This window comes from Streptomyces sp. NPDC050504 (genome assembly GCF_044458065.1).
Taxonomy (GTDB): domain Bacteria; phylum Actinomycetota; class Actinomycetes; order Streptomycetales; family Streptomycetaceae; genus Streptomyces.
Genome location: NZ_JBITHO010000001.1, coordinates 463542 through 520590, shown reverse-complemented (window position 1 = coordinate 520590; position 57049 = coordinate 463542). Strand labels below are relative to the sequence as shown.

General features: G+C 73.3%; 48 protein-coding genes and 1 pseudogene (1 of these 49 running past the window's edge). 14 read left to right on the top strand and 35 right to left on the bottom strand.

What is annotated here, in order from left to right; all coding sequences use genetic code 11:
- The 18 genes in view from ACIBNE_RS02250 to ACIBNE_RS02165 are tightly spaced (at most 59 nt apart) and all read right to left on the bottom strand, a layout consistent with a single transcriptional unit that may run on beyond the window.
- Positions 1–331, bottom strand: the 5' portion of a protein-coding gene (locus tag ACIBNE_RS02250; RefSeq protein WP_399268542.1) for a hypothetical protein. Its footprint begins 233 nt before the window's first position; the window shows 331 of its 564 coding nt (coding positions 1–331); its start codon is at positions 329–331; its stop codon lies beyond the left edge, outside the window.
- Between the two features lie 2 nt (positions 332–333).
- Positions 334–1473, bottom strand: a complete 1140-nt coding sequence (locus tag ACIBNE_RS02245) for a hypothetical protein (RefSeq protein WP_399268540.1) — start codon at positions 1471–1473, stop codon at positions 334–336.
- A complete protein-coding gene (locus tag ACIBNE_RS02240) occupies positions 1470–3539 on the bottom strand; it encodes a hypothetical protein (protein WP_399268538.1) in 2070 nt (689 codons plus the stop codon). Before ACIBNE_RS02240 ends, ACIBNE_RS02245 begins: the two co-directional genes overlap by 4 nt.
- Before the next feature lie 2 nt (positions 3540–3541).
- Positions 3542–4873, bottom strand: coding sequence for a hypothetical protein (locus tag ACIBNE_RS02235; protein ID WP_399268536.1), 1332 nt, complete (start codon positions 4871–4873; stop codon positions 3542–3544).
- An 11-nt stretch (positions 4874–4884) separates the two neighbouring features.
- Entirely contained in the window at positions 4885–6846 is a 1962-nt protein-coding gene (locus ACIBNE_RS02230; protein WP_399268534.1) for a phage tail protein, read from the bottom strand.
- The gene (locus ACIBNE_RS02225) at positions 6843–9017 is read right to left on the bottom strand and encodes a putative baseplate assembly protein (protein WP_399268532.1); all 2175 of its coding nucleotides are present in this window, start codon (positions 9015–9017) and stop codon (positions 6843–6845) included. The genes ACIBNE_RS02230 and ACIBNE_RS02225 overlap by 4 nt, the downstream gene beginning before the upstream one ends.
- Positions 9014–11032, bottom strand: a complete 2019-nt coding sequence (locus ACIBNE_RS02220) for a hypothetical protein (protein WP_399268530.1) — start codon at positions 11030–11032, stop codon at positions 9014–9016. Before ACIBNE_RS02220 ends, ACIBNE_RS02225 begins: the two co-directional genes overlap by 4 nt.
- A complete protein-coding gene (locus tag ACIBNE_RS02215; RefSeq protein ID WP_399268527.1) occupies positions 11029–11529 on the bottom strand; it encodes a GPW/gp25 family protein in 501 nt (166 codons plus the stop codon). The genes ACIBNE_RS02220 and ACIBNE_RS02215 overlap by 4 nt, the downstream gene beginning before the upstream one ends.
- The gene (locus ACIBNE_RS02210; protein WP_399268525.1) at positions 11526–12227 is read right to left on the bottom strand and encodes a phage baseplate assembly protein V; all 702 of its coding nucleotides are present in this window, start codon (positions 12225–12227) and stop codon (positions 11526–11528) included. The genes ACIBNE_RS02215 and ACIBNE_RS02210 overlap by 4 nt, the downstream gene beginning before the upstream one ends.
- Positions 12224–13405 carry a phage late control D family protein gene (locus ACIBNE_RS02205; RefSeq protein WP_399268523.1) on the bottom strand — a complete coding sequence of 394 codons (1182 nt, stop codon included), beginning with the start codon at positions 13403–13405 and terminating at the stop codon, positions 12224–12226. Before ACIBNE_RS02205 ends, ACIBNE_RS02210 begins: the two co-directional genes overlap by 4 nt.
- 10 nt (positions 13406–13415) lie before the next feature.
- Positions 13416–14087: a LysM peptidoglycan-binding domain-containing protein gene (locus ACIBNE_RS02200; RefSeq protein WP_399268521.1), complete on the bottom strand. Its 672-nt coding sequence runs from the start codon at positions 14085–14087 to the stop codon at positions 13416–13418.
- On the bottom strand, positions 14084–14278 hold the full coding sequence (locus tag ACIBNE_RS02195; RefSeq protein ID WP_399268519.1) for a putative phage tail protein: 195 nt from the start codon (positions 14276–14278) through the stop codon (positions 14084–14086). Before ACIBNE_RS02195 ends, ACIBNE_RS02200 begins: the two co-directional genes overlap by 4 nt.
- Positions 14275–14763 carry a phage tail protein gene (locus ACIBNE_RS02190; protein WP_399268517.1) on the bottom strand — a complete coding sequence of 163 codons (489 nt, stop codon included), beginning with the start codon at positions 14761–14763 and terminating at the stop codon, positions 14275–14277. The genes ACIBNE_RS02195 and ACIBNE_RS02190 overlap by 4 nt, the downstream gene beginning before the upstream one ends.
- The gene (locus ACIBNE_RS02185) at positions 14760–16262 is read right to left on the bottom strand and encodes a phage tail sheath subtilisin-like domain-containing protein (protein ID WP_399268515.1); all 1503 of its coding nucleotides are present in this window, start codon (positions 16260–16262) and stop codon (positions 14760–14762) included. The genes ACIBNE_RS02190 and ACIBNE_RS02185 overlap by 4 nt, the downstream gene beginning before the upstream one ends.
- 1 nt (position 16263) lies before the next feature.
- Positions 16264–16719: a phage tail protein gene (locus ACIBNE_RS02180; RefSeq protein ID WP_399268513.1), complete on the bottom strand. Its 456-nt coding sequence runs from the start codon at positions 16717–16719 to the stop codon at positions 16264–16266.
- A 59-nt stretch (positions 16720–16778) separates the two neighbouring features.
- Entirely contained in the window at positions 16779–19043 is a 2265-nt protein-coding gene (locus tag ACIBNE_RS02175; RefSeq protein WP_399268511.1) for a phage tail sheath family protein, read from the bottom strand.
- Positions 19044–19054: 11 nt separating this feature from the next.
- Positions 19055–19789: a carboxypeptidase regulatory-like domain-containing protein gene (locus ACIBNE_RS02170; RefSeq protein WP_399268509.1), complete on the bottom strand. Its 735-nt coding sequence runs from the start codon at positions 19787–19789 to the stop codon at positions 19055–19057.
- Positions 19786–20367 (bottom strand): DUF4255 domain-containing protein, encoded by a 582-nt coding sequence (locus ACIBNE_RS02165; RefSeq protein WP_399268507.1) that lies wholly within the window; start codon positions 20365–20367, stop codon positions 19786–19788. The genes ACIBNE_RS02170 and ACIBNE_RS02165 overlap by 4 nt, the downstream gene beginning before the upstream one ends.
- A gap of 536 nt (positions 20368–20903) precedes the next feature.
- Here ACIBNE_RS02165 and ACIBNE_RS02160 point away from each other — a divergent pair.
- Positions 20904–21728 carry a BTAD domain-containing putative transcriptional regulator gene (locus ACIBNE_RS02160; protein ID WP_399268505.1) on the top strand — a complete coding sequence of 275 codons (825 nt, stop codon included), beginning with the start codon at positions 20904–20906 and terminating at the stop codon, positions 21726–21728.
- Between the two features lie 181 nt (positions 21729–21909).
- On the opposite strand, the gene ACIBNE_RS02155 is transcribed toward ACIBNE_RS02160, so the two are convergent.
- From ACIBNE_RS02155 to ACIBNE_RS02135, 5 genes are all read right to left on the bottom strand, one after another.
- On the bottom strand, positions 21910–22260 hold the full coding sequence (locus ACIBNE_RS02155; RefSeq protein WP_399268503.1) for a PRC-barrel domain containing protein: 351 nt from the start codon (positions 22258–22260) through the stop codon (positions 21910–21912).
- 66 nt (positions 22261–22326) lie between these two features.
- Entirely contained in the window at positions 22327–22983 is a 657-nt protein-coding gene (locus ACIBNE_RS02150; RefSeq protein ID WP_399268501.1) for a hypothetical protein, read from the bottom strand.
- A complete protein-coding gene (locus tag ACIBNE_RS02145; protein WP_399270017.1) occupies positions 22980–23843 on the bottom strand; it encodes an ATP-binding cassette domain-containing protein in 864 nt (287 codons plus the stop codon). The genes ACIBNE_RS02150 and ACIBNE_RS02145 overlap by 4 nt, the downstream gene beginning before the upstream one ends.
- A 92-nt stretch (positions 23844–23935) precedes the next feature.
- Entirely contained in the window at positions 23936–24472 is a 537-nt protein-coding gene (locus ACIBNE_RS02140) for a DoxX family membrane protein (RefSeq protein ID WP_399268499.1), read from the bottom strand.
- Positions 24473–24581: 109 nt separating this feature from the next.
- Positions 24582–24725, bottom strand: coding sequence for a hypothetical protein (locus ACIBNE_RS02135; protein ID WP_399268497.1), 144 nt, complete (start codon positions 24723–24725; stop codon positions 24582–24584).
- 139 nt (positions 24726–24864) lie between these two features.
- Between ACIBNE_RS02135 and ACIBNE_RS02130 the strand changes: the two genes are divergently transcribed.
- Positions 24865–26253 carry a dipeptidase gene (locus ACIBNE_RS02130; protein ID WP_399268495.1) on the top strand — a complete coding sequence of 463 codons (1389 nt, stop codon included), beginning with the start codon at positions 24865–24867 and terminating at the stop codon, positions 26251–26253.
- A gap of 124 nt (positions 26254–26377) precedes the next feature.
- Here ACIBNE_RS02130 and ACIBNE_RS02125 read toward each other — a convergent pair whose 3' ends face one another.
- The gene (locus ACIBNE_RS02125) at positions 26378–27133 is read right to left on the bottom strand and encodes a glyoxalase superfamily protein (RefSeq protein WP_399268493.1); all 756 of its coding nucleotides are present in this window, start codon (positions 27131–27133) and stop codon (positions 26378–26380) included.
- A gap of 288 nt (positions 27134–27421) precedes the next feature.
- Between ACIBNE_RS02125 and ACIBNE_RS02120 the strand changes: the two genes are divergently transcribed.
- The 3 genes from ACIBNE_RS02120 (at position 27422) to ACIBNE_RS02110 (ending at position 31368) form a co-directional block, all read left to right on the top strand.
- Positions 27422–28639 carry an Ig-like domain-containing protein gene (locus tag ACIBNE_RS02120; RefSeq protein WP_399268490.1) on the top strand — a complete coding sequence of 406 codons (1218 nt, stop codon included), beginning with the start codon at positions 27422–27424 and terminating at the stop codon, positions 28637–28639.
- Positions 28640–28759: 120 nt separating this feature from the next.
- The gene (locus tag ACIBNE_RS02115; RefSeq protein ID WP_399268488.1) at positions 28760–30787 is read left to right on the top strand and encodes an FAD-dependent oxidoreductase; all 2028 of its coding nucleotides are present in this window, start codon (positions 28760–28762) and stop codon (positions 30785–30787) included.
- A 50-nt stretch (positions 30788–30837) separates the two neighbouring features.
- Complete coding sequence (locus ACIBNE_RS02110) at positions 30838–31368, top strand: PadR family transcriptional regulator (RefSeq protein ID WP_399268486.1); 531 nt, start codon at positions 30838–30840, stop codon at positions 31366–31368.
- A 19-nt stretch (positions 31369–31387) separates the two neighbouring features.
- On the opposite strand, the gene ACIBNE_RS02105 is transcribed toward ACIBNE_RS02110, so the two are convergent.
- From ACIBNE_RS02105 to gcvPA, 5 genes are all read right to left on the bottom strand, one after another.
- Positions 31388–32029, bottom strand: a complete 642-nt coding sequence (locus tag ACIBNE_RS02105) for a GntR family transcriptional regulator (RefSeq protein ID WP_399268484.1) — start codon at positions 32027–32029, stop codon at positions 31388–31390.
- Between the two features lie 77 nt (positions 32030–32106).
- Positions 32107–32853, bottom strand: a complete 747-nt coding sequence (locus tag ACIBNE_RS02100) for an SDR family NAD(P)-dependent oxidoreductase (RefSeq protein ID WP_399268482.1) — start codon at positions 32851–32853, stop codon at positions 32107–32109.
- A 46-nt stretch (positions 32854–32899) separates the two neighbouring features.
- Positions 32900–34075 (bottom strand): ATP-NAD kinase family protein, encoded by a 1176-nt coding sequence (locus tag ACIBNE_RS02095; RefSeq protein WP_399268480.1) that lies wholly within the window; start codon positions 34073–34075, stop codon positions 32900–32902.
- A complete protein-coding gene (gene gcvPB, locus ACIBNE_RS02090; protein WP_399268478.1) occupies positions 34072–35679 on the bottom strand; it encodes an aminomethyl-transferring glycine dehydrogenase subunit GcvPB in 1608 nt (535 codons plus the stop codon). The genes ACIBNE_RS02095 and gcvPB overlap by 4 nt, the downstream gene beginning before the upstream one ends.
- Positions 35676–37109, bottom strand: coding sequence for an aminomethyl-transferring glycine dehydrogenase subunit GcvPA (gcvPA, locus tag ACIBNE_RS02085; protein ID WP_399268476.1), 1434 nt, complete (start codon positions 37107–37109; stop codon positions 35676–35678). Before gcvPA ends, gcvPB begins: the two co-directional genes overlap by 4 nt.
- 119 nt (positions 37110–37228) lie before the next feature.
- Between gcvPA and ACIBNE_RS02080 the strand changes: the two genes are divergently transcribed.
- The 5 genes and pseudogenes from ACIBNE_RS02080 to ACIBNE_RS02060 form a co-directional block, all read left to right on the top strand.
- On the top strand, positions 37229–38575 hold the full coding sequence (locus ACIBNE_RS02080) for an ABC transporter substrate-binding protein (protein ID WP_399268474.1): 1347 nt from the start codon (positions 37229–37231) through the stop codon (positions 38573–38575).
- Between the two features lie 5 nt (positions 38576–38580).
- Entirely contained in the window at positions 38581–39516 is a 936-nt protein-coding gene (locus tag ACIBNE_RS02075) for a carbohydrate ABC transporter permease (RefSeq protein WP_399268472.1), read from the top strand.
- On the top strand, positions 39513–40331 hold the full coding sequence (locus ACIBNE_RS02070) for a carbohydrate ABC transporter permease (RefSeq protein WP_399268470.1): 819 nt from the start codon (positions 39513–39515) through the stop codon (positions 40329–40331). Before ACIBNE_RS02075 ends, ACIBNE_RS02070 begins: the two co-directional genes overlap by 4 nt.
- A complete protein-coding gene (locus ACIBNE_RS02065) occupies positions 40328–42352 on the top strand; it encodes a beta-galactosidase (RefSeq protein ID WP_399268468.1) in 2025 nt (674 codons plus the stop codon). Before ACIBNE_RS02070 ends, ACIBNE_RS02065 begins: the two co-directional genes overlap by 4 nt.
- Before the next feature lie 2 nt (positions 42353–42354).
- Positions 42355–44460 (top strand): annotated as a pseudogene (locus ACIBNE_RS02060) (MGH1-like glycoside hydrolase domain-containing protein); the annotation flags it as partial.
- Here the strand turns inward: ACIBNE_RS02060 and ACIBNE_RS02055 are convergent.
- The 3 genes from ACIBNE_RS02055 to ACIBNE_RS02045 form a co-directional block, all read right to left on the bottom strand.
- The gene (locus ACIBNE_RS02055; protein ID WP_399268466.1) at positions 44451–45389 is read right to left on the bottom strand and encodes an FAD-dependent oxidoreductase; all 939 of its coding nucleotides are present in this window, start codon (positions 45387–45389) and stop codon (positions 44451–44453) included. The pseudogene ACIBNE_RS02060 and the gene ACIBNE_RS02055 overlap by 10 nt on opposite strands.
- A gap of 22 nt (positions 45390–45411) precedes the next feature.
- Positions 45412–46791 carry an NAD(P)/FAD-dependent oxidoreductase gene (locus tag ACIBNE_RS02050; protein ID WP_399270015.1) on the bottom strand — a complete coding sequence of 460 codons (1380 nt, stop codon included), beginning with the start codon at positions 46789–46791 and terminating at the stop codon, positions 45412–45414.
- 119 nt (positions 46792–46910) lie between these two features.
- Entirely contained in the window at positions 46911–48398 is a 1488-nt protein-coding gene (locus ACIBNE_RS02045) for an FGGY family carbohydrate kinase (RefSeq protein WP_399268464.1), read from the bottom strand.
- 363 nt (positions 48399–48761) lie between these two features.
- Between ACIBNE_RS02045 and ACIBNE_RS02040 the strand changes: the two genes are divergently transcribed.
- From ACIBNE_RS02040 to ACIBNE_RS02030, 3 genes are all read left to right on the top strand, one after another.
- On the top strand, positions 48762–49748 hold the full coding sequence (locus ACIBNE_RS02040) for a hypothetical protein (protein ID WP_399268462.1): 987 nt from the start codon (positions 48762–48764) through the stop codon (positions 49746–49748).
- A 79-nt stretch (positions 49749–49827) separates the two neighbouring features.
- Positions 49828–51357, top strand: a complete 1530-nt coding sequence (locus ACIBNE_RS02035) for an amino acid permease (RefSeq protein ID WP_399268460.1) — start codon at positions 49828–49830, stop codon at positions 51355–51357.
- A 125-nt stretch (positions 51358–51482) separates the two neighbouring features.
- Positions 51483–51938: a tellurite resistance TerB family protein gene (locus ACIBNE_RS02030; RefSeq protein WP_399268458.1), complete on the top strand. Its 456-nt coding sequence runs from the start codon at positions 51483–51485 to the stop codon at positions 51936–51938.
- An 86-nt stretch (positions 51939–52024) separates the two neighbouring features.
- Here the strand turns inward: ACIBNE_RS02030 and ACIBNE_RS02025 are convergent, their stop codons facing one another.
- Both ACIBNE_RS02025 and ACIBNE_RS02020 read right to left on the bottom strand, forming a co-directional pair.
- On the bottom strand, positions 52025–53746 hold the full coding sequence (locus ACIBNE_RS02025) for an acyl-CoA dehydrogenase family protein (protein WP_399268456.1): 1722 nt from the start codon (positions 53744–53746) through the stop codon (positions 52025–52027).
- Between the two features lie 41 nt (positions 53747–53787).
- Complete coding sequence (locus tag ACIBNE_RS02020) at positions 53788–54363, bottom strand: PadR family transcriptional regulator (protein WP_399268454.1); 576 nt, start codon at positions 54361–54363, stop codon at positions 53788–53790.
- Positions 54364–54540: 177 nt separating this feature from the next.
- On the opposite strand from ACIBNE_RS02020, the gene ACIBNE_RS02015 reads away from it, so the two are divergent.
- Positions 54541–55455, top strand: a complete 915-nt coding sequence (locus ACIBNE_RS02015; protein WP_399268452.1) for a GDSL-type esterase/lipase family protein — start codon at positions 54541–54543, stop codon at positions 55453–55455.
- 34 nt (positions 55456–55489) lie between these two features.
- Here the strand turns inward: ACIBNE_RS02015 and ACIBNE_RS02010 are convergent, their stop codons facing one another.
- Positions 55490–56998 carry a DUF4246 domain-containing protein gene (locus ACIBNE_RS02010; protein ID WP_399268450.1) on the bottom strand — a complete coding sequence of 503 codons (1509 nt, stop codon included), beginning with the start codon at positions 56996–56998 and terminating at the stop codon, positions 55490–55492.
- Positions 56999–57049: the final 51 nt, after the last annotated feature.

Below are 57049 nucleotides of genomic sequence, written 5' to 3'. Positions count from 1 at the left end.
GGGAGATCCCGCCGGTCCAGGACGCGAGCCTGACCAGGGCCGGTTTGGGCCTGCCGTCGGGCGACAGCTCGACGCCGAACGCCAACGGCTCGGCGAGGGCGGCCGGTTCGTCGTCGACCGCGGCGGCCGCCAGTTCCCTGACGCCGAGCGGCAGGGCCGCCACCTCGCCGTTGTCGAGCGAGACGCGCAGCGGCAGCGCCCGGCCGACGAAGGCGGCCGGGTCGGGCGGCGCGGCGGCGGGCCCCGCGACCGCGGGGCCGAGCGCGCCGGTCAGGGCGAGGGCGCCCACGACGTGGCCGGTGTCGGCCGCGTACACCACGGAGAGTCCCACCGTCAGCCACCGCCGTTCGTTGCCGCGACCGTCGCGAGGACGAGGAAGTCGACCGCGCCCGGCTGCTCGACCACCACTTCCGGGGCCTTCAACGGGTCGTACAGCCGCACGCGGCAGCGCACCCTGCGCTCGGCGTCCACGGCGGCCTCGACGACGCTGTGCAGCATCGAGTCCGTCGCGGTCGCCGGGGCGCGCGGGGTCAGCTGTGCGTGCAGGACGACGCGGCCGTCGGCCACCTGCTCGGGCGTGACGCCCTTCGGCAGCGGGAGCAGCATGCCGTCGGTCGCGGTGCCGGACGCGACGAGCGTGCTGCCCTGTGCCATCAGGCCGCTGAAGCTGCCCTCGATGCTGAGGTTGCCGTTGGCGGCGAGCGTCATCAGCGGCGCGACCGTGCCGCTGCCCCGGTAGAGGCCGAAGACCAGGCCCGGGGTGTCGCCGCCGGAGAGCACGAGCGCCGGCTGGCCCTCGTCGGCCGCCGACCCGGTGCGCAGGGTCAGCGTGCCCGACCTGGCCGACACGGTGTCCGCGCGGACGCCCGCGAAGCGCACCGCGACTCCGCGCGCCCCGGTCGCGACGCCGCTGAAGTGCCCGTCGGTCCAGCGGACGTAGCCGATGAGGACCGGCCAGTCGGCGGGCGGGTCGGTCAGGGGGGTGCCGATCGCGGGCGGGCGCTGTTCGGCGACGAGCCGTTCGTCGCCGAGGCGCCCGTAGCGGATCCGGTACGCCTCCTCCACCCGGGTCTTCGCGGTGCCCGCGCCGCACGAGTCGGCCCGCGGGGTGCGGGCGGGCTCGCGGTCGGCGGCCAGCAGGAAGACCGGGTAGGGCTCGTCGGTGGGCTGGTCGGCGCCGTTGACCTCCTCGAAGTCGCTCTCGCGCAGCACGACGGGCTCGGCGAGGACGATCTCGCGCCCCGTACCGTCGACGGCGATCCCGGGCGCGGCGCTGACCTCGACGTAGCGGGCGCCCGTCAGCGGGTCGGTGCGGGGCTCGGCGAGCAGGCCGAGGCCTTCGGCGACGCCCCAGTCGTGCAGGTGCCTGGTGTGCCGGGCGTGCGCGCCGCGCGCGTGCTCGACGACGGCCGTGAGGTCCCCGGCCGCCAGCACCTGACCCTCGTGGAACACGGGACGCAGTGGACCGGTCATGTCGACTCACCGGGCTTCTGGGGCCGGGGGCGGGCGGAACGGGCGCGTTTGGCCGGGGGTTTGGCGGATTCGGCTCCGGCGCCCGCGCCTCGCTCCGCGGTGCCCTCCGAGCCCTCGGCGCCTTCGGCTTCCTCGGTGTCCGCCGCGCCCTCAGCGCCCTCTTCGAGCTCCGCGAGGCGCGGCCCGAGCCGTTCGGGCAGGTCGTCGCGGAGTCGGCCCACCTGCTCCTGGGCACTGCCCAGTTGGGACCGCAGGCCTTCCAGCGCCGCGTTCAGGTCGGCGACCTGGGTCCTGAGCCTGGCCAGCTCCTGGAGGCTGTCGGTGACTTCGCCGGGCGTCGTGTAGACCTGCTCGTGCAGGGCCTTGGGCGGGGTCTCGCCGGGGGCCGGGGTGAGCAGCAGCGAGAGCATCTGCTCCAGGTCCCCGGTGCGCGGCCAGTCGTCGAGCAGCCCCGTGACGTACGGGCGGGGCACCGGTCCCTGTGCGGGCGGTTCCGGTTTCCGCGGCCGGGGCGCGGACGCGCGGCAGAGCCGTTCGGCCAGCTCGCGCAGCCGGTAGAGCTTCGGCAGCCACTCGCCGTACGCCGAGCCGCCCGGCAGCACCTGTTCGCGGGTCGCCGAGCAGATCCGTACGACGTCGCAGCCCTCCAGCTCCACGTGCGCGAGCAGGACGTCGGTGTCGGTGCAGTCGGAGCACGGCGGGTTCAGCGTGGCGCACGCCGCGTCGGTGAGGAACCCGCGCAGCGCCGCGGTGAGCGCGGCGGACACCTCGGCGAGCTGCCGCACCTCGGAGACGGTCGCCCGCTCCGTGCTGTCCTGCGGCGGGGCCGGGAGCAGCGGCGGCACGTCGACGGCGGCGACCTTCGCGCGCAGGGTGCAGTCGGCCGTGCCGGGCGCCGTGTCGAGGCGGCACAGCAGCCACTCGCGGATCAGCACGAGGTCCGCGCGGAACTCCACGCGCAGCGCGTGGCTCAGCGGGGTGCCCTGGGCCAGCATGCGCACTTCGAGCTGCGCGTCGGGGTCGCCGCGCTCGGGAACGACCCGGGCGGCGGTCTCGGTGCGGACCGCGTGGGCGACGGTGCGGCGCAGCGGCTCGGGCCAGGCCGCCTCGGCGTCGGTGGCGGCGAGCCGGCCGCAGGCGGTGCCCAGCAGTCCCCTGGCGCTCGGGAGCGAGTCCAGGACGGGGTGGTCCCGCAGGAGCTGTCGCCGCCCTTCGGGGTCGTACGTGTCGTGCCGGGCCACGGCGCTCGCCAGCGCGCGCACGTGCTCGGTGGCCTCGCGGGCCGTCGGCGGGGGCAGCGGCCCCTCGCCGCCCGCGTTCTTGTTCAGCCATTCGAAGGAGGCGGCGTACCGCTGGGCGTCGGACGCGTCGAAGCGGAAGGGGCGGCCCGTGCCGAGGGCGGCGGCGAACAGCGCGTCGGTGTGGAAGCCGAGCCGCCGGTCGCGGCTGCGGGCCCGGTCGGCGCGCGGGAGGTCGCCGATGGCGGCGAGGAGCTGGGTGCCGGGGTTGTGCCGGTGGTCATCGGGGCCGTCCGGGTCCTCGCACTTCACGACGAACCCGTAGCCCTCCTGGATCCGCGAGGGCACGCAGCCGGGCGAGGGGCAGGGCTCCTCGGTGGCGTACGGGGCGACGGGGTCGACCGGATTCTCCCGGTGGCGCACGTACAGGCCGTAGCGCCGGGTGCCGCCCTCGCCGCCTTCGCCGTCCGCGCAGTCGTCGCCGCAGTCCACGCCGAGGCCGCTGACTCGCCGCTCCCGTACGAGGGCGCTCACGTCGACCCGTTCGGTGCAGGACACCACGATGTCGTTGCCCGCGCAGTCCAGCGCGTGCCCCGGGCGCACGGCGACGGTGCCGCCGCCGCAGGGGTCGCAGGAGACGCCGAGGCCGCAGACGACGCCGGGGCCGTACAGCGAGCGGTTGTGGAGTCTGCTCTTCGCCGTCGTGTACTCGACCAGCAGGCTCAGGTCGTCCTCGGTCAGCAGTTGCCCGGCGAAGAAGCGGGGGCGCACGAAGGCGGAGGTGCGGGTGGCGTCACCACCGCAGCCGCATCCGCAGTCTGTTCGCATGATCAGCGCTCCTTCACGAAGAACCAGCTCTCGAAGACGTCCCCGCCCGCACCGGTGCCGGACGTCCAGGGCCCGATGCCCGATGGCGGCAGGTCGCAGCCGCCGTGCGAGGCGGCCGGTGCCTGGGCGTCCGGCGCGTCCGTGCCCGCGGCGACGGGGGTGTGGCTGTCGTCGGTGGTGTGGTGGTGGATGGTCGGTACGCGTCCGCCGACGTGCGTGCCGTCGACCGGGCGGCAGCACCGGTCGAGGAGGAACGCCGCGCGGACCGTGATCAGCACCCGGTCGCCGTCCTGGAGCGTCTCGCGGGTGGTCTGGCGGTAGCGGAACTCCCGGGTGAACTCGTCGCAGTCCGGGCCCGGTTCGGCGAACTCGCCGCCCATGTACCAGGTCGAGGCGTTGCGGCCGCTGCCGCCCTCGATCACCTGGAGGTCCACCACTCCCGGCTGGAGCGAGTCGGTCCGCACCCCGTCCGAGAACCGCACGACGAGCCCGCCGTCCTCGTCCTGCGTCCCGAGCAGCGCCTTGGCCTCGTCGATGGTGTAGGTGTGGCCGTGGATCCAGCTGATGCCGGTGATCACGGTCGGTACGCGGCGGCCGAACGGGCGGCGCACGTCGAGGTGGATCCGCTCCTCGCGCACCGGCTCGTGGAAGTCCACGCAGTCGATCCTGGCCAGCCAGAGCGTCCGGTGCCCGCAGCGCTCGCAGCAGGTGTCGCAGCGGTCGTCGGTGGGCGGCTCGCAGCCGGTGACGTGGACCGTGTAGCACTCCTCCGTCCAGCCGAACTCGCAGTCGGAGGTGTCGGCGCAGGCGTCGTTGTAGACGGCGCGGGTCGGCTCCACGCGGCGTTCGGCGTAGCGGATGCCCACCCAGACCGTGTCGGTGTCGCGCTCGTCGTGCGGCAGCGCCTTCCACAGGTCGACGACGCAGCCGCCGTCCCTGACCACGACCTCGTTGCCGTCGCAGTCGACGGCGAGGCCGGGGGTGAGCACGACCTCGGCGCGGCGCCGCCCGTGCCCCTCGGCGTCCGCCTCCCCTCCGGCGCCGCTCCCGGCGGCCTCCGCGGTCGCGTCCGCCGGCGGTTGCTGGGGCCGTCCCCCGTCATGACAGCCGTCGTCGCGCGGTACGGGCTCCACGTGCAGCCCGCACACCACCCCGTACCCGAGCAGGCAGCGCATGCGCAGCTTCAACTTCTCCCGGTAGTACTCCTGTTCGCGCTGGAAGTCCCTGGCACCGAGCATCTGGCCGTGGAAGTACCGCAGCCTCCGCAGTGGTGGCGCGTCGAACTCCCCGTCCGACCGGTGCCCCGTCGCCGTCGTATCCGTCATCTCCGTCATCGGCCTTCCTCTCAAGACACTTGCGTATGCACACCGACGGCGGAGACGACTCCCACGCCCACCCCTCGGCGCAATCCTCCGGGCCCCGGCCTGAGCACTCCGTCGCGGCCCAGCCGCAGCGGGCGCGCGCCGCCCAGCACGGGCGGCGGCAGCGGGACGAACGCGGTGTCCACGCCGACCGTGGAGCGCGAGCCGACCACGAAGCCGGTGCCGCCGGTGCGCACCGACCCCACGGTGTGCGCGGGCGCCTGGCGCTCCACCAGCCGCCGCAGCGCGCTCTCGTCGGCCGTCCCCGCGGGCAGCGACACCCGGAACCGGTGCGCGTGCGCCGTCAGCGGGTCGCTGTCGGGCGATCCGAACGCGCGCAGCGGAGCCGCGCCCAGCGCCGAGCCGCCGACCCTGAACCGGCTCGCGGACCGGCCGAACAGCCGTACCGCGCCCAGCCCTCGGCGCTCCGTCGGCCCGCCGTCGCCGTCCGCCGCGCGCACCTGCGCCCAGCTCCGCTCCCCCGGCAGCTCGGCCACGACGGGCTCCGCGCCGAACACGATCCGCACGGCCTCCCGCAGCGCCCACGGAGTGCCCCTGCGCCGGTACAGCTCGGGCGCCGCCGCCAGCAGCGCGCGCCTGACCCCGGCGTCCCAGCCCGCCTCGTACGACAGGCCGAGCAGTCCGGCGAGCCACGGCAGCACCCGGTCGGGCACCCCCGCCGGGTCGAGGAGCGCCGGATAGCGCTCGACGATCCGGTCGACGTCGGCGAACGTGGCGTCGAACAGCGACAGGAACCGCTCGGTGAAGTCGTCGGCCGCCGGATCCTGCCGGAAGGCGGGTGGCAGCAGGTCCGCGCTGGTCACCCGGGGGAAGTCCAGCCGGATCCGGCGTACGACGGGGGTCGCGGCGCCGTCCCCGGTCAACCGCAGGTGCAGCCGCAGCAGGCGTCCCGGCGGCTGGTCGACGAGGAAGTCGACGACGCCGGGTGCGGAGGTCTGCCAGTCGCTCTCCTCGTAGTGGCCGTCCTCGGTCACCACGATCCGCAGCGCGACCGAGGTGCCCTCGGGCACGTCGGCCTCCACGCGCACGCGGTGCCAGCGGCAGCGCGAGATGCCGCTGTCGATCGGCTCCGAGACGTACGAGCCGCCGGTCACGTACACGTCGTCGGGCGGCGGCTGCGCCGCGCCCGGCAGGCCCTGCCAGGTGTAGCAGTGGTCGGTGGTGCCGTCCTGGTCCTTCTCGCGCAGGCAGAACCCGGCCTCGTCCGTCGAGACGAGCGAGGAGGGCTCCAGCGCCTCGGCCAGTTCGGCGAAGGTGGCGGCGGTGAACGGGCCCCGGTGGCCGCCCCGGTGGATCCGCAGCCGGTCGCCGTCGCTGGTGAGCAGCCAGACGCTCCGCCCCGGTCCGGTGCGCAGTGCGACGACCTCGCCCCGGACTCCGGTGCGCAGGACGCCGCGCGGCGCGCCCGCCGAGCCGTACCGGTGCAGGTCGGTGCTGCCCCCGCGGGCCACGAGGACCTCGTCGTCGGGGCCGAGCGCGGCCAGGCGCGGGCGCCGGACCGGGATCACCCCGGCCAGCTGCGCGCCCTCGTGGCGCCACACGAGCACCCGGTCGCGCTCCACGACGGCGATGCGGTGTCCCCGCGCGGCCACCGACAGCGGTGCGCGCAGTTCGCCGGGGTCGCAGCCCCGCGGCCATACGGAGGTGAAGGCGCCGGTGCACCCGTCGCGGCGCAGCAGCCGCCGCTCGCCGGGCACCAGCAGGTACCAGCCGCGGGGCCCGCACCCGGGCGCGAGCCTGGGGTCGGGGAACCAGGGCAGCAGTTCGCGCCTGGTGGGGCCTTCGGGCGCGGCGCCCCGGTGGGCGAGGCGGACTCCTCGGGGGTCGGTGAAGCCGACGAGTCCTTCGGTGGATCCGGGCGTCTCGTCCCAGCCGACGTGGGCGTCGAGGAGGCGGAAGGTCCCGGGACCCGGGGTGCACGTCATGGCCGGTCTCCTACCGGGATCAGCAGCGGGCGCTCGGGCCAGACGAGGGCGTGCGGGCCGATCGCGTGGTCGGTGCAGGGCGGGCGGCGGGTGCCGTCGACGGTGAGGGAGAGGCGGGACACGGCGAGCACCCCGTCGACCGCGAGGAGGCGGCGGACGAGCGCGGTGTGGCGCAGCGCGCCGCCGAACGGCCAGCCGGCGCCGTCGTCGCCGCCGACGAGCGGGTCGAGGTAGGTGCGCACCGCGTCGCCCGCCCTGGCCAGCACCGCGGCGCGGTCCTGGTCGGGGTCGAGGGCGACCCAGGATTCGACGGCGACCTTGTGGTAGGTCGCGGGGGCGGCGACGACGGTGACCCCGGCGGGGGCGGCCTCGCGGGTGAGGAAGTCGGCGACGGCGCGCAGCGTCGCGGCGGTGGGGACGGGGGGTTCGGTGGCGTCGGTGGCGCCGCCCGTGCCTGGGCCGGTGGCCGTGACGGGGCCGCTGCCCGCGGTGGCGGCGGCCGGGGGGACGACCAGGACGCCGACGACTCCGGGGATGGGCGTGCCCGCGAAGCCGGGGTGCAGTCCGGGCACTCCCCTGGCGCGGGCGACGGACGCGCCGGGCACCTTGGTGGCGAGCAGTCCGTAGTCGGCGGGGGCCACGGCCCTGCCGCGCGAGCGCAGTTCGCCGACCCCCCTGCGCATCGCGGCGGCGTCGGGCTCGGCGTCGGCCCCGCCGGACGCGGCGAAGGGGTTGGTGACCTTGGTGACGAACGGCAGGGCGGTCACCACGCCGTTGACGGCTCCGGCGCGCACGGCTCCCGCGCTGCCGCCGCCGACGCGGTAGCGGACGGCGCGGACGTTGCGGAAGCCGGGCGGGACGGCCGCGCCGTTGACGCCGTCGCCGAAGTCGACGATGCCGGTGTCGTGGTCGACGGTGAACACCCGGTCGTCGGCGCCGAACCCGGCCAGGCTCTCGACCTCGCGCCAGCGGGTCGCGGCGCGGCCCGCGGCACCCGTACGGCCACCCGTGTCCGTGCGGCCACCCGCGTCCGTACGGCCCGACGTCCCGCTCCCCGTACCGAACACGTCGCCGCCCGTGTCGTCGTCGACCTCCACGACGACGGAACCGGCCAGGATGGGCACCTGGCTGAGCTTCATCCGGCGCCTGGGGCCCGTGCCCGTCGCGTCCTGGACGGGTTGCAGCGGCTCGTCCCTGATGGTGCGGGCCGCCGTGGCGGCGACGGTGTTGAGGCGCAGGCCGGACAGGACGGGCGCGGGTCCCGTGAAGGAGCCGTGCGCGATCCGCAGCCGCAGCCAGCGCAGCGGCGGGCGGGGCCGGGAGCCCGGCGGGCTCCCGGGGGCCCAGGAGCGCGGCACGCGCAGTTCCACGGTGCCGCTGGCGCCGAACCCGGCCGTGGAGTCGCGCATCAGCTCGGCGGGCACCAGCCGGTTGCCGTCCAGGACGTCCCAGCGCAGCAGCGGCGCGGGCGGCAGCGGCAGGGGCAGCAGTCCGCCGGAGTCGGCGGGCGCCGGGGGCGTCGCGGCCACCACGAAGCCGAGCGCCAGGCGCGGGTAGGGGCCCGTCAGCCCCGCGAGCCCGATCCACAGGCTGTTGCCCTGCTCGGGGTCGCGGCCGAACGGCGGGAAGGGGCGGCCGGGTCCCGCGGGCCCCAGGGGCAGCGGCTCCAGCGTCCCGGCCTCCTGCACGGCGAGCGCGCCGAGGGTGGCCGGGGTGGCGTACAGGTCCTCGTCGGTCTCGTAGACGACCTGGCCCGCCGGGGTGGACGCGGCGCTCTGGAAGCCCGCGGGCACCAGCACCGAGGCGCCGTCCGGCGGGTTCACGGTGAACTCCAGGAGCGCGGACGCCACGGTCGCAGGCCGCCTGCGCACGCCGGCCGTCGCCAGGTGCTCGGCGAGGATCTTCTCGGGGAGCCGGTTGACCCGGGCCAGGACCGGCTCGGCCTGGGTGCCGAAGAGGCGCACCAGCGCGACGCCCGCGTCCTGCCGGTCGGGGTCGGTCCAGTCCGGGGTGTATCCGGCGATCCTGCCGCGTACGTCGGAGCGCACCGCCTCGCGGGTCGCGTCCGTCAGCTCCGGCTGGACGCCGGTGGGCCCGGGGCCGGGCACGACGCGGCCCTCGTCGGCCCCGTCGGGCCGCGCGCCGCGCTCCCACCACACCTCGCCGCTCATGCCAGCCCCTCTCCCTGTGCCACGGCGGGCACGATCCGGACGCGGACCGTGCGCAGCACGGGCAGTTCGGCGGGGCCGAGCGGCACCTCGTCGCACTCCTCGGCCGGGTCGGTCCCGTCGAGTCCGATGCCCACGCCCGCGACGTCCGCGAGGTCGCCGAGCGCCCGCTGGGCGGCGCGCACCAGCGCGGAGGGCCGCAGCGGTTCGCCGAACGGCCAGCCCGTGCCGTCGTCGCCGCCGACGAGCGGGTCCAGGAAGCGCCGCAGCGCGCCGGTGAGCACCGCGAGGACCCGGGCGCGGTCGGCCGGTTCGCCGGACAGGGCCACGCGCAGGGCCGCGTCGCGGTAGCGGGGCGCGCGGACGAAGACCTCCGAGGTGAGCAGCCTGGCCCGCTCCAGGCGGGCGGCGACGGCGCACAGCGTGCCGGGGTCGGGGCGCGGCGCGGCCACGAAGCCGTCGGCCGCCCCGCGCGCCGGGCCGCCCCGCGCGAGGTCCGCGCGGCCGAACCCCTCGCGGGGCACGTCGGGCACGACGTGGACGGTGACCGCTCCCGGGACCACGGCGCACGGGAAGCCGGGGTGCTCGCCGAGCGAGGCGTACGCGCGGGCGACGGCGACGCCCGGGGTGGTGCGGGCGAGGGTGACGTGGTCGTCGGCGGTGACCGCGCGGGTGACCTCGCCGAGCGCGGCGGCGGCGCGGCGGCGGGCGTCCGCGACGCTCTCGGGCTCCTCGCCGCCCTCGGCGCGCACGAGGTTGGCTGCGGTGACCGCGCCCTGGTCGGGCGGGGCGTCGGTGGGCTGTTGCCAGTTGTCGGTGACGCCGCCGTTGCCCGCGCGGCCGCCGCCGGTGGCGTAGGTGACGGCGACGTCGGGTTCGGGGGCGCGGTCGGGGTGCGGGATGCGTCCGGTGAGGCCGTCGCCGAAGACCAGGGCGCCCTCGGCGCGGTCGATCAGGAAGGTGCGGTCGGTGGGCGCGCCGAAGGTGAAGTCGGGTGCGGGGAGCCAGCGTTCGCCCGCCAGGGTGAGGGCGGCGTCCAGCAGGAGGTCGGCGGCGCCGGCGAGTTCGAGGTGCTGGCCGGGGAGCTTGAGCCAGGCGGCGGTCTGGTCCCGCAGGTCGGCGCCGCGCGCGGTGTGCTGTCTGCGGTGGCGCGCGGAGGCCGCGTTGACGGCGAGGGCGAGCAGGACGGGCGGGGCGGCGAAGGTGGCGGCCGGGGTGGTGAGGAGGAGGCCGGTGTGCCGGGTCGTCCAGTGGGCCGGCGGGTGGAGGCGGACGATGCCGGAGCGCCTGAGGCCCGCCGTGCCGTCCTCGACCTCGGTGAACGCGCCGCTCTCGCCTTCCTCCTCGGCGCCCGGCCTGAACCACGACCAGGTCAGCTCGGCGGGCGGCGGCACGTCGGGGACGGCGCCTGCCAGCCAGGAGGGCACGGCGGCCGCGGGGGCGGCCAGTTCCACGAGGAGGCTGATCGGCCCGGTGGCGGGCTCGTCCCCGGCGAGCGGCAGGGTGAACCGTACGGACGCGGGCTTCCCGTCGCTCCCCAGGAGGGCGACGCCCCGGCGGGCGCGCAGGTCGGCGGTGCGGTCGCGGTCGGTCCGCACGGTGACGTCGGCGGCGCCGTCGCCCTGGGCGAGCGGCAGGACGGCGAGGCCCTGGTCGAGGGTGAAGACGACGCGTTCGGCCGGGTCGCGGGTCAGGCCCGTGCCGGACGGCACGAGGGGGACGGCGGTGCCGGGCTGCCGGGCGGCGATCCGCAGCACGGTGGCGGCGGGCCGCGCGGGGCGCGGCGGTTCCAGGCCCAGGAGCCGCAGGACGGCGACGACCAGGGCGTCGGGCACCTGGTCGAGCCAGTAGAGGCGCTGTTCCAGGAGGTAGGCGAAGAGTTCGAGGAGCGTGACGCCGGGGTCGACGGGGGCGTGCAGGGTCCAGGTGCCGTCGGACTCGGCGGGGATGCGGCGGCGGACGGCCGCCGTCATCTCGGCCCAGGTGAGGTCGTCGAGGCGGGGCGGGGGAACGGTCACGACGTCCTCCCGGTGGTGCCGGACAGGCCGGTTGCGCCGAAGAGGCCGGTGGCTGCCGAGGGTCCCGTGCCGGCGGGCGTGTTCGCGGCGGAGGGGCCCGCCGGGTCGGTGAGTCCGGCGTAGAACGGGAACACGAGGTTGGCCTTGGTGTTGCTGCGCCGGACGCGATAGACGACCGAGACGGTGATGCGGGACTCGTCGGCCGGGTCGGCCTCGGCGCGCACCTCTTCGAGTTCGACCCTCGGTTCGTGGTCGCGGACGGCGGCGGCGACGGAGTTCTCCAGGTCGCGCAGGTTGGTGACGCTGCCGGGCGCGAACACCAACTCCTGTGCGCGGGTCCCGAATTCGGGGCGCATGACGCGTTCGCCCGTGCCGGTGAGGAGCAGGGCCCGCAGGCAGTGCTCGATGCTCTCCTCGCCGACGGCGTAGCCGAGCCGCCCGGACGCGTCGGGCAGGATCGGGAAGCGCCAGCCGGTGCCCAGGAAGTCCTCGCTCATGCGGTCCTCGCCTTCTTGGCCAGTACGGCGGGGGTGAGCGGCGGCGCAGGGGGCCCGGTGGGACCCGCGGCGGAGGGGTGGGTGTGCGTGTTGAACGCCTGGAGGAGCGCGTTGCCGAGCACGAGGGGTTCGGTGGCGCCGCCGCCGAGGTCGATGGAGGGCGAGTCGACCGTCACCTTGGGGGCCTTGAGGGTGATCTCGCCCTGGGCGGTGACGGTGACGCTGCCGCCCTCGGCGGCCGTGATGCGCAGCGCCTTGCCCTCGTCGTCCAGCTCGATCACGTGCCCGGCCGCCGACTTGACGCGCACGGCGGCCTTGGACGCCGTGTCGTCCAGCAGCACCTCGTGGCCGTGCTTCGTCCTGACGACCTTCTGGTCGCGCCCCTCGGTGCGGGCGGTGGGCGGCTTGTCCTCGCCGTTGTAGAGGCCGCCGATGACGATCGGGAACCGCATGTCGCCGTGGACGAAGGCGACCAGCACCTCGTCGCCCAGCTCGGGGACGAACACGGAGCCGTAGCCGCCGCCCGCGTACAGCTGGCTCACCCGGACCCAGTCGGTGACGGTGGTGTCGTCGAACCAGGGGTACTTGAGCTTGACCCGGCCCTCGTCGTCGCCCTCGTTCTCCACCACGAGCGCCGACACGACCCCGTAGTACCGCTGGTCGGTGGAGCGGGCGCGAGGCGCGGCCCTGCTGGTCACTGGTCCCCCTGGTGGATGCGCCTGCCGGTGAACTGGGTGAAGAAACCGCTGGTGTTGAGGGTGTGCTCGACGCGTTTGACGAAGTACGTGCCGGAGAAGCGGCGGCCGAGCCCGTAGATCTCCAGGTTGTCGCCGGGCCGCAGCTCGGGCAGGCCCGCGACCTTGCCGGTGGCGGTGATGAACTCGTACGCCCGCTCCCGCAGCAGGCTGATGGCCAGCTCGCGGGCCTCCTCGTCGCTGCTGACGGGTGCGTCGACCAGCACCTCCTGGCGGCCCTGGAGGGTGGACTCGGCGACCTCGGGGCCGCTCTGCCCGTCGGCGGTGTTCTGTCCCGCGGGCAGGTTCTCGGCGGTCGCGGTGAACGCGATGGACTGCTTCGTACGGGGGTCCCAGCCGCGCACGGTGACCTTGCTGACCTGCTGGGAGACCGTGAGGGTCGGGGTGAACTCCATCAGGTTGGGCACCAGGCCCGCGGGCTGGTTCGTGGGCCCGGTGGACAGGCCCGGGGCGTAGGCGAGGCGGTAGACGCGGATGGGGCGGCCGTCGCGGCCGTCGGTGGGTCTGATGAAGTACAGCGTGTCCTCGCCCGACTGCGGGTCGGGCAGGATGTAGCAGTCGAAGTCCAGCCGCTTGGCGCGCTCCAGCAGGAACGTCGCGTCGTCCTGGTTCTTCTGCACGACCAGGTCGTGGACGGGTCCCTCCCTGGTGACCTCGATGCGCAGGTGGTTGCGGCGGGCGATCTGCTCGGCGATCTCCCAGTCCCGTACGTTGCGGTAGGTCTTGGTCTCGTTCTCGGTGGGCTTGCGGTCCTTGAGCCGCAGCAGCCCGTCGACCCCGCTGACCTGGACGGTCGGGGACGCCGACTCGGTGAACCTGGGGCTGAGCGTGGAGATGGTGCCGGTGGCGACGGTGAGCAGCTTCTCGGCGTAGCCCATGCGGACGGAGACCCGGCCGCCGAGCTTGAGGTTGGGCGAGTCGCTGTGCTTGAACTTCAGTTCGGCGTCGTCCCAGTTGTTGAGGGTGAGGTCGAAGCCGGACATCTCGTCGATGTCGCGGCTCACCTTGATGTCGATGATGTCGTTCTTGGTCGCGGGGTCCATCTCCAGGCCCTCGATGCGCACGTCGAACTCGGGCGCGTAGCGGTCGGGCGGGGCGACCTGGGGCGCGGGGCTGCTCATCGCGCGCTCCTCACGGCAGCCTGGGCACGGTCAGCACCCGTCCGGGGCGCAGGTCGCGCGGATCGCTGATGCCGTTGGCGCGGGCCAGTTCCCGCCAGGCGTCGGGCCTGCGGTAGAGGGCGGCGGAGATGGAGCTGAGCGTGTCGCCGCGGCGCACGACGTAGCTCTTCTCGACGGTGGGCGAGGAGCGGGGCCGTTCGGCGACCTGGACGGCCGCCGGGCGGAACTCCTTGAGCGAGAGGTCGAGCACGGCGCGCAGCGGCACCCCGTCGGGCCTGAACAGCTGGTAGTTGACGTCGAGCTTCTCCACGACGCCGGTGAAGACCTCCTCGTCCCAGACGAACCTGACGACGGGCGGGGCGTGTTCGCGGCTGTCGGGGCGCAGCAGGTTGCGCACCGCGTTGACGTACGCCCTGCGGACGTTCTCCAGGGTGTCGGAGGTGTCCACGAGCGCCTGGACGGTGAGGGTCTCGGTGCCGCCGCGCACGTACTGGAGCGGCGGGGTCTCCAGGCCGGGGATGGTGATCTCGGCGAAGGTGTTGGACTTGCTCAGCTTGTAGTCGGTGGGGTTGAACCGCAGCGGGATGCGGCGCTGCCGTTCGTCGGCGATGACCGGGCGGACGATCTCCAGCCTGGCGCGGGCCGATCCCTGGCGGGCGAAGGACACGGGCGTCACGCTCACGACCGGCCCTCCCCGTCGCCGAAGCCGCGTTCGGCCCTGGTGTGCCGGGCGCGGGCGCACTCGTCCTCGTAGAGCTTCGCCCAGGCCTGGATGTGCTTGTTGAACAGGCGGGTGAACACGGCCCCGTCGTCGCCGTCCACCTGGAACTTCACTTCGAGGTGGTGGATGGTCACCTTCGGCACGTCGGTCACCTCCCTCGGTCCTGGAGGACCTTCGTCAGGCCCTCGTGGGCGATCTCCAGCGATTCGACGGCGATCGCGTTCTGTTCGGCGTGCAGGTCGGGTCCCGACCACTTGGCGGCGAGGCCGCCGTGGAACGCCCAGGCGGCGCCCGGCACCCCGTCGGGGCCGAGCACGATGACGGCGCCGTCGCGGCGGGCGCCGAGCGAATCGGCGAGCCCCGCCTGGTACCAGGCCCACAGACCGGGGTCGCGCAGGACGCCGCGCTTGAGCGTGATGCGGTTCCAGGAGTGGCGCAGCGGCAGTTGGTGCACGGAGTCGTTGCGGCCGCCCTCCGGGTAGCTCGTCACCTCCAGTTGCGCGCCGAGCCCGGCGACCTCCTGGAACGCGCCGGACGCCGCGAGCGGCAGCAACAGCGCCTGGGCGGGCGGCAGATAGGCGTCGCCCGGGTCGAGGGTGACGAGGAAGCGGTACTTCGGCAGCGGGTCCTGGGTCATGCCTCGATCACCTCCAGGCCGCGGTCCTGGCCGAGCACGAGCCGCAGGCGGATGAACTCCATGGGGACGGCGGGCGCGACGTCGATCTCGCACACCACCTGGCCCGGGTCCTGTTCGGGCGGGTTGTTGGTGTCGTCGCACACCACCTGGAACGCCTGGTCGGGCCTGGCCCCGGCGAGCGCTCCGGCGCGGAACGCCGACAGCAGGACGGAGGTGACGGCGCGGACCAGGGTCAGGCGCAGCTCGGGCGAGTTGACGTCGAAAACAAGAGGGGCCGCGACGCGCCGGACGGCGCGCACCAGCAGGTGGACGAGGCGGCGGTGGGCGATGTAGCGGGTGCGCGGGTCGGCGGACAGGGTGCGGCCGCCCCAGACGGTGAGGCCGCGGCCCCGGGTGCAGCGGATCAGGTTCAGGCCCGCGTCGAAGAGCCTGACCTGCTGCGGTTCGGGGTACGCGAAGGCGAGGTCGACGGCCTCCAGGACCACGGCGTTGGCCGGGGTGTGGTGGGCGCCGCGCTCGGCGTCGAGGCGGGCGATCACGCCGAGCACGTGGCCGGAGGCGGGGACGGTGCGCAGTGCGTGGCCCTCGGGGGTGCGCAGGGGCGGGTGGTGGACGGCGGCGCAGCCGAGGAGCGCGGTGTCGCCGGTCCCGGTGAGTGCGGCGGCCCAGTCGACGGCGTCGTCCGCGGACGTCAGGTCGGGCGGCACGTCGAGGACGGCGAGGCGGTCGTGGAGCGGGGCGATCGTGCGGAGCAGTTCGAGGACCAGGTCGGTGCGGGTTCCCCCGGTGAGGTCGGTGCCGAGGTCGGGGAGCGCGACGAGGGCGGGCTCGGGGAGTTCGGCCTGGTCGGCGACGGCGCGCGCGTAGGCGTCGCGGTCGGGCGGGGCGTCGGTGCCGCCGGTCAGGGTGAGGTCCCAGGAGGCGGAGATGGGGGCGGGGCCGCCCGGTTTCCCGGGGGCGGCGGGCGGTCCGACGGGGACGAGGCGGACGTACCGCGACGCGGTCAGGCGCCGGGCCAGGTCGGCGGGCGGCAGCCCGGGGAACGTCTCCGGTGCCTCGCCGGGCATCGTGACGCGCACGGAGACCGTGGGCGGCCCCGCCACCGTGCTGGCCCGGTAGCGGATCGCGACGCGCCCGCCGTTGGCCCACTCCCCCGGGCTGGTCGCCACCACGTCGTACCGCGGGTGGGAGAGGCCGCCGCCGCCGGCCGCCGTCCACCGGGTGCGGGCGGCGGTCGCGGGCCCCGAGACCCGCAGCACCCACGCGGTGCGGCCGCCGTTCTCGAAGAAGCCGCGCAGGGCGTACGGGGTGGCGAAGGCGCCCTCCGGGGGCCCGAAGGCGGCCAGGACGTCGTTCCAGCTCTCGACGCGCACCGGGGCCGCGACCGGGCCCCGGCGCAGCCGGCCGATGAACGCCGCCACGTCCGTGCGCAGCGGCTCGGTGTCCGAGCCGCGCGGCGCGAACGTCAGGGTTGCTCCGGGGAGCGCTTCGCCGGCCATGTCAGACGTCGATCTCCAGCTTCTCGACGGCGAGCACGAGGGTTTCCATGGCGATCTCGTTCTTGGTGGCGCTCAGCGTCGGGCCGGTGTACTTGGTGGGCCAGGCGCGGTCGAAGTTCCACCGCATGGCTTCCTGCCGGTTCTCGTCGAGCAGCACGATCGTCCCCGAGGTGCGCCGGACCTTGCCGTTGAGCGCTTCGACGACCCAGTTCCAGAAGCCGACGTGTCCGGTGATGCCGCGCTTGAAGGTGAGGTTGGTGTACTTCTTCAGGCCCGGGATCTTGCGGACGGTGATGTCCTCGCTGCCGGTGCGGTACTCGATGGGCGGGATCTCCAGCTCCAGGCCGCTGGCCTCGGTGAAGGACCCGCTCACCGCGACGCCGTCGTCGCTGACGTTGGTCACGATGATCTGGAAGTTGTATCCGGCGTAGGGATCTTCCCTGGTCACGGGTGGCATGGTGGCCTCTTCTCGGTTCCTCGGGCGTCGGTTCCCCGGACGGTCCCGCTGGCGGGTGGTCAGGCGAGCTGGGTCTCACGGGTCTTCTGCTGGATCCGGAAGATCACGAACTCGGCGGGGAAGACCGGCGCCACCCCGATGACGCAGACCAGGCGCCCGTTGGCGAGGTCGTCCTCGGTCATCGTGGTGCGGTCGCAGGCCACGAAGAACGCCTCGTCGGCGGTGGTGCCCGCGAGCGCGCCGCTGCGCCAGACCGTGGTGAGGAAGTTGGTGATCGTCTGGCGGACGAGGGCCCACAGCGCCTCGTCGTTGGGTTCGAAGACCACCCACTGGGTGCCCTCGTCGATGGACTCCTCCAGGAAGAGGAAGAGCCTGCGGACGTTGACGTACTTCCAGGAGCTGTCGGAGGACAGGGTGCGCGCGCCCCACACGCGGTGGCCGAGTCCGGGGAAGAACCGCAGGGCGTTGATGCCCTTGGGGTTCAGCAGGTCCTGGTGGCGCTTGGTGACGTCCTGGGCGAAGCCGTCGGTCTGCCTGATGCCGCGCACGACGACGTTGGCGGGGGCCTTGTGGACGCCGCGCTCCACGTCGACGCGGGCGTAGATGCCGGCCATGTGGCCCGAGGGCGGCACTTCGACGTCGCGGCCCGTCGAGGGGTCGCGGGTGACGAGCCAGGGGTAGTACAGGGCCGCGTACTTGGTGTCGAAGGACTCGCGGAACGCCTGGACGCCCTCGATGTCGAGGCCGTCCCGCGGGTCGAGGAGGGCGAACCGGTCCTTGAGCAGTTCGCAGTGGGTGACCAGGGCGGACTCGACGGTGCCCGACCACATGCCGGGGGCCGCGCAGACCGCGATCTCGTCGATGTCCTCCAGGGCGACGATGCCGGTGCGCCGGCCGCTGCCGCCGTCGGTGCCGACGAAGTCGCCGACGCTCAGGCCCTCGTACGCGTCGTCGCCGTTCTCCAGGGTGAGCCAGGAGCCGGTGGCGGGCACGGGGAACCGAGTGGGGTCGGTGGACAACCCGCCCAGCGGCAGGGCCCGTACGAGCTGGGAGCGGCTCTCCAGGGCGGTGGCGACGTTGGCCGGGCCTTCGCCGGCGAGCCGCAGGTTGGGGATCGTCTCGGTGACGGTCCCGCCGCCCGCCCCCGTGAAGCGGGTGCTGACCTGGGCCTCGATCAGGTGGATCCGGTCGGTCTCGAAGAACGTGCCGGGTACGTCGTCGGCGAAGGTCACCAGGTCGTCGGCGACGCCCGTCACACTGCCCGGGGTGAGGTTGGTGCCGTTGTCGAACTGGACGACCGCGCCCGCGTACAGCCTGCTCGCGCCGCCGATCCGCAGCTTCGCGCCCTGGGCGGTGTTGCCCCTGCGCACGCGCCGCACCAGCAGCCCGGTCTCCCAGGCGGGGTGCGCGGCGCCCGCGGCGAAGGTCAACATGACCTTGCCGTCGGCGGGTTGACCGACCGTGACCTTGAACCGGGCGGCGCCGATCTGCGCCCACACGTCGGCGGGCAGGTCGTCCGGGTCGAGTCCGGGCCGCGCCGCGACCTCGACGCTCTCGCTGTCCGCCTCGGCGTCCGCGACGAGTTGCGTAATGAACAGCGCGCCCTCCTGCGGCTCGGGCAGGACGGGCAGCGCGGCGCCGACCATCGGCTGGATCCGCACCTGCACGCCGTCGCCCCAGGAGCCGGGGCTCACCGCGGAGAACTTCAGCGTCTGCTCGGCGGAGCGGTCGCCGACCTGGACGTGGTCGCCGCGGGCCGTGCGAACCTCGGCGGAGAGCGGCGGGTCGAGGGTGACGCGGCGCGCAGTCGTGTCGTACGCGGTGACGGTCGCGGTGTGGATCGTCCGCTGGTCGTCGCCGCGCAGCACCTGGATCTGCTGGCCCACTCCCGAGAAGCCGATGAGATGGCCGAGCTGGAGGTTCTTGGCGCCGCGCGCCGCGTCGGCGGCGACCGGGCTGACCAGGCCGCGGCCCAGCGTGCCCGCGGCGGGCCGGGCGGTGGCGCTGGCGACGCGCTTGACGTACAGCCGCTGGCCTCCGTTGTCGAAGAAGCCCTTGACCGCCAGCGGGAACAGCCACCAGCGGCCGCCCTCGGCCGGGTCGCCCGCCCAGGTGTCCCTGAGGCCCGCGTCGGGCTCGGGCAGGAAGCCGCCGAAGGTGTTCTGGAACTCCAGGAAGTTCGTGACCAGTTTGGGCTTGCCGGTGTACGGGCCGCGCGCGGTGACCCCGACCATGCCCGCCGTGCTCGTGCTCACTCCCGCGATCGGCCGCGGCCCCGCGTCGATCTCCTCGATGTAGACGCCGGGGCTCAGATACTCGGCCATGGATGGGCTCCTCACTGCTCACGGATCTCGATGACGTGCTGAAGACCGGCGTCCTCGGGCAGCTTCACGACCAACGCCCCTGTCCGGCCCGGTCGTTCGGTGGCCATGAGCCGGAACGTCTCGTCGGCGGCGTCCTCCGTCGCCTTCTCGCCCTCCCAGCGCAGGGAGAGCCGGAAGGCGCCCCGCGCGTCGGTGAGGGTGCGCTCGTGCCAGTCGGCCAGGTCCCTGCTGGTGCTGCCCACGGCCTCCACGAGCGCGTTCGCGACGGGCGGCCGGCCCGGCCTCGTCGCGTCGACCACCTTGCCGACGACGGTGCGCGTGCCGGGCGCGTAGGGGAAGGCCGTGCTCGGCAGGAGCCTGACCAGCCGGGGTTCGACGGTCACGGTCGGCGGGTGGCCGTCGTCGTACGGGTGGACCAGGAACTCCACGCCGAGCAGGTCGGCGGCGTACGGCTCGCCGTCGGCCGGGTAGAGCGGCAGGAGGCCCCGCGCGGCGAACCTGGCGCGGTGCAGTTCGGGCCGTGCGTTCCAGGGCTCGGCGCGCCGGCCGAGTCCGGGGAAGGCGATGGCGCCGCTGGGGGTGCGCACCGCCCTGACGTCCTGCGGCAGCCAGCCCTCGCCCTCCTGGTGGCGGTCGAGGGCGACGTCCACGCCCGCGGAGCGCACGCGCCGCGCGTGGTCGTCGAAGGGCACCAGCCAGACGGGGCTGTAGAGGGTGGAGCGCGCGAGGGGCACGAAGGCGTTCACGGCGTCATCGTCCCCCCGTCGATGATCCGGCCGCGCACCGGGCGGACCGGAACGGCGAGCGCCGAGTCCAGGTCGACGACGCGCACCTCGTAGTTGAGGGAGAGCCGGTAGGGCTTCTGGATCGCGTACCAGACCCAGGACTTCTGGTCGAGGGTGAGCGGCGTCAGCGTCACGTGCAGCGAGTCGGCGCTGGCCGCGAGGCTGCCGGAGAGTTGGACGCCGTCGAGGATCGCGTCGTCGTAGAAGGTCTGCAGCGCGCGGCCGAGCATGCGGTGCTGGGTGAGCTGGTCGCCGCCCCAGGGGGTGATCAGGTACCGCAGCAGCAGCGCCATCGGCGGCTTGCTGGTGGTCGGCGGGTCGGGCGGCCGGGAGCGCACCGGGGGCCGGTTGCGCGAGGTCGGGTCCTCGGCTATCTCGTAGAGGAACACGGTGAGTTTGGGCGGCGGCGTCTGCACGGTCTCGGAGAGGTCGTTCAGTTCCGCGATCGGCGGGTCGTCCTGGCCCAGTTCGCGCAGGGCGCGGGTGAGGGAGTCCACGATGACCGTCGACACGTCGGCGATCACACCGAAGTCACCCATGCAGAGCCTCCCCTCGACCCGGCGCCCCGTTGACGACGTACTGCCGAGTACGTGGGAAGGATGCAGAACACCGTGTTTCCCGGCCGCGACTCTCCCGTCACACCAGCGTCACGTGCCCGTCCACGCCGTCGGCGGGCGCCTCACGGGGCACGGTTCGATAACGCCTGGGTGACGTCGGCCGGGAAAACGTTCATGCATCGATGCATTTCGCGGGGTGGACACCGTTATCAGACGGGGTGCGCGCGCCGCACGACACGCCGGACGGGCAAATGGCGTGACGCCCGGGAGACGTTTCGGTGATGCTTATCGGACGTCTTTCGAGCTAAGAGTCAACCGTGCGATCATGACATGCTCGTAACATGGCTTCGAGGATCTTGTGAACCGCACCTCGCACACGCAGAGACCATTCGAAGATCGCCGACCACTCGAAGATCGAAGAATTCGAAGATCAACGAAGCCGACATCGTCCGGGGGCGCCGATGAACGGACAATCACACTCCATTTCCCTGCGGCTACTCAAAGGTTTCACGCTCTCGGTGAATCGCGTACGCGTTCCCGTCTGCTCAAGCACCCAGCGGCTGCTGGCGTTCCTGGCCCTTCAGGACATGCCGCGGTCCCGCACCTACGTGGCAGGCGTCCTCTGGCCCGACGTCACGGCGGCACGCGCCCACGCGAACCTGCGCTCGTCGTTGTGGCGTGCGACGCAAACCGGCCACGGGGTGATCGTCGCATCCGCCCAGGAGCTCGCCATTTCCGAGCACATTTCGGTGGATCTGCACGAGGCGGTGGCGAACGCGCACCGACTGCTCGACAACGCCAGGCCGTGCGACGACATCCTCACCACCCGCACGCTCGCCAACCTGTCCGCCGACCTTCTGCCGGAATGGTCGGAGAACGATTGGATGCTGATAGAGCAGGAGCAATATCACCAACTCCGGCTCTACGCACTGGAAGCCATGACCGAACGCCTCTCGGCGGCCCGGCGGCACGGTGAGGCCGTCGCCGCCGGAATCGCCGTCGTACGCGCCGAGCCCTTGCGGGAAAGCGCCCATCGCGTACTGGTGAGAGCGCATTTGGCCGCCGGCAACAGAGCCGCCGCGCTGCGCCAGTACGAACAATGCCGACGTGTCCTGCGAGAGGAATTGGGCCTGGAACCCTCGCCCTCCCTGAAAGCCCTCCTGCCGCCCTACAACGACCACCACTCCCGAAGCGGCCACCACCACGAGCCCGCGGGCAGGCCGCGCCCGCAGCCCCAGCCGCGGTCCCAGGCGCAGCCGGGATCCCAGGCCCAGCCGGGGCCCCAGCCGCGGCCGCAGGTCCCGCCCCAGCCGCAGCCCCGCGTCTCCCCCGTCGAGGCCTGACCGGGGAACCGGAGAACCGGAACCGAGGCCCGGCCCCCGGGGCCCGTACCGCACCGGGACATGGCCGAATTCCGCGCCTGCCGCCGCACCGGCACCCGCGCGCTCACGCCTCGCGGCGCGCGGGTGCCCGGCCGTCCTCCGACGGCCGGGCACCTGCGCGCGTACGGCTCGGTCGGTCGGCTCAGCCGGTCGGCCGACCGTAGTAACCGCCCAGCCGCTCGTGGTAGGCCGGGTCCCCGATGTGCTTCTCCTTGTCGAACTCCGGGGCGTCCTTGACCCGCTGCTTCGTGCAGGAGACGTAGATGCGCCGCTCCACCGGGTCGATGCGCGTGACGAGCCCCGCGGGGAGCAGGACGTGCTTGCCGAAGATCCACACGCCGATGTCGACGACGAGGTACGACGCGCTCACAGCATCGGAGTACTTGTCGACCTTGCCGATGCTGCCGTCGGACGCCTCGACCTTGTATCCGGTCAGATCCGTGCCGGTCTGATAGGAAGCGGCCTCCGGATAGGCCCACATGTTCTCCATCATGGGATGAATCCCTTCGTCGGGACGGCCGGGTACCGCGCACCCCCGCCCCGAAACCGGAACCCGCCCTCAATCCCCGCGCACGGCGAGGAAGTGCGTCAGGGCCGCCGAGAACGCCAGCAGCAGCGCGGCGGATGCGAGCATCCCCGCGGCGGGTCCGACGAGCCGGGCGGGATCGTCCTGAGTGGCCATCAGCCGCAGCAGCCGGTTGACCGGCGGCAGGCCCTTGACGAACAGCCCCGCCATCACCAGCGCGAGCGCCGCCACCAGCGCGTACCCCTGCCGCCCGAACAGCAGCCGGGAGCAGGGCAGTCCGATCGCGATGCCGGTGAGGGCGGTGGTGAGCTGCGCCTCGACGCCCAGCAGCAGGGCGGCGCCGCCCACCTCGTACGTGCCCGTCCACAGCGGCAGGACCAGGCCGACGCACAGCAGGACGAGGCAGCAGAGCAGCGCGGTGAGGACGGTACCGGCCAGCACCTTGGCCCAACCGCCCGCGCTGACGCGGACGACGGCGCGCTGCGGTGCGTCGTCGGTGCCCGCGAGCACGACGGTAAGCCAGGTCGCCGCGGGGAAGAGGGCGCCCGCCGACGAGGCGTACGCGGGCGGGATCGGGCCGCTGCCGTTGACGGTCAGCACCGCGAGCAGCGCGGCGAAGAGCAGCAGCGGCGCGAGGTGGCGCTGGGTGTGCAGGACGGTCGCGAAGTAGTACCTGACGAGGGCGGTCACCCGCTGCTCCCGGGGCTGTTGGACCTACGCGTCACGTCCGCGACCGACCAGCCCGCGCGCACCGCGTCGAGCAGCAGTTCCTCGGTCCGCGCGCGTTCCACCGCCACCTCCACCACGGCGCCGCTCTCGCGGACCGTCACGCTCAGCGCTCCGGGGGCGGCGCCCCAGTCCACCGCGCGCGGGGCCGGTCCCGAGCGCGGGGCCTCCAGCGTCACGGCGGTGACGGCGGCGGCAACGGCCTTCGCCGTGACGGCCGTTGGCGTCACCCGGCCGTCCCGCACCGCGTAGGAGTGCGAGGCGCGGGCCTCACACGCCGCCTCCCCGTGGTCGGTGAACACCACGGCGCCGCCCGCCCGCGCCACTTCGGCCACGATCTCCGCGAGCACCCCGTGCGCCGACGCGTCGAGGCCCGACCACGGCTCGTCCAGCACCAGCAGCCCAGGCGCCACCAGCAGCGCCTGGGCCAGCGCCACCTTCTGGGCGTTCCCCTTGGAGAGCGTGCGCAGTTCGGCGTCCGCGCCGCCGACGAGCGCGAGCCGCTCCAGCAGCCCGCGCGCCCTGCCGGACGCCTCGCGCGTGCCGAGGCCCCTGATGCGGCCGAGGTGGGTGAGGTAGGCGCCCGCCGACATCCGCTCGGCGGGCGCGAAGCGGTCGGGGACGTACCCCACCACGTCGGGTCTGCCGGTGACCGTGCCGTGCGTGGGCCGGGACAGCCCGGCGATCATGCGCAGCAGCGTCGACTTGCCCGAGCCGTTGCCGCCCCTGAAGGCGACGACGGCGCCCTCGGGGACGTCGGCGGCGACGTCCCGCAGGACCCAACTGCCCCGTCCGTAACGCTTGGACACCCCTTGCAGCCGCAGCACGGTTCCCACCCACCCCTGAAGACACGGCAGTTCAGCGCCCTACGGTACGCCGCGCGCCCGCCGCCCCGGAGGTGCACCCGGCCGCCGCTTCACTGTGCCGCGTCGTCCGCCCCGGCCCGCCCCCTGTTCCGCCTGCCCACCACGGCCGATGCGGCCGCCGCGCTGCCGAGGAACGCCGCCGCGACCATCCAGGGGCGGTCGAGGCGGTGGCACGTGGCGTGGTCGAGCGAGTAGCGGCCCGCGCCCGCGAGGCCGATCGCGGCGGCCGTGAAGCCGAGGAACGCGGGGTACTCGTAGCCGCCGGACTGGGCGAAGAACCCGGCGGGCGCGTGCACCGCGACCGCCCCGGCCATCGCACCGGCCGCCGCCGCGCCCGCCGCGGGGGTGGCGAGGCCGAGGGCGAGCAGCGCGCCGCCGCCCGCCTCGCCGAGCCCCGCCGCGAGCGCGCTCTGCCGGCCAGGCGTGAAGCCCATGGCCTCCATCCCCCGCGCGGTCCCCTCGATGCCGCCTCCGCCGAACCAGCCGAAGAGCTTCTGCGTGCCGTGCGCGACGAGCACCGCGCCGGTGCCCGCGCGCAGGGCGAGCAGGCCGAGGTCACGGCGGGCGGAACGGGCGGTGGCGGCCATGGGGGCTCCCGGGGGTGCGGGCTGAGTACGGGCACCGCGAAGTGCGACGGAGTACGTACGGGGGTACTCCTCCACCATCGGGCGCCACCCGCTCCCGGGCGCCGCGCTGCTACGCCGTACGGGTGATCGCCCTCCCGCGCCTCGCGGCGCTGTCGTAGCCGGGCCAGCCGGGCCAACCTGGGTCGCCGTCACCGTCGCGGACCGGGCCGAGCACCGTGTCCTGGAGCGCCGCGTCCTGGAGCACCGCGCACACCGCCCGCCCCTCGTCGGCGCTCGTCGGCAGGGTCCCCGCGGCGGGGTCGCCGGGTCCCCCGGACGGCGTACGCGGCGGGGCGGGTGCCGGGGCCCGGTGTTTCGCTGGAGGCCCGCGCCGGGCGGGGCGAGGAGGGCTGATGACGATGGCGGCGAACGCAGGGCTGCCGGACACGGAGCTGCGGGACGCGGTCCACGGGCTGATGGGGCGGGCCAGGGACGACCTCGCCGAGCTGGTGGCGATGCGCTCGGTGGCCGACCCCCGCCAGTTCCCGCCCGAGGAGTGCGCCAGGGCCGCCGACTTCCTGGTCGGGGCGTTCACCGACGCGGGGCTGGGCGACGTGCGCCGGGTGACCACCCCGGACGGCACCGACGCGGTGGTCGGCCGCGCGGACGGGCCGCCGGGTGCGCCGACCGTGCTGCTCTACTGCCACTACGACGTGCAGCCGCCGCTGGACGACGCGGCGTGGCGCACGCCGCCGTTCGAGCTGACCGAGCGCGACGGGCGGTGGTACGGGCGGGGCGCGGCGGACTGCAAGGGCAACATCGTGATGCACCTGACCGCGCTGCGGGCGCTGCGGGCCACGGACGGCGGGTTCCCGGTGAACCTGAAGTTCGTCGCGGAGGGCTCGGAGGAGCAGGGCACGGGCGGCCTCGACCGACTCGTGCCGCTGCGGCCGGAGTTGTTCGCCGCCGATGCGCTGTTGATCTGCGACACCGGCAACTTCGCGCTCGGGCTGCCGACCGCGACGACCTCGCTGCGCGGGCTCGCGAACGTGGTCGTGACGGTGGAGACCCTGCGCGGCGAGGTGCATTCGGGGATGTTCGGCGGACCCGCCCCTGACGCGCTCGCGGCGCTCGTACGGATCCTGGACAGCCTGCGCGACGAGGCGGGCGACACGGCGGTCGCGGGCCTGACGGGCGACGCGACCTGGCCCGGGGTCGCCTACCCCGCCGAGCGGTTCAGGGCGGACGCGGGCGTGCTCGACGGAGTCGGGCTGATGGGCGACGCCTCCGTGGCGGACGCGCTGTGGGCGCGGCCCGCCGTGACGGTGCTGGGGATCGACGCGCCGCCCGTGGTGGGTTCGGCGGCGGCGATCCAGGCGAAGGTACGGGCGCGGATCAATCTGCGGGTACCGCCGGGAACGGACGCGGACGCGGCGCTGCGCGCCCTGACCGCTCACCTGGAGTCGGCGGCGCCGTGGGGCGCGCGGGTGACGGTGGAGCCGGAGGGAACGGGGCAGCCGTTCCGCGCGGAGACCGGCGGCCCCGCGTACCGGGCGCTGGGCGCGGCGATGCGCGAGGCGTACGGGGAGGAGATGGTCCAGTCGGGACAGGGCGGTTCGATCCCGCTGTGCAACGTACTGGCGAGGCAGTTCCCCGAGGCGGAGATCGCACTGATCGGGGTGGAGGAGCCCGGGTGCCTGATCCACGCACCGAACGAGAGCGTGGCCCCGGGCGAGATCGAACGCATGGCCCTCGCGGAGGCCCTGTTCCTCCGGGGGTACGGGGGTGGGGCGCCCCGTTAGGAAGGGGCGGGGTGTGGCCCGCCGCAGGCGAAAGGGGCCCGCCCCGGGAAGCGGCCCGCCCCGGGTACCGGGCCCCCGGGGGACGGGAACCCCCGGGTACCGGGCCCCCGGGGCGGGCCGCCCCTCAGGACGCCTTTTCCACCCGCCTCCGCTCCTCCTCCGTGAGCCGGGGCAGCAGCTCGCGCAACTCCTCCCGGAGCCCCGCGGCCCGCTCCTCCTCCCCCAGCACGGCCGCCAGGTCCGCCGACTCCGCGACCGCCAGCGCGCGGTCGACGAGGGGCGCGTCCCCCGCGTGCCTGCGCAGTGCGGAGGTCAGTACGCGCAGCGCCGCGCGGTCGTCGTCCTTGAACTCGCGGTAGATGCGGGCGCTGTCCAGCGCCCGTGCCAGCGGCGGCAGTTCCTTGGACCCGCCGTACTCCAGCTCCATCGGCTCGTCGCGCTCGACGAAGATGAGGCTGTTGCCCGACGGGTCGACCAGTGTGAAGCGGCTCGCGCCCGCGCGGTAGCGGGTGATCCTGGGCTGCCCCGAGGCCAGTACCTTTCCGTACGCACGGCGCATCGCGGCGACGAACGCGGCGTGGTACGGCGCGACGGCGTCCACCGCCACCAGACAGCAGCCGCCGCCCCCGGCGGCCGGGTCGACGCCGACCCCGCTGAAGTGCAGCGCGAAGCCGCTCCACTCCACCACGAGGTAGACGTACGGCTTGCGCATCTCGTAGGTGACCTCGAAGCCGAGCGCGCGGTAGAAGTCGAGCGTCTCTTCGGGCGAGACGCAGGGCAGGATCGGGACGGTGGTCTCGTTGCTCCTGACGGCACCGCCCACCCCGGTCGCCCCGGGTGCGGAGGGTGCGGAGGGTGCGGGTTCAGGTCGGTTCGGCACGTGCGTTGCCCCCATGTTCGCCATTGGTCGGACACCGGCCCCGGCAGGCTAGACCGCCCCGGAATTTCGCGCACATGAACGCATCCCGAGCGCACCCCGAGCACGTCCCGGGCGCACCCGGCCGCGCCTCCGGAAGCCGTGCGGAACGCCCCGTACACCCAGAGTGACGCGTATCACAGGAGCCTTCGGCAACTATCCCGGGCCGTACCCGCTCCCTATCAGCACTGAGCACAGCGCGCACACCTCTCGAACCCGCAGCCCGAGCCCGCACACCCATGGAGCCCCGCCGTGAAGTCGCCTGACATCGCACCCCGCCCCGCCCGCCGCGCCCGGCGGCACGGTCTCGCGGTCGTCGCCGCGCTCGTGGGCGGCGCGATGACGCTCACCGCCTGCGGCGGCGACGCCAAGGGCGAGGGGAAGGGCGACGACAAGCCCGCCAAGGCCTCCGCCCCCGACATCACCGTCTCGGTGAAGGACGGCGCGGTCAACGCCAGCATCAACGGCACCAGGGTGACCGTGGCGAACGGCACCCTCACGGACGTGACGCTCACCGCGGCGCAGGGCGGCAAGAAGGTCGAGGGCACGCTCTCCGCCGACAAGAAGAGCTGGACGCCGGGCGACCGGCTGGAGCGCGGGACGCAGTACCGGCTCGTGGCGAACGCCCAGGACGCGGAGGGCCACAAGGCGACCGAGAACGCCGCGTTCACCACGGTCACCACCGCCAACAGCTTCATCGGCACGTACACCCCGGACGACGGCAGCACCGTCGGCGTCGGCATGCCGGTCAGCTTCACCTTCGACAAGCCGATCACCGACCGCGCCAAGGTCAAGTCGCGCATCACGGTCAGCTCCAGCAGCGGCCAGCAGGTCGTCGGCCACTGGTTCGGCAACCAGCGCCTCGACTTCCGGCCCCAGGACTACTGGAAGGCCGGGTCCAAGGTCACGATGAAGATAGACCTGGACGGCGTGGAGGCCTCCAAGGGTGTCTACGGCGTCCAGAAGAAGAACGTGACCTTCACCATCGGGCGCTCCCAGGTCTCGACCGTGGACGTGACCACCCAGACGATGACGGTGGTGCGGGACGGCAGGACGATCAAGTCGCTGCCGGTCTCGACGGGCAGCGCGCAGCACCCGACGTACAACGGGCAGATGGTGATCTCGGAGAAGTTCGAGCAGACCCGGATGAACGGCTCGACCGTCGGCTTCGGCGGCGAGTACGACATCGCGGACGTGCCGCACGCCATGCGGCTCTCCACCTCCGGCACCTTCATCCACGGCAACTACTGGTACGGCGACCCGTCGATCTTCGGGCGGACCGGCACCAGCCACGGCTGCGTGGGCCTGCGGGACCAGCGCGGCGGCGGGGGCGACACCCCGGGCAAGTGGCTCTTCGAGAAGTCGATGATCGGCGACGTGGTGGTCGTGAAGGGCTCCCCGGACAAGACCATCGCGCCGGACAACGGGCTCAACGGCTGGAACATGTCCTGGAGCGAGTGGCAGAAGTAGCCGCGACCGGATCCGGTCCCCACGCCGCTCGGGCCGCTTATGCAACTTGTTGCATAAGCGGCCCGAGTGGTTTACAACTGGCGGGTAACCTCCTCCCGACCAGGCCCGTGGAGATCCCGCATGAGCGCCAGCCCCAGCCCGTACCCCCACCTGCTGAGCCCGCTGGACCTCGGGTTCACCACGCTGCCCAACCGCGTCCTGATGGGCTCCATGCACATCGGCCTGGAGGAGGCGGAGCGCGGTTTCGAGCGCATGGCCGCCTTCTACGCGGAGCGGGCGCGCGGCGGCGTCGGCCTCATGGTGACCGGCGGCATCGCGCCCAACGACGAGGGCCGCCCCTACCCCGGCGGCGCCAAGCTCACCACCGAGGCGGAGGCCGCGCAGCACCGGCAGGTCACCGAAACGGTGCACGCGGCGGGCGGGCGCATCGCGCTCCAGATCCTGCACTTCGGGCGGTACGCCTACCACCCCGAGCTGGTCGCGCCGAGCCCGCTCCAGGCCCCGATCAGCCCCTTCGTACCGAACGAGCTGACCGACGAGCAGGTCGAGAGGACCGTCGAGGACTTCGTGCGCACCGCCGAGCTGGCGAAGGCCGCCGGGTACGACGGCGTCGAGATCATGGGCTCCGAGGGCTATCTGATCAACGAGTTCATCGCGGCGCAGACCAACCGCCGCGAGGACCGCTGGGGCGGCTCGTACGAGAACCGGATGCGCTTCCCCGTGGAGATCGTGCGGCGCACGCGCGAGCGGGTCGGCGAGGACTTCATCCTGATCTACCGGCTCTCGATGCTGGACCTGGTGCCCGGCGGCTCCACCCTGGAGGAGGTCGTCACGCTCGCCAGGGCGGTCGAGGCGGCGGGCGCGACGCTCATCAACACCGGCATCGGCTGGCACGAGGCGCGCATCCCCACCATCGCGACCTCGGTGCCGCGCGGCGCCTTCGCCTGGGTCACCAAGCGGCTGATGGGCGCGGTCGGCGTGCCGCTGATCACCAGCAACCGCGTCAACACCCCCGACAAGGCCGAGGAGTTGCTGGCCGGCGGCCACGCGGACATGGTCTCCATGGCCCGGCCCTTCCTCGCCGACCCGGCCTTCGTCGCGAAGGCCCGCGAGGGCAGGCCCGAGGCGATCAACACCTGCATCGGCTGCAACCAGGCCTGCCTCGACCACACCTTCAGCGGCAGGATCACCTCGTGCCTGGTCAACCCGCGCGCCTGCCACGAGACCGAGCTGGTGCTCTCGCCGACCCGGCTGCGCAAGCGCGTCGCGGTGGTCGGCGCGGGACCCGCCGGGCTCGCCTGCGCGGTGACGGCGGCCGAGCGCGGCCACGCGGTGACGCTGTTCGACGCGGCGGCCGCGATCGGCGGCCAGCTGAACGTGGCGCGCAGGATCCCCGGCAAGGAGGAGTTCGACGAGACGGTCCGCTACTTCGGCGTGCGCCTCGCCGAAGAGGGCGTGGACGTGCGGCTCTCCACCCCGGTGAGCGCCGCCGCGCTCGCGGAGTACGACGAGGTGGTGCTCGCCACCGGAGTCACCCCGCGCACCCCGGACATCCCGGGCGTCGACCACCCGAGCGTGGTCGGCTACCTGGACGTGCTGCGCGACGGCGCCGAGGTCGGCGAACGCGTCGCGGTGATCGGCGCGGGCGGCATCGGCTTCGACGTGGCGGAGTTCCTCACCGACGAGGGCGAGCGGGCGAGCCGGGACCCCGAGGTGTACTTCCGCCAGTGGGGCGTCGACACCTCCTACGCGACGCGCGGCGGCCTCACGACGCCCCGCCGCTCCCCCGCGCCCCGCTCCGTGCACCTCCTCCAGCGCAAGACCACCAAGGTCGGCGCGGGGCTCGGCAAGACCACGGGATGGATCCACCGCACCGAGCTGAAGCACCGGGGCGTGACGATGGTCGCGGGCGTGACCTACGACCGGATCGACGACGCGGGGCTGCACATCACGGTCGACGGCGAGAGCCAGGTCCTCCCCGTCGACACGGTCGTCCTCTGCTCGGGCCAGGAACCGCGCCGCGACCTGTACGAGGAGCTGCGCGCCGAGGGCCGCGCCGCGCACGTGATCGGCGGCGCGGACGTCGCGGCCGAGCTGGACGCCAAGCGCGCGATCCTCCAGGGCACGGAGCTGGCCGCCAAACTGTGAGGCGCGCCCGGGGACACGGCGCGCCGCCGGGGCGTGCTTAGGATGCGGCCATGTCCCTCCCGTACGCCATCCTGACCGCCCTGCTGGAGAAGCCGTCGTCCGGCCTCGAACTGACCCGCCGCTTCGACAAGTCGATCGGGTACTTCTGGTCGGCGACGCACCAACAGATCTACCGCGAGCTGGGCAAGCTGGAGGAGGCGGGGCTGATCAGGGCGCTGGTCCCGGAGCAGCCCGTGCGCGGCCAGAAGAAGGAGTACGAGGTGCTGCCCGAGGGCCGCGCGGCACTGGCCGCGTGGGTGGCGCTCCCCGAGGACCCGCGGCCGCCGCGCGATCCGCTGCTGCTGCGGATGCGGGCGGCCGCCGTGGTCGGCACGGCGGGCCTGGCCGGGGAACTGCGCCGCCATCTGGCGCTGCACGAGGCGCAGTTGGCGCAGTACCTGGCGATCGAGGAGAAGGACTTCCCGCCGGACCGCGACGCGCCCGACGACCGGCTGCGCCACCTGGTGCTGCGCGGCGGGATCGACCTGGAGACGTTCCGGACGGGCTGGCTGCGCCGGGCCCTGGCGGAGCTGGAGGGCTGAGGCCGGGCCCGTCAGTCCTTCAGTCCTTCAGTCGCTCCAGGATCCGGTCCATCCCGCTGTTCCAGTTCTCCCGCAGCGCCCGCGCCGCGCCCTCGACGTCCCGGCGCAGCAGGCACTCCGCGATGCGCTCGTGCTCCTCGGCCGAGCGCTCCAGGACGTCCTGGTCGCCGAGCGCGAGCCGTTCGTAGCGGTGCATCGTCAGCTTGAGCGAGGCGAGCAGGTCGAGCAGCCGGTCGTTGGGGCAGCCCGAGAGCAGCAGGTCGTGCCAGGCGTCGTCGTAGCGCTCTATGACGTCGTGCGGGGCCTGCTCCACGGAGAAGGCGCGCGCCTCTTCGAGCAGGCGCGGCGCCATCTCCGCCAGATGGGCCGGGTCGCTGGTCTCCAGGGCCAGCGATTCGAGGGTGGCGACGATCGTGGTGAGGTCGCGGAACTCCCGGGCGCTCATCGGGGTGAACCGGAAGCCCTTGCCGCGCTCGCTGGTGATGATGCCCTCGCGTTCGAGGGAGATCAGCGCCTCGCGCAGCGGGGTGCGGCTCACGCCCAGCTCGGTCGCGAGCTTCCCCTCGTTGATCGCTTCACCGGTCGGAATCGTGCCGCGCCCGAGGCGCTTCAGCAGCTCCTCCTTGACCTGTTCGCGCAGCGGACGGTTCTCGATTGGCATGGATGGCAGCCCTTCCCCTCGGTCGGCCAATTATCGGGTACGGGCGCCATCGCCCGGACCACGCGGGGCGCGGCGCGTTACGCGGTCCCGGCCCCGTCGACGGGGATCACCGCGCCGCTGATGAACGCGGCGGCGTCCGACGCGAGGAACGCGACGGTCTGCGCGATGTCCCTGGGCTGCCCGATCCGGCCGAGCGGCCGGTCCGCGGCCTCCTCGTAGAAGGCCGCCGCGCTCTCGCCGAGCTGGCGGGCCTCATCGGCGAGCATGCCGGTCGCGGTGTCGCCGGGGCACACGCAGTTGACGCGGATGCCGTCGGGGCCGTGGTCGATGGCCATCGCGCGGGTCATGTTCACCACGGCGCCCTTGGAGGCGCAGTACGAGACGGCCCGGCCGCCGCCCTGAATGCCCCAGCCGGAGCCGGTGTTGATGATGGAGCCGCCGCCCGCGGCGACCATGCCGGGTATCACCAGCCGGGACATCAGCATCACGGACTTGATGTTGACGGCCATCACGAGGTCCCAGTCGTCCTCGGTGATCTCGCAGACGGTGGAGCGGCGGATGACGCCCGCGTTGTTGAAGAGGATGTCGACGCCGCCGAACTCCTCCTGGGCGGTGGCGACGGTGCGCTCGCAGTCCTCGCGGCGCGAGACGTCGCAGCGCACGAAGAGGGAGCCGGTGTCCTTGGCGGTCCGCTCGCCGCCCTCGGTGTCGATGTCGGCGACGACGACGCGGGCGCCCAGCTCGGCGAGGACGGTGGCGGTCGCCCGGCCGATGCCCGCTCCGCCGCCGGTGACGATCGCGCGCTTGCCTTCGAGGCTGATCATGCGTGGTGCTCCTTCTAGTTCTGTTTTCTTCTCTGGAACGTGCTCGTCAGTGTGCGACCCGGTAGACCGCGCTGCGCGAGCGGCCCGTGATCACGCGGGTGTGGCCGGCGAGTTCGGCGTCCAGCGCCTCGTCGCCCGTGTCCACCAGCAGGGGCCGGCCGCCGAGCGCGGCGAGCTTCGCCTCGGTGCTGAGGACGAGGAACCGCTCGCGGCCCGTGGCGCGCAGGACCCTGGGCGAGATCTGCTGGTTGCCCCGGCCCAGCAGGAACCCCTGGCCGCCGATGGGCGAGACGGCCAGCCACAGCGGCGCTCCCGGCTCCCCGGCCAGGCACGCGAGGTCCGACTCGGCGACGTCCGTGGCGTACGGCCGGGCCGAACCTCCGCGTACGTCGAGGACGTTGACGCCCGCGAGCGGGACGTCCGCGCCGAGGGCCGCCGCCACCGCGCGGGTCGTGGTGCCCGGCCCGACGACGAGCCGTCCCCGCTCCCCGATGCGCGCCGCGACCTCGGCCGCGATGCCGCCGACGGCCTCGGGGGCCTGCGCGGTAGAGCCGGTCTTGCGCTGCTGTACGCGGACGGGGACGTCCGGCACGGCGAGCCAGCCGTAGAGCCGCGAGCGCAGCCGGCCCGCCCGCAGCTCGGCCTCGTCGCGGTCCATCACCTCGGCCTCGCGCAGCCGGGCGCGCCGCCCGGCGCCCCCGAGCCACGCGGCGGCGACCTCGCCCGCGGCGCGGGGGTTCACGGCGAAGACCGCGGAGTGCATCTTGACGCCGGTGGGGACGCCGAGGACCGGGCACGGGGCGCCGTCCAGGCCCGCGAGCACGTCCCTGGCGGTGCCGTCGCCGCCCGCGAAGAGGAGCAGGTCCACGCCGCGGGCGGCCAGGGCGCGGACGGTGGCGACGGTGTCCTCGGGAGTGGTGTCCCCCTCGGCTCCGTACACCGACCGCGTGCCGAGTCCGGCCGCGAGCGCCGAGCGCTCCCCCATCGCGCCCGCCCCGGTCAGCACCTCGGGGCGCACCCCGCGCGCGGCCAGTTCGGCCAGCGCGGTCGTCGCCCGCTCCCCCGCCCTGGCGACGGCGCCCAGTGCGCGGGCGCGGCGCTGGCGCTCCGTACCGTCGCTGCCGCCGAGGCCGACCGGGCCGCCGAGTCCGGCGACCGGGTTGACCACGAGGCCGATCCGGGCGGGGCGGCCCGGGGCGTGCGCGCCGACGGGCCCTGTCACTCGCCGAGCACCTTGCGGCGGTAGGCGCGCCAGGTGACCGCCCACACCTCGGGGTCGTCCAGCGCCTCGGGGCGGATGCGGTGCACGGTGGAGCGGTGCGGCGCGGTGCGTACGGTCTCCGGGTCCTCGTACGCCTCGCGCGCGACCTCTTCGAGGATCGCGGCGTACTCGTCGAGGTCGGCGCGGGAGTAGGACTCGGTGGGCTCCAGGGTCATCGGCTCGGGGACCACGTAGGGGTGGTGGCTGGTCCAGTAGTGCGTGCCGAAGTCGGCGGCGCGGATGCCGATCTGCTCGCTGTGGATGCCGGTGTCGGCGTGCAGCTCCTCCCAGCTGTAGCGGACCTGCTCGACGCGCTGGCGGCCCTCGGCGTACGGCACGGAGACGCCCTTGATCTGCCGGACCTTGTGCAGCAGGTAGTTGTTGTTCAGGACGGCGGTCTCGGCGGTCTCGCGCAGGCCTTCGGCGCCCATGGACATGATCCACGCGTAGGCGCGGACGAGGTTCGGCACGACGCCGTAGAAGGGGCGCATCTTGCCGACCGAGCGGGGCCGGTCGTCGTCGATCCAGTAGCGGTCGTCCTCGGCGTCGTACTCGACGGTGGGACGGGGGAGGTAGGGTGCCAGCGCCTCGGTGACGCCGCAGGCTCCGGCGGCGGGTCCGCCGCAGGCGTGCGGGGTGGAGAACGTCTTGTGCAGGTTGAAGTGGCAGAGGTCGAAGCCCGCTTCGCGGGCGCGGGTGATGCCGAGGATGCCGTTGGCGTTGGCCTGGTCGTACGCGCAGAGGCCGCCCGCCTCGTGGACGATCCGCACGAACTCCTCGATGCGCGGGTTGTAGATGCCGGTGTCCTCGGGGTTGGTGATGAGGAGGGCGGCGGTGCGCGGGCCGACGGCGGCCTTCAGGGCGTCGATGTCGGGGTAGCCGTCGGCGTCCGGGTGGAGCGTGATGACCTTGAATCCCGCGGTCTTGGCGCAGGCGGCGTTGGAGGGGTGCGAGAAGAGGGTGGTGATGATCTCGTCGCGCTGCTCCAGCTCGCCGCGGTCGGCGAAGTAGGCGCGGATCATGGCGACGTTGGTGTAGATCGCGGCGGATCCGGCGCCGGGCTGGAGGGAGACCCGGTCCATGCCGGAGATCTCCTTGAGGAGTCCTTCGAGGCGGTGGATGATCTCCAGGACGCCCTGTGCGGTGGACTCGTCCTGGCGGGGGTGGAGCGCGGCGACGCGCGGGTCGCGGACGAAGGTGTCGTTGACCTTGGGGCTGTACTTCATGGTGCAGGTGCCCTGGCCGACGTCGACGTTGAGGTCGGCGCCCAGGTTCTCCTGCGAGAGGCGCAGGTAGTGGCGGAGCACCTGCTGCTGGCCGAGCTGGGGCAGGGCGGGCGGGGCGGTGCGGCGCAGGGCGGCGGGGACCAGGTCGGCGCCGTCGCCGACGGCGGCGGTGACCTCGGGGTCGGGGGCGGGGACGAGGATGCCGCGCTCGCCCTCCGCACCGAGCTCGAAGATCAGTTTCTCGTCCCAGCTGGCCTGGTGGAAGCGGCGCAGGGCGGGCTTGGCCGCGATGCGCGCCTCTTCGGGGGCGACGGGGCGCGCGGGCTGGTGGGCGCTCACTTGGCGATCTCCTCAAGGGCGGCGGCGAGCCGGTCGATGTCGGCCTTGGTGTGGATTTCGGTGACGCAGTACAGGGCTTCGCGCTCGCCGGTCGGCACTCCGCCGTGGATGCCGCGCGCGACCAGTTCGGCGCCGGTCCCGGCGGCGGTGCGCCGCCCGGTGAAGCGGAGGGTGAAGTCCGCGAAGTGCGCGGCGTCGGCGTACGGCACCTCGATGCCGGGCACTTGGGCGAGGCGCTGTTTGGCGTAGGCGGTGTTGGCGAGGATCGTGGCGCCGATGTCGCGCATGCCGTGCGGGCCCATCAGGGAGAGGTAGACGCCCGCGCCGATGCCGTGGAGGGCGGCGGCGGTGCCGACCCATTCCTTGCCCTCCTCGCGCTGTGCGAAGGAGGTCCGGTCGTAGGCGACGTCGCCGAAGCCGTACTCGCCCTCGACGTCGGTGGGCACGATGCCGAAGAGCCGCGAGGGGTACTCGGCGACCAGCCGCTCCTCGTCGCGCGTCGCGATGAACCCGGCGTTGCCGCCGCCGTAGCTCATGTGGATGCCGAGCGGCTGGATGTCGCCGCAGGTGATGTCGGCGCCGTAGGAGGAGGGCGGGGCGACGACGCCGAGCGTCAGGGGGTTGCAGCCGACGACGTACAGCGCGCCCGCCCCGTGGGCGAGTGCGGCGAGGTCGGGCAGCTGCTCGTCGACGATGCCGAGGTACGAGGGCGACTCGGCGTACACGGCCGCCACGTCGCCGTCGGCGAGCGCGGCGCGCACGGCGTCGAGGTCGGCGCGGCCGGTGGCGGGGTCGTGCGGGACGACGGTGACGGGGTGGTCGGGGCGGACGTAGTCCTCGATCTTGGAGAGCTTGTCCGGGTCGACGGGCGTGGCGATCAGCAGCCGGGTGCGGCCCGTGGCGCGGCCGGCCATGCGCAGGGCGGTGCCCGCGGCCTGGAAGCCGTCGTAGACCGGGACGTTGACGACGTCGACGTCGAGGAGTTCGGCCATCAGGGACTGGTACTCCCACAGGGCCTGGAAGCGGCCGTGGTCCTCGTAGGGCTCTCCGGCGTAGGCGGTGAGGAACTCGCTGCGGTTGACGACCTCGTCCACGACGGCCGGGACGTGGTGGGGGTAGCAGCCCGCGCCGAGGAAGCTGAGCATCTGGCGCGTTGAGGAGTTGCGGGCGAGCATGCCCTCCATGTGCCGGGTGAGTTCGGCTTCCGAACGCATGGGGGCGGGCAGGTCGAGCGGCCTGTCGAGTCGGAGGCCGGCCGGGATGTCGGCGTAGAAGTCCTCGACGCTCCGGGCGCCGACGGCCGCCAGCATCGAGCGGCGCACAGCGGGCGCGGAGTTGGGAATGTAGGGGTGGGCGGTCCCGCCGCGGGCGGGGTCCGCCGGAGCGGGAGTGTCCGGGGCGGGGTGGTCCTGGGGTGCCTGGGGGTCCATGGGGCGCCTTCCGCGTGTGCTGGGCTTTCGCAGCAAGTTTGCGTACACCTCTTGACGACTGAGCGCGTCATTCAGTGTTCTGTATACAGCATTAGGCATTCGGGCGTCAGGAGGCAAGGGTGTCAACCGCACGTACGAGAAGGGCAGTTCTGTCGGCGGGGCTGGCGGCCGGATCCGCCGCCGCGCTCGGCGGCTGCGCCATGGGAGGCGCCGGGAACGGCGCCGGAGGCGGAAGCACCGGCCTCGGCAAGGACGGCGACGGAAAGCGGGGCCCGGTCGAAGGGTCCATATCCGTCTGGTCCTGGGACGTCGCGGCCGAGGCGCTGAAGCGACTGGCCGCCGACTTCACCAGGAGCCACCCGGGCACGAAGGTGAAGGTCGTCGACATCGGGTACGACAACGCCAAGGACAAGATCACGGTCGGGCTGCGCGGCAACCAGGGACTCGCGGACGTCATCACCGTGGAGGGCCAGAGCGTGGCCTCCTACACGGGCAACTTCCCGCGCGGCTTCCACGACCTCACCGCCTACGTCGCCCGCTACGGCGCCGACTTCGACCGGGCCTCGTGGCGCACCGTGACCGACGCGAACGGCGCCATCAGGGCCGTCCCCTGGGACATCGGGCCCTGCGCGCTCTTCTACCGCAGCGACCACTACCGGCAGGCGGGCATCGACCCCGCCTCCGTCGAGACCTGGGACGACTTCGTCGCGGCCGGCGAGGTGATCAAACGGAAGACCGGCCACAAGATGCTGATCATGGACACCACCGACGACAGCCTCTTCCCCGTCCTGCTCCAGCAGCAGGGCCAGCACTACTTCAAGGGCGGGAAGGTCGCGGTCGCCACCCCGGAGGCCGTCCGCGCCCTCACCCTCATCAAGTCCCTGTACGACAAGGACCTCGTCGACTTCCAGAAGGGCTGGGACGGCCTGGTCACCGCCACCAAGGCGGGCAAGGCCACCACCACGCCCACCGCCGCCTGGTGGACCGGCACGCTCACCGCCGAAATGCCCGAACTGAACGGGAAGTTCGGCGTCGCGCCGCTGCCCGCCTTCACCGCCGGCGGGGCGCGCACCTCCAACCAGGGCGGCTCCGTCCTGGCCGTCCCCGCCCAGAGCCGCAACCCCGAACTGGCCTGGGCCTTCCTGGAGTACGTACTGACCAGCCCCGAGCGGCAGGTCTCCATGCTCCAGAAGGAAGGGCTCTTCCCCGCCTACCAGCCGTCCTACGACGACCCGTACTTCAGCGCCCCGCAGGAGTACTTCGGCGGTCAGCCCGCCCTCAAGGTCTTCGCCGACCTCGCCGCGACCGTGCCGCCCGTGGAGTACACCGACGACGGCGCCAAGGCCACTGACGTCATCAACTCGGCCGTCACCTCCGTGCTGCGGCGCGGCACCGACCCCGCCGAGGCGCTGGACTCGGCCGCCGCGCAGATCTCCTCGGCCACCGGACGCGAGCGGGTGGCCTGAACCCCATGGCACTCCACGCCCCCGAGGTCCGCGCGACACCGCCCGCACCGCCCGCCGCACCCCCCAGGAAGCCGGGGCGCCGCCGACGCGCCCTGCTGCCCTGGATGTTCGCCGGCCCCGCCGCCGCGCTCTTCGGACTCTTCTTCCTGTATCCGCTCGGCGCCAGCCTGATCCAGAGCTTCACCACCGAGCAGGACGGCGCCACGAAGTGGGTCGGCCTCGACCAGTACCGCCGGATGCTCGACGACCCGGCGTTCACCGACTCGCTGCTGAACACCGGGCTGATCCTGATCGTCCAGGTCCCCGTCATGATCGCGCTGGCGCTGCTGCTCGCCGGACTGCTCAACCAGTCCTGGCTGCGCTTCCGTTCGACCTGGCGGGCGATCTACTTCCTGCCCGCCGTCACCACGCTCGTCGCCTACGCGGTCGTCTTCCAGGTGCTGCTGAAGACGGACGGCGGCCTCGCCAACCAGGCGCTCGCGGCCGTCGGCATCGACACCGTCGACTGGCTGAACGACCCCACCTGGGCGCGCGTCGCCCTGATCGCCTCGCTCACCTGGCGCTGGACCGGCTACAACGCGGTGATCCTGCTCGCCGGGCTCCAGGCCATCGGCAAGGAGCAGTACGAGGCCGCCGCCATCGACGGGGCGTCCGCCTTCACCACGTACCGCAAGGTGATCGTGCCCCAGCTGCGCCCGGTGATCCTCTTCTGCGTGGTCACCTCCACCATCGGCACGCTCCAGCTCTTCGACGAGAACTACGTGCTCACCAGGGGCGGCCCCGACAACGCCACCCTCACCCCGGTCGTCTACCTCTACAAGGTCGGCTTCCAGCAACTGGACTTCGGCTACGCGGCCGCCATCGCCTGGGTCGTCGTCGTGATCATCGCGGCGATCTCCTGCGCCCAGTACTTCCTCTTCGGCAGGGAGCGCCGACGTTGAGAACCCTCACTTCGCTCGCGGTCAGGCTGCTGCTCCTGATCGGCGCCGTGGTCAGCCTGATCCCCTTCCTCTGGATGGCGATCGCCTCGACGCACTCCACGTCCGAGCTGTTCACCTCGCCGCCGCCGTTCCTGCCGGGCGGCGAGCTGCTGGACAACCTCGCCAGGCTCCAGGACACCATCGGCTTCGGCCGGGTCATGGTCAACAGCCTCGCCGTGGCGCTCGTGCACACCGCGCTCTCCTCGATCGTCTCGGCGATGTGCGGCTACGGACTCGCCAAGTACCGCTTCCGGGGGCGCGGGCTGCTGCTCGGCGTCATCCTGGCGACGATGATGATCCCCTTCCAGGTGCTGCTGGTGCCGCTCTTCCAGATGATGGCGAGCGTCGGCTGGATCAACACCTACCAGGCGGTGATCCTGCCCTTCCTGGCCAGCTCCTTCGGCATCCTGCTGATGCGCCAGGGCTTCGTGGACTTCCCCGACGAGCTCCTGGAGTCGGCGCGCATCGACGGCTCCGGCGAGCTGCGCACCTTCTACCGGATCGTCCTGCCCTGCGTGCGGCCGCAGCTCGGGGCGCTCGTCATCTTCACCTTCATGGGCCAGTGGAACAGCTTCATCTGGCCGCTGCTCATGCTCAACACCGAGGAGAAGTACACCGTGCCCGTGGCGCTCAACACCCTCACCGGGCTGAGCCGCGTCGACTACTCCGGGCTGATGCTCGGATCGCTCCTCGCGACGCTCCCCCTGATGGTGGTCTTCCTGGCCTTCCAGCGGCAGTTCGTCTCCGGGCTGCTCGGCGGGGCGGTGAAGCAGTGAACCGCATCCACTACGGCGGCGACTACAACCCCGAGCAGTGGCCCGAGGAGGTGTGGGCGAAGGACGCGGCGCTGATGCGCGAGGCCGGGGTCACCATGGTCACCGTCGGCGTGTTCTCCTGGGCCAGACTCCAACCGGGCCCCGACCAGTGGGACTTCGGCTGGTTCGACCGCCTCCTGGACCTGCTGCACACCCACGGCGTCGCCGTGGACCTCGCGACCGCCACCGCGTCCCCGCCCGCCTGGCTGGTCCGGGCCCACCCCGAGTCCCTGCCGGTCACGGCCGACGGCGTGCGCCTGGAGTTCGGCTCGCGCCAGCACTACTGCCCCTCGTCGCCCGAGTACCGCACGGCCGCGCTGCGCCTGGTCAGGGCCCTGGCCGAGCGGTACAAAAACCATCCGGCACTCGCCCTGTGGCACATCCACAACGAGTACGGCGACCACGTCACCGAGTGCTTCTGCGCCCGCTCGGCCGCCCACTTCCGACGCTGGCTCGTCGAGCGGTACGGCACCCTGGAGGCCCTCAACCACGCCTGGGGCACCGCCTTCTGGTCCCAGCACTACGGCTCCTTCGACCACATCGAGCCGCCCCGCACCGCACCGGGACCGGTCAACCCCACACAGGTGCTGGACTGGCGCCGCTTCTGCTCCGACGCGCTCCTCGAACTGCACCGCGCCGAGCGCGAGGTGCTGCGCGAGGTGACCCCCGAGGTGCCCGCGACGACCAACTTCATGTCGATGATGAAGGACCTCGACTACTGGCGCTGGGCCGAGCACGAGGACGTCGTCTCCGACGACGCCTACCCCGACCCGGCCGACCCCCTCTCGCACGTCACGGCAGCCATGAACTACGACCTGATGCGCTCCCTCAAGGGCGGCAGGCCCTGGCTGCTGCTCGAACAGGCGCCGTCGGCCGTGAGCTGGCGCCCGGTGAACGTCCCCAAGAAGCCGGGGCTCGGCCGCCTCTGGTCGCTCCAGGCGCTCGCGCGCGGCGCCGACGGGATCATGTACTTCCAGTGGCGGCAGGCCCGCGCGGGCGCCGAGAAGTTCCACAGCGCGCTCCTCCCCCACCGGGGCACCGCCTCGCGCGGCTGGCGCGAAACGGTCCGCTTCGGCGCGGAGCTCGGCCGCCTCGCCGAGGTGGCGGGCAGCCGGATGCGCGGCGGGGTGGCGATCGTCCTGGACTGGGAGTCCTGGTGGGCCCTGGAGGGCACCGACCACCCCTCCGAGCGGATGCGCTGGCCCGAGCTGCTGCGCCCCTGGTACCGCGCGCTGTACGAGCGCGGCGTCACGGTCGACTTCGTACGGCCAGGCGGCGACCTCGACGGCTACCGCGCGGTCCTCGCCCCCAGCCTCTACCTGCTGCGCGAGGAGGACGCCAAGAACCTCACCGCGTACGTCGCCGGGGGCGGCCACCTGGTGTGCGGCGGGTTCAGCGGGGTCGTCGACGGCCACGACCACCTGCACGACGGGGGCGCGCCGGGACCGCTGCGGCCGCTGCTCGGGGTGGCCGTGGACGAATTCTGGCCGGTCGCGGACGGGGAGTCGGTGCCCGTCGGCGAGCTGGGCGCGGCGAGCCTGTGGACCGAGTGGATCGAGGTCGAAGCGGGCCCCGAAGCGGACACCGGGACCGTCGAGACCGTGGCGGCGTACGGCTCGGGGCCCCTCGCGGGGCGCCCCGCGATCACCCGCAACGCCCACGGCGCGGGCGCCGCCTGGTACGTCAGCTGCCCGCACGGCACGCACACCGACGCGCTGCTCGGCCGCGTCCTGGCCGAAGCCGGGGCCGGACCGGTCGTGCCGGGGCTGCCCGCGGGAGTCGCCGCGACCGTCAGGAACGGCCAGGACCCCGCGCACTCCTACCTCTTCCTGCTCAACCACTCCGACGGACCCGCCGACGCCCCCGTCCCCGACGGCACCGACCTGCTGACCGGCTCCCCGGTCTCCGGCCGCCTGCGCCTGGAACCGCTGGGCGCCGCGGTGATCCGCACCACCCACCCCCTCCCACAGAACGACAGGTGACCATGCACCCCGCATCCAGAGCCGCATCGGCCGCGCTCGTCGCCGCCGCCCTGCTCGTGACGCCGCTCCCCTCGTCGGCCGCCCAGGCGCCCGCCGCGCACGGCCCCGCGCACCCCGACTACGCGAACGTCCTGGACCTCCAGGGCTCACCGCTGGTCGCGCTGCCCGGCGACGAGGAGGACGACAACCCCGTCAACGTCTTCGCCGACCGGGGCGCCTGGCACGCCTACGCCCTGCCGAAGGCGGACGCCCCCGCCACGTACGGCGGCTTCACCGGGCCGATGTACATCGCGCAGGAGTACCCCTGGTGGCTGAGCCGGGGCTTCAGCCGCATCGCGCTCGCCGAGGGCGGCGAGGAGCTCGACCTCGCGGGCGGCGGAGCACCCCGCTTCACCTCGCTGCCCGGTCTGCTGCGCCAGGAGTACGACCTCGGGCAGGGCCTGCGGCTCGCCCTGGAGCTGCGGTACGCGTCCAACCGCACCGCCCTGGTCCGCGCCACGCTGCACAACACCGGCCGCACCGCCCGTACGCTGGAGCCGAGTTGGACCGGCTCGCTGCTGCGCCCGGCCGACGCGCCGATGCGCGACGCGCCCTCGCTCGCCGCGACGGGATGCGGGGTGTCCGTGGGCTTCGCGAAGGTCCGCGAGACGTGGGACTACCTCACCGACGGCACCGAGCGCTTCGAGGTCACGCATGCCGGGCGGGTGCGCACGACCGTGGACGGCGACAGCTACCGCACGCGGGCGCAGGCGCCGCTGCGGCTCGCGCCCGGCGCCACGCGCAGCCTCGACTGGACGGAGTCGTACACCTTCACCGCCGCCGAGCGCACCAGGGAGGCCCCCGCCGTCCGCGCGGCGCTGGCCCTTCCCGGACTCGTCGCCGCCGAGGGCGACCGGCGCTGGCGCGGTTACGTCGCGGGCGCGACGCGGGGCGTGCCGGTCGAGCGGCGCAGGGTCGCGGTCAAGGCGATGCAGACGCTGGTCACCAACTGGCGCAGCGCGGCCGGCAGGATCGCGCACGACGGAATCACCCCGTCCATCTCGTACAAGTGGTTCACGGGCGGGGTGTGGGCGTGGGACACCTGGAAGCAGGCGGTGGGCACCGCGCGCTTCGACCCGGGGCTGGCGCAGACCCAGATCCGCTCGATGTTCGACCACCAGATCACGGCAGGTTCCCCGACCCGCCCGCAGGACGCGGGCATGGTCCCCGACGTGGTGTTCTACAACGACCCGACGACGGAGGGCGGCAACTGGAACGAGCGCAACTCCAAGCCCCCGCTGGCCGCCTGGGCCGTCTGGGAGGTGTACGCGAAGTCCGGCGACCGCGCCTTCCTGCGCGAGATGTACCCGAAGCTCGCGGCCTACCAGGCGTGGTGGTACCGCAACCGCGACCACGACCGCAACGGCCTCGCGGAGTACGGCGCGACCGTCGACCCGGCCAACGACTCGCCCGAGCAGCAGCGCCTCGCGGCGGCCTGGGAGAGCGGCATGGACAACGCGCCGCGCTTCGACAAGGCGCTCGGCACCGCCGTGCTGCCCAACGTGGACGCGGCGGGGAAGGTGACCGGCTACTCGGTCAACCAGGAGTCGGTGGACCTGAACGCCTATCTCGCCGCCGACCAGGGCTACTTGGCGCGCATCGCGGGCGCGATCGGCAAGGGCGGGGAGGCGAGGGGCTGGGCCGCGAAGGCGCGGGCCACGCACGCGGCGGTGCGGGAGCGGATGTACGACCCGGCGACGGGCTGGTTCCACGACAAGGCGCTGGGCTCGGAGAAGCTGCTGACCGAGCGGGGCCGGGGCATCGAGGGGGCGATCCCGCTGTGGACGGGCAGCGCCTCGCGCGAGCAGGCGGCGGCGGTGCGCGGAAAGCTGAACGACCCGGCGGAGTTCGCCACGAAGGTGCCGTTCCCCACCGTCGCCAAGAGCTCGCCCTACTTCGCGTCCACCAAGTACTGGCGCGGTCCGGTCTGGCTCGACCAGGCGTACTTCGCGGTCGGCGGCCTGCGCAAGTACGGGTACGGCGCGGACGCCGACCGGCTCACCGGGCGACTGGTGGACAACGCGGCGGGGCTCGCGGGCAACGGCCCCATTCACGAGAACTACGACCCGTTGACCGGCGACACCCTCAACGCGCCCAACTTCAGCTGGTCGGCCGCGCTGCTGCTGCCGATGCTGGCGGACGCGCCCGGTCCGTCCGGCGGCCAGGCGCCGTCCGCCAAGTAGTCGAGGACCGGCCCCGCCAGCGAACGCCCTTGCCGGGCTGCCGAGTTGGCGGGGTCGGAGCCGTTCAGCAGGCTGCCGACGGCGAAGACCCCGGGAACGGTGGTGCGGTGTCCCCCGTCCACCACCGGGCCCCGGGTCCCGGGGTCGATGGCGGCGCCCGCGCGCCTGGCCAGTTCGTGCTCGGGGATCCAGTCGCCGGTGAAGACGACCGTGTCGCAGCTGAGGGTGCGGGTGCGGCCGTCGCGCAGCCGGATGCCGACGCCGGAGAGCCGGTCGACGCCGTAGAGGCGGGTGACCACGGCGCGGGCGATCGGCTGGGTGCGGGCGCGGCGGGCGGGCGCGTCCTCGTCGGTGACCATCGCGGCCACCAGGACGCCCGCGCCGCGCAGGGTGCGCACGGCGGTGTCGGAGATCCGCTCGCCGCCGACGACCACCGCGCGCCGGCCGATGGGGGTGCCCCTGCGGACGGCGCCGATGAGTTCGCCGCCGGTGTAGACGCCCGCGGGGCGGGTGCCGGGGACGAGGCGGGCGCCGCGCGGGCGTTCGCGGGCGCCGGTGGCCAGGACCACGGCCCCGGCCGCGACGCGCTCGGGTCCCGCGGGGCCGACCAGGTCGAGGGTGCGCGGGGCGGCCCAGCCGATGGCGGTGACGCCGCCGCGGACGCCCGGCGGCGCGTCGCGGGCGCGGTCCACCACGTCGACGGTGACGCCCGTCGCGGACAGCGCGGTCGCGGCGGCGAGGCCCGCCGGGCCCGCGCCGACGACCAGGACGTCCACGGCGGCCGTGCGCGCACCGGCTCCGGCCGTGCGGTTCATCGTCGTCCTCCGGGCGTGCGGCTCATCGGCTCTCCTCGAAGAGGGCGCGCACATCTGCGCCGCAGGCGGTTCCCTGGCAGCGGCCGCTGCGCGCACGGGTGCGGCGGCTCAGTCCACCCAGCGATTGTGGCGGCAGGGTGCTCGCGAGCGCATCGCGTATCTCACCCTCCGAGACGAGTTCGCAGGGGCACACGACACGGCCGTACGCGGGGTCCGCCTCGACCATCGCGGGGCGCTGGCAGGGCCGGGGGAACGCCTGCCCGAGGTTGGGCAGCCACACGGGCGCCAGCTCGCGCGGGTGCCCGAGGTCGAGGCCGTTCTTGGCGAGCAGGTCCACGACGTGCGCGGCGATGGCCATGGAGGCGCTGAGCCCGGTGGACCGGATGCCGCCGACGGCGACGTACCGCTGGTGGGCGTGGGCCCTGATGGCGTAGTCGTCGTGCTCGGTGGCGGCGCGCAGCCCCGCGTAGGCGGCGGTGACCTCCTCGTCCGCGAGGCCCGGCAGGATCCGCGCGCCCCGCTCGACCAGGTGGGCCAGGCCCTCGGCGGTGGTGGCGGTGGCGGCCGCGGTCTTGCGCCCAAGGTCGCCGGTGTCGTCGAGGTCTTCGGCGGTCGGGCCGAGCAGGACGTTGCCGAAGACGGTCGGGGCGACCAGGACGCCCTTGCCGAGCGCGGTGGGCACCGGCAGCAGGATGTGGTCGACGAGCGAGCGGGCGAGCTTGTCGTAGACGATGAGCTGGCCCCGGCGCGGGGTGACGGTGAAGTCGGTGTGGCCGAGCATCCGGTCGAGGTCGTCGGCGGCGAGTCCCGCGGCGTTGACGAGGTGGCGGGCGCGGACCGTGCCGCGCGTGGTCGTGAGGGTGTGGCCGGCCGCCGGGTCGTGCGCGAGGTCCTGGACGCGGCAGTCCAGGCGCAGTTCGACGCCCGAGCGCACGGCCTGGGTGGCGTACGCGAGGGTGGTGGACCAGGGGTCGATGATGCTCTCGCCCGGCACGTCGAGGGCGCCGAGCGCGCCGGGTCCCAGGTGCGGTTCGCGGGCGGCGAGCTCTTCGGCGGTGATGATGCGGGCGTGGTGGTAGTCGTTGGCGCGCGCCTTGGCCAACAGGCCGGGAAGCGCCGCGAGTTGTTCTTCGTCCCAGGCGACGAGGAGGGCGCCGACGGGCTCGACGGGGATGCCGGATTCGGCGGCGTAGCGCGCGAGGCGCTGCTGCCCCTCGCGCACGAGCCGCGATTCGAGGGTGCCGGGGGTGGCGTCGAAGCCGGTGTGCAGGATGGCGGTGTTGGCCTTGGAGGTGCCGTTGCCGACGTCGTCGGACGCGTCGAGCAGGAGGGTGCGCAGCGGGTACTGGGCGAGTTCGCGGGCGATGGCGGACCCGACGACGCCTGCGCCGATGACGACCACGTCGTACGGGGCGCCGCAGGCGTCCCCCGGGACTCCCCGGCGGGCTCCCGGATCGACTCCCGGGGTGGCGCGGGGCGGGGCGGGTGCGGCCTTCCGCGGGCCGGGCGCGTGCTGGTCGTTCACCGTGCCTCCAGGAGTCCGTCCACCGCCGCGCGGAAGTCCGCCAGGCGCTGTGCCGCCTCGTCCGGGCGGACGCGGGGCTCGTACACGGCCGAGGGCTTCCACTCCGGCACGGCCGCTTCCAGCGGCAGTTCCGGGTCGAGGCCCAGGCGGGCGACGGCGGCCGCGCCGAGCGCGGTGACGTCGGGCAGCGCGGAGACCTCCACCGGGATCTGGAGGAGGTCGGCCTGGGTCTGCATCAGCAGCGCCGAGCGGGTCAGGCCGCCGTCCACGCGCAGTGTGGTGAGCGGCCCGCCGAGGTCGGCCGCGACCGCCGACGCGACCTCCGCGACCTGCGCGGCGATCCCTTCGCACAGGGCGCGCACCAGGTGTCCCGCCGTGGTGTCCAGGCCGAGTCCGGTCAGCGAGCCGCGCAGGTCGCCGCGCCACCAGGGCGCGGCGAGCCCGGCGAGTGCGGGCACGAAGCTGACGCCGCCCGCGTCGGGGACCCCGGAGCCGAGCCGGTCCAGGTCGGCGGCGCCGGAGATGACGCCGAGGTCGGTGAGCCAGCGGACGGCGGACGCGGCCGCGTAGACCTGTCCGTCCAGGCAGTAGCGGGGTTCGCCGCCGAGTCGCCAGGCCACGCAGCTGACGAGTCCGGCCCGGCTGCGGCGGGGGCGGTCGCCGGTCTGGGCGAGCAGGAACGCGCCGGTGCCGTAGGTGCACTTGGCTTCGCCCGGCCGTACGGCTCCCTGGGCGAGGAGCGCGGCCTGCTGGTCCACCAGGAGTCCGGTGAGCGGGACTTCGGGGCCGAAGGCGGTGGTGGTGCCGAAGTGGCCCGCCGCGTCGACGACTTCGGGCAGCCGCTCGTCGGCGAGGCCGAAGACGTCGAGCGCGTCCCGCGACCAGGCGACCGAGTCGAGGTCGAGGAGCTGGGTGCGGCCCGCGGTCGCGGCGTCGGTGACGAAGGCGCCGGTCAGCCGGTGGACGAGCCAGGAGTCGCTGGTGGTGACGACGCCTTCGCGGGTGAGGCCGCGACGTATCCACGCCATCTTGGGCGCGGCGAAGTACGGGTCGAGGGGCAGCCCGGTGAGCTCGGTCAATTCTTCCGCGTGGTCGGACAGTTCCGCGCAGAGCGGTTCCGATCTGCGGTCCTGCCAGACGATCGCGTCGGTGAGGGGTTCGCCGGTGGCCGGGTCCCAGGCGAGGACGGTCTCGCCCTGGTTGGCGAGGCCCACCGCGCGGACGGGCTCGCCCGCGTCCGCGAGCGCGGCGCGCCCGGCGTCGAGCACGGAGGCGAGGAGTTCGGCGGGGTCGGCCTCCACGGCGCCGCCCGCGCCGTACCGGGGCGTGACGGGCACGGCGGCCGAGCCGATGACGCCGCGTTCCGGGCAGACGACCAGCGCCTTGGTGCCCGATGTGCCCTGGTCGACGGCGAGTACGGGTCCGTCGGCCGGGCGGCCGGCCGTCGGGCCGCCTGTCGTGCGGTAGCGATGGTCTGGAGTCACCGTGCCCCGGGCTTCCGTAGAAGGTCACTTGATCAACTTGCTCACCGCAGGACAGCGTGCGACAGCACGTTTGCCGCCGTCAAGGGCGAGAGGTCCAGACCACCAACTTCTCCCCATAACCGTCCTGACCACTGATTTTCGGGCGCGAAAGATCTCGAATTGGTGGTCAATCGCCCACAGAGCGGAGTCGGTTGAGTAATATCCGCCAAGTGGAACCGGGGCTGACAGATCACCCGACGCACGACCGTCCGTCAGTCGGGCGTTCCGCATTCCTCCCCTCACCCCCCAGAGGAACGATGACCAGTTGCGTACGGCCCGTGCCCGCGGGCCCTTCCCCCGTAGTGCGCAGGAATCGCAGGCGCGATGGATGACTTCCGCCCGGTGTACCACCCGGCGGGCCACGACCACCGACTCCGCGTCGCCTCGCAGGAGTTACGTACCGGACGCTGGGTCGCCATGCGCGACCTGCTCGCCGCGACCGCCGACTGGCCCACCTGGACCCAGCGCACGCAGGTGCTCGCGGCCGTCGCCGCGGGCACCGACGCCGTGCGCGACTGGCAGAGCGAGGAGCCCGGCAGCGTCGCCGCGGCCGTGATGCACGCACGGGTCTCGGTGGAGCGGGCGCTGCGCGCGCACCGCTCGGCCAGGCACCGCACCAACGAGCTCTGGCTGGAGGCCTGGAGCGCCTGCGGCGCTGCCGCCAGGTCAGCGCCCGACGATCCGGTCCCGTACGTCTGCCTGCTGGCCCTGGCCCAGCTCGACACCGAGCAGCAGCAGCCCGAGCACCGGCAGGCCCCGCCGGGCCCCATGCTGTTCCCCGGGCCCTGGGACCTGCTGGCCCAGGCGGACAAGCGCGACCCGCAGAGCCGTGAGGCGTACCACAGGATGCTGCAGTTCGCCTATGCGCGCCGCGAGGGACCCTCGCTCTCGGAGGCGGTCAACTTCGCCCAGTGGGCGGCCTCTTCGGCGGCCAACGGTTCGGCGCTGCACGCCCTGCCGCTCTACGTCAGGGTCGAGCGCTACCGCCGCGACCGCGGCCACGAGAAGGCGCTCGACCTGCACTGGGTCACCGAGGACGCCATACGCGACGCCCTGCGGGCCCTGCAACTGTGGTTCGACGCGTCCGCCCCCGCGACGCGTTCGCTGCTCGACCTGAACCAGCTGGCCCACGCGCTGTGGGGCGCGCAGCGGTTCGCGGACGCGGCCCGGGTGTTCGACGCGCTCGGTCCGTACTACACGCCGATCCCCTGGTCGTACCGGGCGGGTGAGGGCCGTACCGACCGCGCGCTCGCCGAGGAGGTGTTCCTCCGCGCCCGTGCCCGCTGTCTGGCGGCGGCCCGCGCGGACTGAGCACTCGGCGCCCGTTCCACCCGCTCCCCCGCTGTTCCCACCTTCCCCGTTCCCCCGTTCTTTCCCCGGAGACCCAGTCATGTCCATATCCCCGCCCAAGGCGCCCTTCACGGCGCAGGATTCACCGCAGGACGACGAGCAGCGCCTGCGGGAGCTCGGCTACCAGCCGGTGCTCGCCCGCCGCATGGGCGGCTTCGGAAACTTCGCCATCAGCTTCTCGGTGATCTCCATCCTGTCCGGCTGCATGACGCTGTACGGCTTCGGCATGAACACCGGCGGCCCCGCCGTGATGCTGTGGGGCTGGGCGGGCGTCGGGCTCTTCGTGCTGTGCGTGGGCATGGCGCTCGCCGAGGTGACGAGCGCGTACCCGACGTCGGGTGCGCTGTACTACATGGCGGACCGGCTCGGCGGCCGCAAGTGGGGCTGGTACACCGGCTGGTTGAACCTGCTGGGCCTGCTGGGCGCCATCGCGGGCATCGACTACGGCGCGGCGCTGTTCACCGGGGCGCTGCTGAACCTCCAGTGGGGCTTCACGCCCACACCGGAGAAGACCATGGTCATCTTCATGTGCATCCTGCTGCTGCACGCGGTGCTCAACCTGTTCGGCGTCCGGCTGGTGAGCGTCCTCAACTCGATCAGCGTGTGGTGGCACGTCGGCGGCGTCGCGATCATCGTGGGCGCGCTGGCGATCGTCCCCAAGAACCACCAGTCGCCCGAGTTCGTCTTCACCGAGTTCGTCAACAACACCGGGTGGGACAACCCGCTGTACGTGACGGCGATCGGTCTGCTGCTCGCGCAGTACACCTTCTGCGGCTACGACGCGTCGGCGCACCTGTCCGAGGAGACGTCCAACGCCTCGGTCGCCGCCTCGCGCGGCATCGTGCGCTCGATCTGGGCGTCCTGGATCGCCGGTTTCGTGCTGCTGACCGGTCTGACCTTCGCCATCCAGGACTACAACGCGACGCTGAAGACCGACACCGAGGTGCCGCCCGCGCAGATCCTCATCGACGCGCTCGGCACCGGCGGCGCCACCGCGATGCTGCTGATCGTGATCACCGCGCAGCTGTTCTGCGGCAACGCGGAGGTGGCGGCCGCGAGCCGGATGGTGTTCGCGTTCAGCCGGGACAACGCGCTGCCGGGCTCCAAGCTGTGGCGCAAGGTGAGCAGCCGCACCCAGACGCCCGTCCCCGCGGTGTGGCTCTCGGTGGGCGTGGCCTGCGTGATCGCGCTGCCTTCGCTGTACTCCAAGACGGCGTACGGCGCGGTGACGGCGATCAACGTCATCGGCATCACGCCCGCGTACGCCATCCCGATCTACCTGAAGCTGCGGGCGGGCGACCGCTTCCAGCCGGGGCCGTGGAACCTGGGCCGCTGGTCGAAGCCGATCGGCTGGATCGCCGTGGTGTGGGTGGCGCTGGTGACCGTGCTGTTCCTGCTGCCGCAGGCGTCGCCGGTGACGGTGGACTCGATGAACTACGCGGTGGTCGCGCTGGCCGCGGTGCTGATCCTGGCGACGGTGTGGTGGTTCGTCGCCCGGCGCTCGTACGCGACGCCGGCCTCGTACGGGAGCGCGCGCGAGCAGGCGGAGATCGCGGAGGACATCGTCTGACGTCGGAGCACCCCGCCGTGCGGCCCCGGGACCCCTGGTTCCGGGGCCGCTCGTTTTCCGGATCGCGATCCGCTCCTGGTAACTTCTACAGCACTGTAGAAGTTACCGAGACTGATGGAGCTCCAATGGCACTGTGGGACCGCTTCAAGGAATCCGCGGCGACGATGCAGACGCAGCTGACGGCGAAGAAGAACGAGCTGAAGAGCGGCTCGTTCCGCGACGCCAGCATGGCGATGTGCGCCCTGGTCGCGGCGGCCGACGGCTCCGTCGACCCGTCGGAGCGGCAGCGGGTCGCGCAGCTCATCGCCACCAACGAGGTGCTGCAGAACTTCCCGGCGCACGACCTCCAGCGCCGTTTCGACGACTACCTCGGCAAGCTGTCGGCGGATTTCGCGTTCGGCAAGGTCAGCCTGTTGCAGGAGGTCGCGAAGGCGAAGAAGAAGCCCGAGGAGGCGCGGGCCGTCATCCAGATCGGCATCGTGATCGGCGGCGCCGACGGCGACTTCGACCAGACGGAGCGGGCCGTGGTCCGCGAGGCGTGCTTCGCGCTCGGCCTGCCGCCGCAGGAGTTCGACGTCTGAGCGACGCCGAGGCCGTACGGCAGGGGGCGCCCGCACGGTGACCGTGCGGGCGCCCCCTGTGCCGTATGCGCTAGGGCGTTACGACGCTACGGCGCCATCTCGTACGTGCCCGAAAGCGCCTCGACCCGGTCCCAGACCCGGCCCGAGCGGGCCTCGTCCACGACGGGGCGGCGGACCGCCCCGAGCGCCCACGCCTGCTGCGCCACGGTCGCCGAGTCCTTGCCGTGCAGCTCGACGGCGTGCGCCGAGAAGTCCCGTACGAGCACGGCGAACAGCTCGTCCAGCACGTCCTCGTCCAGCTCCGTCAGCCGCGCCTGCTCCAGGATCAGCTGGCCGTGCACGACGAGCGCGAAGAGCTGGCCGACGGCGAGCAGCAGGTCCAGGTCGCGGCTCTGCTCCTCGTCGGGCGCGGCCGTGGTGACGAACTCGCAGAGCGCGTCGGCCTGTTCGCGCAGGCGCGCGACGTTGGGCAGGTGGCCGTACGCGTCGAACGCCGGGCGCCAGTCGTGGAAGCGCACGGCACCGAGACCGCGCGCCGGTCCCTGCCGGAACAGGAAGTCGTCGTCCGCCGCGTCCAGCCTGGTCGGCACGGGCGCGAAGTCGGCCGGGGCCAGCAGGTGGTTGCGCATGAACTTGAGGATCAGCGCGAGGTTGACGTGGACCGTGCCCTCCAGCTTCGGCAGGCCCCTGATCTCGACGGCGGCCTGCGCGAAGTAGTTGTCCTTCTCGAAGCCCTTGGCCGCGATGACGTCCCACATCAGGTCGATGACCTTCTCGCCCTCGGTGGTCACCTTCATCTTCGTCATCGGGTTGAAGAGGAGGTAGCGGCGGTCGTCGGGCCCGGCCGAGCGGAAGTAGTCGACGGCGCGGTCGCTGAAGAGCTTCATGCCGACCAACCGGACGTACGCGTCGGTGAGTTCGCGCCGCACGTGCGGGAAGGCGGTGACCGGGCGGCCGTAGAGGATCCGGTTGTGGGCGTGGGTCACGGCCTCGTACATCGCGTGCTCGCAGATGCCGATGGAGGCGGTGCAGAGGTTGAACTTGCCGACGTTCACGGTGTTCAGCGCGGCGTCGAAGGCGGCGCGGCCGGTGTGCAGCACGTCGGCGGCGGCCACCGGGTAGCTCTCCAGCCGGAACTCGCTCACGTACTTCGAGGAGTCGACGACGTTCTTGACCAGGTGGTACGCCTCGTGGCGGCTGTCCGCCGCGAAGAACACGTAGCCCTCGGGGCCCTCGACGTCGGTGCGCCGCCCGAAGACGGAGACGAGCCCGGCGGCGTTTCCGTTGCCGATGTAGTACTTGGAGCCGGTGGCGCGGAACCCGCCGTCGCCGTCGGGCTCCAGCAGCATGTCGGTGGAGTAGATGTCGGCGCCGTGGCTCTTCTCGGACAGACCGAAGGCGAACACCTCGCCCTGCGCGAGGAGCTCGGCGGCGCGGGCGCGGGCGGCGGCGTTCTCGCTCTGCCAGACCGGGCCGAGGCCGAGGACGGTGACCTGCCAGGCGTACCAGTAGTCGAGGCCGTAGAAGCCGAAGATCTCGTTCAGCGCGGCGATGCGGGCGGTGTCCCAGCGCTTGTCAAAGTCGCCTCCCGCGGCGGCCTCCGGGGTGAGGAAGGTGGCGAACAGCCCTTCCTTGGCGCTGAATTCGAGGAAGTCGGCCAGCCAGGCGCGCGAGCGGTAGTCCTCGATCAGCCTGCGCTTGCCGCGCGCCTCGAACCAGTCGACGGTGGCGCGCAGCAGCCTGCGGGTCTCGGGGTCGAAGTGCGCCGGGTCGTAGGTGCGCGGGTTGAACAGCAGCGTGTCGGCCATGACGGACGCCTTCCGAGGGTGGGAGGGAGGGTGGGGTGGGTTCAGCGCCGGGGATCGAGCCGCCGCAGGGTGGCGAGGACGTCGTCGAGCCAGGCGAGGGTCATGCGCTCGTACGCGATGCCGCCGCGCAGCACGACGTGCTGGAGCTCGGTCCCGGCGTCGCGCGGGGCGTCGCCCGCCCCTGCCGTCGCCTTCGCCGCCGCCGGGAAGTCCCGCTCCTCGCCCGCGAGGTAGCGCTCCAGCCGGTCCGCGTGCACCTCGCGGTACCGCTCGACCTCCCGGACCAGCGCGCCCGGCTCGCCGAAGGCCGCGCCCCTGATCTTGACCGCGAGGTCGTGGCGCACGCCCTCGGGCTCGATCGGCTCGTGGAGCCACCCGGAGAGCACGGCCCGGCCGGGGTCCGCGACGGAGTACTCCTTCTTGTCCGGCCGCCCCTCCTGGGGCACGGCCCTGACCTCGATCCAGCCGTCGCCCTCCATGCGCCGGAGCACGCGGTAGATCTGCTGGTGGGTGGCGGTCCAGAAGTACCCGATGGAACGCTCGAAGCGCCGGGCCAGCTCATAGCCGGAACCGGGCTTCTCCAGCAGGGAGACGAGGATCGCGTGCTCGATCGCCATGCCGCGATCCTGCTATGCAACGAGTTGCATAGGCAAGGGTGGCCCCCGGTATGAGACGCGGCTCACCCTGCGCGGCAGCCCCTCCGCCAAAACCGGCTGACCAGCGAAAACGACTAGGGTGTCCCCGTCGATCAGCTGGATTCGACCAGCCGAACACCCGGAAAGGCGAACCTCCCCGTGCCCGAATCACGCCCCCACGCCCTCTTCTCGTTCGGCACCCTGCTGGACGAGCAGGTCCAGAAGACGCTCTTCGGCGGGCCCGTCCCCACCGCCCCCGCGTCCCTGGCCGGACACCGGACGAGGCCGCTGCGGATCACCGACCCGGCCGTGGTCGCCACGAGCGGCCTCGACGTGCACCTGATCCTGGAGCGCGCGATCGGCTCGTCGGTACCGGGCGCGGTGCTGCGCCTCACGGACGAGGACCTGGCGGCGGCGGACGAGTACGAGGTGGACGACTACGTGCGGCGCCGCGTGCGCCTGTCGTCGGGCGAGGGCGCCTGGGCCTACCTGGACGCGAAGCCGCTGCGCCCCGCGGCGCGGCTGGTGGTCGTGGGCGACAGCATCGCGTACGGCCGCTGCGACCCGGGCGGCGGCTGGGCGGGCCGCCTGGCGGCCGCGCACATAGCGGCGGACGAGACGGCACACCGGGTCTTCAACCTGTCGATCCCCGGCAGCAAGCTGACCGACGTGGCGGCACAGACCCCGCCGCTGCTGGCCCCGCGCCTGCCCGACACGCTCCTGGTCGCGGCGGGCATCAACGACTCGACGGACCCGGAGGCGACGGCCCGGGTCCCGGAGAGCCTGGCGGCCCTCGCCACCGCGGCCGAGGCCCAGGGCGCCCGCCTGGTGGTCCTGGGCCCGACGTGGCTGGACGAGTCCCGCACGGCGGACTACGAGGGCCTGACGTTCACCGAGGCAGGAGCCCTGGCCCTGCGGGCGACGCTGCGCGCCTGGTGCGCCGCCCACCACGTGGACTTCGTCGACATGTGGGAACCGCTGCGGGGCCGCCCGAACCTCCTGACGGACGGCCTCCACCCGGACGCGGAGGGCCACGCGCTGCTCCACCGCCGCCTGGAGTCCCTCACGACCTGAGGCGCGTCGGCCGCGCGGGACTCCGGGTGGCGGCTCAGTGCTCACAAAGCGAGAACTCCCGCTCGTAGAGCTGCTCGTTGTGCTCGTCGACGAAGAACTTCCGCTCCTGCATGAGCTGTTCGCGGTACTCCTTGGCCTGGTCGAGCGTCATCGTCGAGGTCTCGGCCCACGGCTGCTGCGGCGGCACGTCGGAGGTCGAGACGATCTTCTCCGACGGGTCGACCAGGAAGAACGCGAGGATCTTCCGGTGCCCGGGGCGGGTGGCGTCGGCGAGGCGGAACGAATCGACCCGGTGCTGGAGGACGTTCGGAAACGCGAGGCAGCGGCCCTCGGGGGTCGCCGCCGAACCCAGCGGCTGGTTCAGCGCGTCCTCGTCCTCCAGGCCGTAGACCTCGCGCACCCCCTCGTTGTCGCTCTGCTCGTACTCGGGGTCGTCGAGCGCGGCCCTGAAGCCCAGCCGGCTCTCGGTGATGTTCTCGCTGTCCCAGTAGTAGATGCCGGTCGAGACGATCCGCTCGTTCACCATGCCCTCGACGTGCCAGGAGCCCCCGGCGTACTCGGGCTTGTCCGGCGTGAGGCGGATGGTGGCGAGCTTGACGATCACCTGGAGCTCACGGCCGCGCAGATCGACCCGGGCCTCTTCGCCCGGCGCCTCGGGCGCGGTGAACACCGGGGCGTCGGGGACGACCGGGACGCGCTCCTCCCACCATGCGTCCAGGGCCCGGTCGGCCGCGCGGCAGGCTTCCGCGTACGCCTCGGGGTCGGAGTGGGCGTCCCTGCGCGGGTACTCCGGCCGCGGGCCGTACCACCCGTAGGGGTCGACGTCTATCCGCAGCGGCCGCGGCCGGCGCAGGTCGGTGAGCACGTTCTCCCACAGGGGCCGCATCCGCCCGAACAACTCGGGCAGCACGGCGGCCAGCTCCGCGTGCCGCTCGGGGTGGACGTTGTTGACGTACGACCGGAAGACGACGTCCCCGTCCGCCCGGACGTCGACGTCCGTGGGCAGCCACTGGAACTTCTCCGAGAACTCGTACTTCGAGTAGTGCCGCGTCGGGTTCGCCCAGGCCCGCTCGGGCCCGCCGCTCGCCTCCCGCACCAGGCAGAACAGCGAGGGGTGCACGAGGTCCAGCACCTGCCCTTCGGACCCGGGATGCCAGTCGAGCTCCTCTTCCGGCACCTCCTCCAGCACCCGGACGGCCTCCCGCAACCGCTCCCTGAGCGCCTCGTCGATCAGCGAGTCCGAGTGCCACACCCCGTCGACCACGGCCGTCTCGATCCCGGTGCGCGCGTCCCGCAGCCCCGCGTAGTGCGCGAGCTCGTCGATGACGTACCTGACCTGCGCCTCGGTGAGCCCCTGCTCGCCCGCTTCACGCGCCCACCTGGCGACGACCTCGGGATCGTTCATCTTCTCGAACCACCCCGGCTTGGACCGGATGTGCGCACTGCACCGCATCATCTCCAGCTCCCGCACCGTCCGAGGCTCCGTGAACGGCATGGAACGGGAAGTGTGAAACGGCAACGGAAAAGCAGACAGACCGGTCAATGCTCTGGATCCCTACAGTCGGCGAGCGGTGCCGCGAACAATAACCCAGCC

Excerpts from the sequence above, each read along its gene's own strand:
- ACIBNE_RS02245 (WP_399268540.1), bottom strand. The coding sequence starts at position 1,473 with ATGACCGGTCCACTGCGTCCCGTGTTCCACGAGGGTCAGGTGCTGGCG.
- ACIBNE_RS02240 (WP_399268538.1), bottom strand. The coding sequence starts at position 3,539 with ATGCGAACAGACTGCGGATGCGGCTGCGGTGGTGACGCCACCCGCACC.
- ACIBNE_RS02235 (WP_399268536.1), bottom strand. The coding sequence starts at position 4,873 with ATGACGGAGATGACGGATACGACGGCGACGGGGCACCGGTCGGACGGG.
- ACIBNE_RS02230 (WP_399268534.1), bottom strand. The coding sequence starts at position 6,846 with ATGACGTGCACCCCGGGTCCCGGGACCTTCCGCCTCCTCGACGCCCAC.
- ACIBNE_RS02225 (WP_399268532.1), bottom strand. The coding sequence starts at position 9,017 with ATGAGCGGCGAGGTGTGGTGGGAGCGCGGCGCGCGGCCCGACGGGGCC.
- ACIBNE_RS02215 (WP_399268527.1), bottom strand. The coding sequence starts at position 11,529 with ATGAGCGAGGACTTCCTGGGCACCGGCTGGCGCTTCCCGATCCTGCCC.
- ACIBNE_RS02205 (WP_399268523.1), bottom strand. The coding sequence starts at position 13,405 with ATGAGCAGCCCCGCGCCCCAGGTCGCCCCGCCCGACCGCTACGCGCCC.
- ACIBNE_RS02190 (WP_399268517.1), bottom strand. The coding sequence starts at position 14,763 with ATGACCCAGGACCCGCTGCCGAAGTACCGCTTCCTCGTCACCCTCGAC.
- ACIBNE_RS02185 (WP_399268515.1), bottom strand. The coding sequence starts at position 16,262 with ATGGCCGGCGAAGCGCTCCCCGGAGCAACCCTGACGTTCGCGCCGCGC.
- ACIBNE_RS02180 (WP_399268513.1), bottom strand. The coding sequence starts at position 16,719 with ATGCCACCCGTGACCAGGGAAGATCCCTACGCCGGATACAACTTCCAG.
- ACIBNE_RS02175 (WP_399268511.1), bottom strand. The coding sequence starts at position 19,043 with ATGGCCGAGTATCTGAGCCCCGGCGTCTACATCGAGGAGATCGACGCG.
- ACIBNE_RS02165 (WP_399268507.1), bottom strand. The coding sequence starts at position 20,367 with ATGGGTGACTTCGGTGTGATCGCCGACGTGTCGACGGTCATCGTGGAC.
- ACIBNE_RS02155 (WP_399268503.1), bottom strand. The coding sequence starts at position 22,260 with ATGATGGAGAACATGTGGGCCTATCCGGAGGCCGCTTCCTATCAGACC.
- ACIBNE_RS02140 (WP_399268499.1), bottom strand. The coding sequence starts at position 24,472 with ATGGCCGCCACCGCCCGTTCCGCCCGCCGTGACCTCGGCCTGCTCGCC.
- ACIBNE_RS02130 (WP_399268495.1), top strand. The coding sequence starts at position 24,865 with ATGACGATGGCGGCGAACGCAGGGCTGCCGGACACGGAGCTGCGGGAC.
- ACIBNE_RS02115 (WP_399268488.1), top strand. The coding sequence starts at position 28,760 with ATGAGCGCCAGCCCCAGCCCGTACCCCCACCTGCTGAGCCCGCTGGAC.
- ACIBNE_RS02110 (WP_399268486.1), top strand. The coding sequence starts at position 30,838 with ATGTCCCTCCCGTACGCCATCCTGACCGCCCTGCTGGAGAAGCCGTCG.
- ACIBNE_RS02105 (WP_399268484.1), bottom strand. The coding sequence starts at position 32,029 with ATGCCAATCGAGAACCGTCCGCTGCGCGAACAGGTCAAGGAGGAGCTG.
- ACIBNE_RS02100 (WP_399268482.1), bottom strand. The coding sequence starts at position 32,853 with ATGATCAGCCTCGAAGGCAAGCGCGCGATCGTCACCGGCGGCGGAGCG.
- gcvPA (WP_399268476.1), bottom strand. The coding sequence starts at position 37,109 with ATGGACCCCCAGGCACCCCAGGACCACCCCGCCCCGGACACTCCCGCT.
- ACIBNE_RS02075 (WP_399268472.1), top strand. The coding sequence starts at position 38,581 with ATGGCACTCCACGCCCCCGAGGTCCGCGCGACACCGCCCGCACCGCCC.
- ACIBNE_RS02055 (WP_399268466.1), bottom strand. The coding sequence starts at position 45,389 with ATGAACCGCACGGCCGGAGCCGGTGCGCGCACGGCCGCCGTGGACGTC.
- ACIBNE_RS02040 (WP_399268462.1), top strand. The coding sequence starts at position 48,762 with ATGGATGACTTCCGCCCGGTGTACCACCCGGCGGGCCACGACCACCGA.
- ACIBNE_RS02035 (WP_399268460.1), top strand. The coding sequence starts at position 49,828 with ATGTCCATATCCCCGCCCAAGGCGCCCTTCACGGCGCAGGATTCACCG.
- ACIBNE_RS02030 (WP_399268458.1), top strand. The coding sequence starts at position 51,483 with ATGGCACTGTGGGACCGCTTCAAGGAATCCGCGGCGACGATGCAGACG.
- ACIBNE_RS02025 (WP_399268456.1), bottom strand. The coding sequence starts at position 53,746 with ATGGCCGACACGCTGCTGTTCAACCCGCGCACCTACGACCCGGCGCAC.
- ACIBNE_RS02020 (WP_399268454.1), bottom strand. The coding sequence starts at position 54,363 with ATGGCGATCGAGCACGCGATCCTCGTCTCCCTGCTGGAGAAGCCCGGT.